Below are 56,079 nucleotides of genomic sequence, written 5' to 3' on the forward strand. Positions count from 1 at the left end.
CAGCGATATGGTAATTTGCCGCCAATTCCAGTTGAGTACTGTAGTTTCGTAAGTAATTGAGAGTCAATAACAACTGATCCTCTATATCTAAAGTATGAGGACGACCTGATTTCTTTTTGAGTGATTCAGCTTTTTCTAAGACCTCAACCATTTCAGTAAAAACTTGTCGAGGTACGCCAACCAAGCGTTTGAATTCAGAATCTGAAAAACGATTTAATTTTTGATATCTCATGAAATTTATATTGAGGCGGTTTTTACTTTCGCAAGAGATCTATTCTTTATTAGGTTTAAAATTAATTAATACAGGAAGTAGTACGAGGTAATATAAATGTTTAGTAGGGAAAAGAAAATATGTATTTTTTTGTCTTTTTTGATAATTACTGGTTGTGCAGAAAAAAAATTAAAAGTTAATGATATTAAAAAAAATCAAGTATATAGATTAACTTTAAGTGTTAATGATGGAATTATCATGTATATGAATGATGCTGAAGATGCTGGACAAATCCATGTAAATAAAGAAAATGCTAAATATTATAGAATACTAATAAGACAAAATAGTGATAAATTTCTAGTACAGGATTTTTATATATCAGGCATGAAGCAGACGGATCCTTATTGGCTTATTGATGGAAAAAAATATTATGTTTTTAATGAAAATCAAAAAAATAATTATTTTCCACGAGAAGGGAAAAGAGTAATTTAGTATGAATCTGGATATAAAATGGCATTAACTAATTATAAGAACTATAGAGAAGATGGGGTATGGAGGACATGGTACGAAAATGGTAAGTTAAAAGAAGAAATGACATATGTAAATGGTAATTTAGAGGAGGTTGTTAAAAAATGGAATGAAAAAGGAGAGTTATTGAGTGAATGTTCTTACAAGTTAGGAAAAGAAAGTGGAAGGTGCTATGAAAAATATACTATAAACCCTAAATTTTTTATATATGAAGGATATTATAAAAATGGAATTAAGATAGGGTTGTGGCGAGAGTGGGACTCAAAAGGAAATATTATAAAAGAACAAAGATTCAATTAAGGAATACATTGTGAAAATAGTAATATTAATAATATCTATTTTTTTTGTTTTACAATCAAATGTAAGAGCAGAGATAAAGAATAAAAAATATTTTAAATTTTTAGGAGAATTAAAAAATCAGGTTATTTATGATGAAAATAATAAAGCTATAGAATATGACTATATTAGTTTGGATCAAAAGATAGACTTATTCCTAGAAAGTGAGGATGAGTATATAGAGAATATTAATAAAGTTCAACTTAATTATTTAGATAAAAAAATTAAAATTAGTTATAATAAGAAGGTAGAGTTAATATGTAAAGATATTTATAGTGCAGATTCCATCTTTCATTATACAGAAGCGATTTGTATAGTTCATTCTATAAAATATAAGAATTAGGTTAAACTGAGTAGTTTTTTATGTTTATCACTCAGTCATTGATTTTGATATTAATAACGGCTTTGTTGCGCAAAGCTATTCTTAAAGGCTTCTTCAGCAATATAATTTCCAGATGAAGAAGCCTGCCCCTAAAATCTACAGTACAACTAATTGGTCCTCATATAACCAAGCTTTAATCAAGCGAGGAAATATTTCAATCTGGTTTGACCCTAGGATCCAATGGTATGCGCAACCACAAGGCAAGCACGGACGAAATCAAACTTATTCCGATACAGTGATTCAATGCTGTTTAATGATCAAATCTCTATTCCGTCTTTCTTTACGTATGGTGACAGGCTTTGCTCAAAGCCTGACTAAACTCTGTGGCTTAAATTGGACAGCACCAGATTACTCTACCCTCTGTAGACGACAAAAGTATATTGATATTGCGATAAGCTATCGGAAAAGTCGTGATGGGTTACCTTACGCAGTATGCTGCTCATTGTCGACTCTACGGGTTTAAAATTTTTAGGTGAAGACGAATGGAAGCGTAAGAGATATCATCCTGAATACCGTCGGCAATAGCGTAAACTGCATATTGGTATAAATGCTGAAACACTGCAAATATAAGTAATGGAGAGTTAATAATAACTGATCCTCTATATCTAAAGTATGAGGACGACCTGATTTCTTTTTGAGTGATTCTGCTTTTTCTACAACCTCTACCATTTCAGTAAAAACTTGTCGAGGTACGCCAACCAGGCGTTTGAATTCATAATCTGAAAAACGGTTTAATTTCTGATATCTGATGAAACTTATATTGAGGTGCTTTTTACTTTCGTAAGAGGTGTTTTGTTAAACTATTGATTTTGAGTGACTTTTATGTAAAAAAAGACTTAAGGAATAGATTTACCCTAAGCGACTCAGGTTTAAGTGACAACTTGGGTATGAGGTCAGCCTAATTCCGTAAATATATTTGATACGGCTACACGAGCATGAATCTCATTCACTTGGCTTTGAAAGTTCCTGGTACTGAGTTTATCTCCCAATACTTTGATGCAATGCATCTTGGCTTCTACCAAGCTTCGCCGGTGATACCCAGACCACTTTTTCCAAACTGTTCTTCCTAGGCATTTGACCGTTTTCAATAACTCATTTCGCTCTAAAGATCCCAGTTTTTTGTCTTTCCAGAGTTTCGCATTTTTTCTTAGGGGAATCACCGCATATGCCTGTCGATCTGAAATGACTTTTCTGCAGTATTTTGTGTCATAAGCCCTATCTGTATAGACCGAATCAATCTGCTCATCCAGCGGAATTTGATCAAGCCAATCCCCGAGCACCTGAATCACTAACATTGTTCGTAGTTAACTGTACAGCCCGTATTTGAAGGGTCTTAACATCTATGCTGATATGTAGTTTACTCCATTGACGACGATATTCAGGCTGATGTTTCTGTTCACTCTCACCTAAAAACTACTAGTCTAGCAAATATAAAAAGTGCTACTTTAGTATGGTTAGAAATGGAGGTAAAAAGAATCATTAAGGTATAAATTTAGCCGCTGAATCAAGTGCAAATATTTTTGCAGTATGTAGTGGAGTTATTGCTATTGCAATAGATAGTGGAAAGGCATATGGCAAAATTATAGTATTAGAAGTAAATATCGATGACTTGCCTGAAAAGCAAAAAACTTATGCATTAAATAATATTACAAAAAGCAATACAATTTACTTTTTTTACGCGCATTTATTTACTATAGATGTTGAAAAAGAAGATGTTGTTGATTCTAAGACAGTTTAGGTAAAACAGGTTCTACTGGAAATGCTGAGGGAATGATGACTATATCAAAATAGAGGGCATTTGTATTTTGATGTAAGCAATTCAGCATTGCTCGGTACAGGTTTATAGGGAAGATTTGATCCTATTCCTTTTTTGTAACCAAATTAATTTAGGCACTTAAAATATGAAAATAATTAAATCTATAGTAATAATTAGCAGTATTTTCTTTTCATTATCATGTCATGCAAAAAATATAGATTGGAATGATTATCAACAAATTGTTATCCAAATTAAAGAACCAGTTTTATTCCTAGATCAATTTGGTAGATTTTCTCAATTAAATAAAAATTTTAAATTGGGTTTAGTTGATTATGGGAATAAAAACAAAAAATATTCTGGGGGGAATATAGTCTTAAGAGTTATGGGGTTGAGGTTTTAAATAATCAAAAAGATTATATTTTATATCAAAGTACTGTACCTTTAAAATCAAATATAGATTTAAAATTACTTTATCAAGATCAAAAAATAGTGGCTTTTCGGATAAGAGAGTTTAGTGATGTAGATTATGTAAAAAGACCTTATAAAAAATTTATATCTAATTTTTTTATATATAATAAATTTTCAAATTTAGTCATTGAGGCTCCCTTAATAAATTCTTCTTCTGCTAATTTAGAAAGTGATTATGAGAGTATATTAGCTGGGGATAGTTTTTCATATATTAAAAAAGAAAAAAATATTTATATAATGTAAATATTATAGAAATTAATGGGAAAGTGAATATCTATAAATTGATTTTAGATTCAGATTTAGATTGTTTAGAGTCTACTTTAGGGTGTGAAAATATTATTTATAGAGATTTTCTTAAAAATAATTAGAAAGATTACTATATTAACCACGAATCGCGGATAGGAGGTTGACTTGAAAAATAAAAGGAATAGAGGCATCAGTTGTGTTACCACACTAAACCTTGAGTCCTAGCTCTAATGTTTAATAGTACCGAATTATTTTGTGTAATTGATGACTTTTTTCTTAAATTTGAAGTAACTTATTGAGAGTTTCTAAACCAAAGCCCTTCGCTATTTATATTCTCCTGAACAAATTTCTAAACGTTTAAAACAATTATCTGAGCCAAATGGTCACATGAGTATCCGCCATATAACGATTTATTCAACCCTTCGAGCTTTACCTAAAGGTGAACTGAAGAAAGACTTGCTCTCTTGTTTGAGACATGAAAATAAAAAAACGTAAGGCGAATGATGAAATTAAAAAAGATTCACTATTACAATAGATTAAGGCGATACATGAACGCCCACAGGAAGTGGAAGAAAGATACTTAGACATTGGGAAGTTGATTTAATTAAAGGCAAGGGCAATAAGAGTGCTATTGCCACCCTGATTGAACGTAATACTCGGCTTTGCATATTGGCAGTATTACCTGATGCAAAAGCAGAATCAGTACGTTTGGCATTAACGGAGGCTTTGAAATATCTTCCATGTGAATTACGCAAAACACTGACATATGACCGAGGTCGTGAAATGGCTGAGCATAAAACTTTAGAACAGGATTTAGGGATAGAAGTATATTTTGTGATTCGCATTTAGCATAGCAGAAAGGGATTTGTGAAAATATAAAGGATCTAATTCGTCAAGATTTATCTAAAGGCATTGACCTCAATCAAGCAGATCAGCATTATTTGAATCAAATGGCTATGTCACTCCATACAAGACCAAGACTTAGGAAGCCTTTAGATTGGTATACCTCGTTAGACAAATTTTCTCAATTGGTTGATTATAATCACTATTTTATTTATGTCGCACCTCGTGTTTAAATTCGTCATGTCTCGAAGAGGCCCATTTTATAGCTCATACTTTACATGAAATAACTCGTTATTTTCTAATGTAAGAGGGATTGAGGGGGGGAATCTGAAAGTGAAGTTTATGATGGTTATAAAGGGCAAGGCTTAATGCAAATAATATATAAAAAAAATTATGAGTTATATGGTTTAGCAGTTAATGAAAATTTCTTAAACCATCATAGGCATAGAATTGCTAAAGAAAAAAAGCATGCAGTAGGTTCGGCAATTTGGTATTGGCATCATTCTAGAGCCGGAAGTCTCACTCCTCATGATTAATAACAACTTATGTACTAATTAATGGTAGGAGTGGTTTTGGTGATAGGGAGAAATATTATAAAAAGCTGTAGCATATTTTTTTGGAAATGTAAAAATATAAATGATGAATTAATAATAGCTCTTAATAAATATGGAAATTTGAGAATAATTATATATACAATAATAAGATCGGTGAGTGCTTTAGGTGGGGGTTATGTAATGATCCTAATGGTTATAAAAAGAGGAGATCAAAGAATGCAAATGAAGTGAAAAAAGGATATATAAGGTTTTTAGAAATAATTAAAGATAAAGAGTTTCCTTTTGGCTTCAGAAAAGATAAAAATGGGAATAAAGTTGGTAGAGAAATATATAGTTATAATACAAAATCTGCAAAATTATTAGTTGAAAAGAGGGAAAAAGAATTATGATGAAAATTATATTTATATTTTTTTCTTTAGTGCTATGTTCAAATGCACAATCAAAAGAAAAATATTATTGTCTAAAAAGTAAGAATGATGTAATACTATTGGTTTCTAGTCAATATCCTGATATTAACTATATAAAATATTATCCATATTTTAAAAATATTAAAATATCAAAATCTGTAAAAGAAGAAAGTATTGATATAGGAGATGATGCTAAACCAGAAGTCTACAGAAAGATGAATGAAATAATAAATGGAAAAATAACAGGATATTATACTTTTATGTCTCAAGGTTATCTTTTATATAATGTTGAATATGTTAATATAAAGAACAAGAAAAAAACTATTTTTGAAAAAAATGATTTACAGGTGAAAGGATCAAATTGTATATAATTCTAATCCTGTTTAAATAGATCTCTTTCATAAATCAAAAAATGATCTTCTTTTTGGTTGATATTTGCACTCCAGATTTCTTGGCATTCGTGCATAATCTGCGGATGGAATACATCGATTCAAAGAAGCTTTCTGAAACACAGTTCAAGCGATACACAGGCATCTCATGGTCAACCTTTGATTTAATGGTTGAGCAATTGAAGATGCATGTTCCTGCCAAAGGCAGACCACCTAAATTGAGCTTAGAGGATCAGATCCTCCTGTGCTGAAGTTATTGGCGTGAATACCGAACCTTGTTCCATGTCGCAACAAATTATGGCGTGTCAGAGCCCACTGCTTCAAGAATCGTACGCCATGTAGAGGATTGTTTCATTAAGTCTAATCTGTTTAATCTACCGAAGAATTTGCCTGAAGGCGAAGGCATAGACTGGAATGTGGTGATCGTAGATGCCACAGAAATTCCAATCCAAAGGCCTAAAAAAACAGAAGAAAAGCTATAGCGGCAAGAAAAAGAAGCACACCTTCAAAGTACAGGTCATCATTCATTATAAAACTCAGAAAAAATCCTGAGTTTATGCGCTGATCGCGGTTCAATACATGATTTTGAACTCTTTAAACGCAACTTGAATCAGATTCCTGTAGGTGCCTTTATCCTTGCAGATAAGGGCTATCAGGGAATTTATACAGTGTATCCAAATAGCCTATTGCCTCTAAAAGCAAAGAAGCGCTGTAAACTGGATACTGAACTAAAAATCTATAATCAGGAAATCAACAAAAGAAGAATAGCAATTGAGCATGTATTTGGTCGCTTAAAAACCTTCAAAATTCTTGCTGAGCGATATCGCAATCGAGGCAAAAGACTGGGATTAAGATTCAATTTAATTGCTGGAATTTATAACTTCTAGCTGAGTAAAAAATGACTTATGAAAGAGGTCTGCTGTAGTGGCTTATTGTTTGAACCCCAATAAGCTAACCTTCCAAAATATGTTAAAAGGCTAAGTGGATTTCATCGAACTCAGGTTATAATAGGTACAAGGTGGTTTTCCTCAAGTTACATGAGTCTAAAACAAATAAAGCAAACAAACATTCTACTGAAAAGGTTAAAACTATATTTGAGAAAATATATGCTTATCATTTGAATAAATGGGTTTTAAATATGAAGTTTAAGATAATTCTATTATTGTTTATTCTATTATTTTCAAGTTGTATACATTCAAAAGAAAATATATTAATAAATTCAAGTAATGTATCAAAATGTCATTTCGAGGGTGAAAGTATTGATTTCTGTTCAAAGGATAAAATTGAAATCTATAATAAACATATTAAAGATTTTCCTAATTTTTCAAATGATAAAATATTATTAATCTTAAATTATATTAGAGATTCTGGAAAGGGTGAAAGTAGACTTGTTAAAATTATAGTTATATTAGATCCTAAAGGAAAAAGAATAACTCCTCTACCTCAGATAGTGGGTAATTTTGTTGATGGTAAATTGAGAGCGATTAATGATGATCCTGCTATTATAAAATATAGTAAGAACGATAATAAAATTTGTTTATCAGGAACTACCTATTTTTTTAAAAATAATAATATTAATATTGAAGATGAGTGCTATAGTTTTGAAAAAGGAAAATTTAATAAAATAGAGAAGTCTGTATTAAGTGGTATTGAAGAATTTTCTAAGCTACCCTATTCCTCCGATATTCATTTTAAATGTATAAATAATATTAAATTAAATCAGTGTAATAGGTTAAAGTTAATACCCTCTAAGACAATATTAACTAAGTATAATTTTGTTAATGCTCAAGATGGAGAGAGTGTATTATTGAAAGGGAAAAAAGATTTCTTTTTAATAGTATCTCCATTTTTTGATGAAGATGGGGCTAATTTAAGGATTATGAAAGTTAAAAATTTTAATTTAATTTCAGAAAAATATATTTATGCAGGAAAAAGTGTAGAGATTGATGATAATTTAAATATAAAATATTTTGAAGGAAATAATAAAAAAGAATTCTCATTCTGATAGTAATTGAAATAAAAAGCCGACTTTCATCGGCTTTTCATTTTTACCCTTCCAACACCTCTTCCAGCAACTCCTCACTCGGTGCAAAGTAATAGGCGCCATCCAGAGGTGTTACGAAATGCAGTAGACGGTCATGGATTCCATCGCCAGACGTACCGAACATGCGCTCTAACATGGCATCAGTAATAGTTAATATTTTGGAATGATAAATCCATTTATGTGCAGTTAACGGTAGAAGAGCTAAAAAGACATATATCAAAACCATTTAAAATTATTTTACCTAAAAATTTTAAAGGAATTTAGAGAAATGAATAAGTGTTTAAATGTATTATTAATGATTTCTATGTTAAGTTTTTTAAATATTACTTATGCTGAAAAAAAATTATTAAATTGTAATTTAATTAATGTTAATGAAAGCCTTCAGTGTGTTTTAAAAGAAAACAAAAATCTTTTATATCAATTAGATGGTTTAAATAATAAGAAGAAAGATGACTATAGAAACTGGAAAAGTAGAATTAAAAATAACTGTGAAAATAAGATTAGATATTCTATGGGAGAAGGAACGGCTTTAGAAAAAGAACAATGTTTAAGAGATGAATATATTATAAGAATAAAAAATATTTCTGTAAATTTTCATAAGAACAATAATATTGAAAAAAATGATGATGGATTTCCTGTTACGTCTCTTCCATATAACTCAGAGGATCATTTAAAATGTATTTTAGAAAATAATAAAAATAGTTGTAGTAAGGTTAAATTAATTAATATTATAGAATTATCCAAAGTTTATAACTTTTTAGATGATAGTTTTGGTGCGTCTGTAGTATTACCTAAATCAAATAATGGATTGTTGATAATAGTTTCACTATTTTCCGAAGAAAGTGGAGAAAAATTTATTAACTTGGCTTTAGTAAATAGTCTAGGCGTAGTGAAAAATATTACTTTAAATGCTTCAAAAAATATTATTATTATTAATAATAATCATGAGGTGTTTTTTTACAAGGAGAATAATAAGTCTAAAGTTTTATTAAAATAAAGAAAATATTTAACCCGAATCCTGGTTATATGAATGATCTTCTAGCAGAATACCCCACGACCTACAAGGATTGAGCCTAGAAGTCCTGTACTAAACAGCGAATCCAAGAAATATCAAAAACTCCCCAAGTGTTCCATTTTCCACTCGTCATACGCCTCGATGGGATACCTAGATGCTTCATCTCTAACGTAGCCCGATTGGAGAAGTGGAGTGCTTGAAAATGGCTATAGGGAGGAAACTAGTTTGGATTATAGTTACTTATTCTTGATTTTAGACCACAAGACTATTGAATTGATGGACCACAAGATGAACCAAGAAAAGAATGCACTGGAAAACTATAGATAATAAAAAACCCCATAAATCTAAGACTTACGAGGTTTAATAATGGTGCCGGCACACGGATTCGAACTGTGGACCTACTGATTACAAGTCAGTTGCTCTACCAACTGAGCTATGCCGGCGATGTGGAGTGCATTCTACAGATTTTTTGGGTGGGTGCAAGCCAAAAAATAACCGGTTAATCTTTCAAAAAAGCGATGTGGAGTTGAGAGTAATCTGCAAGATAAGCGGTCATCATACTTTAAGCGGCAAATCGCCCATTTTTTATTATGGGCGAAGCTGAAATGAACTGGAAATAGATCACGGGGTGTAGCTAAAAAACTATTTATGTTTCAGGATTTGGGCGAGATCTTGTGCGCATTCCTCTAAAGTAAAGGCCATATCGAACTGCATTTGAGGTTTGAGTTCTTGAGCGAGGCTTCTCCACTGTTCGATAAGTTTGAGGGCTTTTTGAATTTTATGTTTGTTAATATCCTTGGCGATAGTCGGGGTATAACCACCACGTTTTGCATTTTTGATTTGTTTTATATAGTTTGCGCTGTTATTCATGTTCGCTCTCCGAATAGCAGTGTATCTACTTTTAACTTTGAGTTGAAATGGTGTACTTCGATCTAAGGTCTTTTTATTCTGGTCTTAGTTTTTCTCTCCTTTTTTAAATATCCTGAACGAACCATAACATAGCTTTAATGACAATAAAATGAAGCGATTATTGTGCCAATTTTTGATGGGTTAATATAAATAAATTAAAGCAGAACACAATATTAAAGAAACGCAGGGTTTTTTTCGATAGTCGCTCTGAGCAGCTATGAACTTCTGGAAAGGGAGAGTGTGTAAGGAGAATGATGATAAAAATAATACGATTTTTTATTTTTAAGACAAAAAAATCCGAATCATGTGATTCGGATTTTAAAATTCTGGCGGTGAGAGAGGGATTCGAACCCTCGATACGCTATTAACGTATACACACTTTCCAGGCGTGCTCCTTCAGCCACTCGGACACCTCACCATGGCCGAGGATAATATCGAAAAAAAGCGCTGCTGCCAAGCTGAAACAATTGATTTGCAGAAAAACTTTTAACGTAATGCTATGATTTGCAAAAATGCTTGTTTAAAACGAAGACAATATATGCAAAGTACAGCAGAAAAAGCAGCTCTTCCCGTGATTACGCTGGCTGCACTTGGGGTCGTTTTTGGAGATATTGGTACCAGCCCTCTATACGCACTGCGCCAATGTTTCCTCACAGCACATCTTGCGATCAGTGAAGCCTCTGTGCTTGGCATTCTGTCCCTGATTTTCTGGTGCATGATGCTGACCATCAGCTTTAAATATGTCACGATTATCATGCGTGCCGATAATAATGGCGAAGGCGGCATCATGTCGCTACTGGCTTTAAATCTGCGCACCACACGAATTGCAGATCAGAAGAAAATTTTTCTAATTGCGTTGGGGTTTATCGGGGCCTCGCTGTTTTTTGGAGATGGCATTATCACGCCAGCCATCTCGGTGCTTTCCGCCATTGAAGGCTTGAGTATTGCCACGCCTATCTTTGACCGCTGGCTGATGCCGCTGTCGATCGGGATTCTGGCCGGGCTGTTTATGCTGCAACGTCATGGTACAGGTACCATGGGGAAATTTTTTGGCCCCTTAACTTTGCTCTGGTTCCTGTCGATTGGGGCTTTCGGTCTGTGGAGTATTGCCCAGACGCCATTTGTACTTTCGATGGTGAATCCTTATTGGGCTTTTCACTTTGTTGTGGATCAGCCTTATGTCGCATTTCTTACCATGGGCGCGGTGATTCTGACCATGACTGGGGGTGAAGCAATCTATGCCGATATGGGCCATTTTGGCCGCTTGCCGATTCGTATGGCCTGGTTTGTGATTGTTTTACCTTGCCTGCTGCTGAACTATGCTGGACAGGGCGCATTGTTATTACGTCAACCAGAAGCGTTAGCCAATCCTTTTTATATGCTGATCCCGGACTGGGCACTTTATCCAATGATTGGACTCGCCACTGCGGCAGCGGTGATTGCATCTCAGGCTGTGATTACCGGGGTATTCTCCATGGTCAATCAGGCGATTCAGCTGCGTTATTTACCGCGTCTGAGTGTGAAGCATACTTCGGCGGTAGAGCGTGGCCAGATTTATCTGCCTTTTATTAACTGGATGCTGTTTATCTCGGTGTTAATCCTGATCTTGCTGTTTGAAAACAGTGCCAATCTGGCCAGTGCCTATGGCGTGGCAGTCACCATGACCATGCTTTGCGGGACTATTTTGATTAGTATTTTGGCCTATGGATTCTGGCGCTGGCCGGTCTGGAAAGTCATACTCTTTGCTGCTCCATTTTTAACGCTTGACCTGATTTTTGTTGCCTCTACCTCCTTAAAAATTGCTGCGGGAGGCTGGGTACCGATTCTGATTGGTGCGGTGCTGTTTACCATTTTAATGACCTGGAAAGATGGACGTGCACTGGTACTCAGCCGTCTGGAGCAGGATGCCTTACCAATCGAACTGTTTATCAAAAGTATTTCGATGGGAGATGCGACCAAGTTTGTTCCGGGTGAAGCCATTTTCCTGACCGGAACCCCGAGCATTGTTCCGCATGCCATGTTACATAACATCAAGCACAACAAGGTGCTGCATGAACGCAATATTCTGGTGACCGTGATTACCCGGGATATCCCTTTTGTGGCGAAAAAAGATCGCATTCAGGTCGAAACGCTTAGCAAGCATTTTTATCGGGTCTATATGTATTATGGTTTTAAAGACCAGCCGAATATTCCGGAGGCTTTGCAACAAGCCTATGCCGAATGGGGCTTTGAATATGATCTGATGCAGATCAGCTTCTTTATTTCACGGGAGCGGATTATGCATACGGTAGGGGATGGCATGGCTGCATGGCGAGAAAAACTGTTTGTTTCCATGCAGCGTAATACCAGTCCGGTCAGTGACTTTTACCAGATTCCCCCTAATCGGGTAGTAGAGTTAGGTAGTCAGATCGAAATGTAAAATTAAATAGAGGCCCTAGAGGCCATAAAAAAACCAGAACTGTATTCTGGTTTTTTATGCAAGACACGTTCGGAATAGCTGAATCAGGCATCCTTCATAGAATTATTGTGCTGGTTCTACTACTGCGGGCATATCAGGTGTCGCATTTATTGCAGCCTCAGCCATAGGAGCAGTCTCGGGCTGTGCTGAAATGTCAGCAGGAGCCGCTATGGCAGCCGCTTCAGGACTTGCTGGCTGTGGCTGTTCAGGGTTCATGCCGGGTGCAGCTTCAAGCTGGTTAGGCATGGGGTGAGGATGGTTGGCGTTCGGATCGGCCATCGGTGCCTCGGAAGAAGTGGCTGGCATCGGTTGCTGTGCAGGCTGTGGTGGTGCAGGCTGATTGACCAGGCGCACCTGCCCTGAATTGACCAGGCTTTCTAAAGAGCCTTGCTGGCCGTTGACGGTGGTACTAATTTTGGCTTTAGCTAGGCTTTCCAGAGTTTCACCTGGCTGTACAGGTGGCTCGGCAAAAGCAGCCGCACTTAGGACACTGGTAAATAAGCCCACACCTAAAATTTGAGTTAATTTGGAATTCATGCAGACTCCATGATTGTACGTAATTTAAATAGCTTTATACTGTTGCATAGTCATTCTGTTGCCGCAATGAAAGCTACTGAATACTCAGAAAACCCTATTTAAAAACCATCAAAAAATAGACATTTTGTTACAGGAAAGACCTGAATGAGCGGGGTTTGTTTAATTGTTAGGCGAATAACAGGGGCGAGATATACTTCATATACACAGCTTGTTAAGCTCGCCAAAAATCAATATTGATCGGAAAATAGCAGTTGTCAGCATGGCCAAGAAGCAATCTAAACCGAAGAGTGGTGTAACTCCGTTGTTAAAAGGAAATAGTGTCAAAATCATCTTGGGTGTAGTGGCCTCGGTCAGCTTTGCGATTGCATTTGGTCAAGAAAGGCTGGGTCAGTGGGTGTCTTTGGGAACGACGTCAAACTCATCTTGCCTGGCGCAGTTTTATTATGATGCTCCACCTTATCTGATGAAAGACAGTCTGAAAAAAGACAGTTATTCACTGTGTTTTAATGGCTTTAATGTTGGATATTCAGGGGTGTCGAAAACTCCGCTCTGGGTGGCAGAGGTTTTAACGCCTGCACGGCTGAGCCAAAAAATTCCGCGTGAAGACAGCTTCCATGAAGAAGGACGTGTGAAGGCAGTGCATCGCGCGACGCTGGCGGATTATCGTGGTTCAGGCTATGACCGCGGGCATATGGCGCCTAATGCGGATATGCCAACCAAGGCAGCCCAGTATGACAGTTTTTCGCTGGCCAATATGGTGCCGCAAGCCCCTAAAAATAATCAGCAGGTCTGGCGTGAACTGGAAGAGGCAACCCGGGCAATAGTCACGCGACAAAAGCAGGATGTGTATGTGATTACTGGTCCGGTCTTTGCTGCGAAAAAACTGAAAACCATTGGTAATGGCGTCATTGTGCCAACCGCCGTCTATAAAGCGATTTATATGCCAAAAACCGGGGCGATCGGGGCGTATTATGCGCCAAACGATAATTCACAAACGGTTCGAGTTGTGAGTGTCTGCTATCTGGAAGAAAAGCTGGGAATTAACCTGTTCCCCCAGTTAACCGAAGAGCAAAAACGTAATACCTACCATTTACCGTTGACGGCCAGAGCTGTGAAAGCCAGCCAGAAGATTGCCTATTCCCACTGGGATGCAGAAAGCCAGTGTGCCGAAGCTGTGTCCAAGGAAAACTTGCAGGCCTTGCAGCGTGAATTTAAAGCGGTGACCAGCGATAGCCCGACGCAAAATAGAAACACCGCTGCAAGCAATACGACAGAAAGCAATACTCAGACGGCTTTGATCAGCCAGTTGACCGAAGCGATTCTTCAGTTCATTCTGCAACTGCTGAAATAGACTTGCTGTAAAAAGCCTGATTCGGGTAGCATGCAGAGAGTACTTTAGAATAAGCAGATAGGATGGGGCCACTATGTTTAAAGCCTATAAAGATGGCAATGAGTCGCATGCCATTCATGATCTGACAGTTGAAAATGATCTGGACTGTGTCAGCCTGTATGGTAATTTGCAAATTACCAAAGACCAGGCTGGACTCAAGGCTGCCAAAGTCTTGCAGGCGCTGCTGGATGATATTGTTCAGGAACTGGAAAATACCCCTGATTTACCAGAAAAAATTGAGCATGATGAAGCTCATGAAATCGAGAATCCGTTTTTATAAAGAAGTAAACCAGGATCTGGTTAAGGTCGCCTCTAAACTTTTTTAGAAAAAACTGAAGCTGCGACTGGGCTGTGATTGATACTTTTGCTTGAATCCTGAATTTTTCCTTTTTTTAGCGCAGCATCCTCTTATCTACGCTTTTGCACTGGCTAAATAATTAGAACGCCATTGCTGCGGGGTCTGCGCCGTCCAGTGCTTGAAGGCACGCTGAAAAGCACTCTGTTCAGAATAGCCAAGCAGCAGGGCAATTTCTTGCAGGCTCAAGCGTGAGTCCTTTAAATATTGCTGCGCCATCATGCAGCGGATTTCCTGCATGCGCTGCTGGTAGGTTTTCCCCTGCTGCTGCAAATAACGCTGTAATTTGCGTACGGACAGGTTCATCTGCCGGGCAATTGCCTCAATCTGAAACATGTTTTTTTGCAGGCCAGCCAGTATGGCTTGCTGTAAACGTTGATCCATATCGGTGGCATGAGGTAATTTTTCTAACAGGGCTTCAGCCTGCTGTTTAAGCAGTTCCTGCAAGGTCTGATCACCTTGCCGCAGAGGCCGGGACAGCTCTGAAACTGTCAGTTGAATTTGGGCTTTATCCTGATTAAAACGTACCTTGGAACGGAAATACTGCTCGTAAATCATGGTGTTTTTGGGTGGAGAGCGTTTGAAATGAACCTCATGCAGCCGAATATCATGGATATCCAGAATCGATTTGAGAAATTCCATTAACAGGGCAATCGCGACTTCATCGGTGATCTGGGAGGACAGGTTAAAGGGGATATCGTCCCAGCCAATGCTGAGGATCTCATTATGGATAGATATCTGCAAAGGTGTCCCGTCATAGATCAGACGGTGATAATCATGATAACGCATGAGCGCATCGCTCAGGGTTTCACAGGACAGGGCAATATAGGCCAGTATGCCTAAATATTTTGGTTGTACGAGTGCGGCAATTTCCAGGCCGAGTGCTGGGCGCTGCAACTGTTGTTCCAAGGTGGTTAACAGATCATGCCAGATGACATAATCAAAACGCTCCAGTGGCTGAACATCCAGCAATTTTTGTGGTGGCTTCAACTGATATTTATTATAAAAAGCCAGCAGCAAATGACCTAAACCACCATAGACTGAACCCGCATAATCTTTCTGAGTCTGCATGTTTAAAGTTTTTAGTATTTTGTCGTATTTTGTCAATCATATTGAAGTTTAGGGTCAATATCTAGTCTTTTACTTGATCTATAGTAGAAAGAAAAAGGAGAGTCTGATCATGTGGAAAGGTTTTTTGACAGGACTGGTCGTGGCCAATGGTTTTGAGTGGTTTGCCCATAAATATATATTGCATGGAACCCATAGAGCAGGGCAGGCACGTTATAGCCCGGTCCCGGAAAGTATGCGTTCACATTGGGAGCATCATCGTGAAGTGCGTAAAACGGAATTCTCGGATATTGGTTATGTAGAGGGCTACAAGAACTGGCGTACCCGTAATGAAATCGGTTCGCTGGTGGTGGTGGCCAGTGTTTTTGGACTTGTATTTTATCCTGTGTCCAAAGGAATGGTTCTGGCGACCTTGTATAGTGCGGGCAACTATTATTATATTCACCGCCGCGCCCATCTGGAGCCAGAGTGGGCCAGAAAAAAAATTCCTTGGCATTATGACCACCATATGAACAGTAATCAGGATGCCAACTGGTGCGTGACCAAACCCTGGTTCGATTATCTGCTGGGCACCCGGGTCATTTCATCACCCGATTTGCAGGAAAAAAATCCTCTGGGTATTGCACTGCCTGAAGCCTTATCCACTCATTTGACCAGTCTGGCCAACCGTTATTTTCCGGCTAAATGGGCCAAAGTGCGAGACCAGCTGCAATAACATCTAAGTGGTGGATATATAAAATGACAAGCAGTTCTCACTTTTGAGGTGGCGTCGTGTTTTGTCAATAAATAGGGGATCTATTGTCAATATTGTGCTGGAAAATTAACCTATATTGGTGCCTGTCGATCTGCTTGATCTTTCCGGTAGGCACGGAGATAGATGAAGCAGGAGGTAGATGAGATACCAAGTGCTGTAGTTATTCTTGGTTTTATAGGGAGTCGTCAGACTCCTTTTTTTTAGCTGAAATGTGTACTGTTCCAGCCTAATAAGCAAAAAAAGAGCGCATTCTACGCTCTTTTTTATTGGCTAGATTCTTAAATCAAGCAGATCACAGGCGCATTTCAATGCCCTGAGCGGCCATATAAGCTTTGGCTTCCGGAATGGTGTGCTGGCCAAAGTGGAAAATTGAAGCCGCAAGTACCGCATCTGCTCCGCCGTGAATAATACCGTCTGCCAGATGCTGTAAGGTGCCTACTCCACCTGAAGCAATGGTGGGAACCGTGACCCGGTCATTGATGGCACGCATGAGAGGAATATCATAGCCGGCTTTGGTTCCATCGGCATCCATTGAGGTAATCAGCAGTTCACCTGCGCCATAACTGGCCATTTTCTCGGCCCATTGCAGTGCATCGATACCGGTCGGTTTACGGCCACCGTGGGTAAAAATTTCCCATTTGTTTTCGCCAGTTCTTTTGGCATCAATCGCCACCACAATACACTGGGCGCCGAAACGTTGCGAGGCTTCCTGAACAAACTCCGGATTAAAGACCGCAGCCGAGTTGATACTGACTTTATCTGCACCGGCATTGAGCAGCAATCGGATGTCTTCGACCTTGCGTACGCCACCACCGACGGTTAACGGCACAAAGACCGATTCAGCCATACGTTCCACTGTACGATAAGTCGTGTCACGTCCATGATGTGTAGCAGTAATATCAAGGAAAGTGATTTCATCGGCACCCTGTTCATTATAACGACGCGCCACTTCGACCGGGTCACCTGCATCACGGATATCAAGGAACTGAACACCCTTGACCACGCGACCGTTATCAACGTCCAGACAAGGAATAATACGTTTAGCTAGCATAAATTTTTCCAATTATTACAGCCGATTATGAAACTCACCCACGCAAGCGCTACACCTTGGCAGATGGAAACGGTATTCTAGCAAAAATATGTAGGTTTTTTCGCAGGTTTTCTATGTCGGTTTATACCACTTTGACTTTAAAGGAAGTTCAGGAGTTTGCAGCACCGTATGGACTGAAGGTGATCGACCTGATTCCTATTCAGGCAGGCATTCAAAACACCAACTATTTTCTGGTCTGCGAAAACCGGCAATATGTCCTGACCATCTTTGAAGAACTGGATGACAAGGCGGCAGGAGAACTGGTGCCTGTACTGGAATGTTTGGGGCAGGCTGGACTGGCGGTACCAGTTCCCTTATTTCACTCTGGCAAAGCGATTCACCGTATCAAGAATAAACCGGCCCAGATTGCACCGCGTCTGATGGGGGAGCATCCAATATCGCCTACCGTGGCTCAGGTTGAGGCGATTGCAGTGGCGCAGGCACAAATGCATATGGCCTTGCAAAACTTCGAACTGGAGCGCGCCTTTGTACGTGACCATGCCTATTGGTATGGTGTGGCGCTGGATCTCAAGTCCAGTTTAAGTCCGGCAGACAAGGTGTTACTAGGCAAACTTTTAGGTTTGTATGATGCTTTGACTGCGGTCTATCCAGACCGTCCACGCGGCTTTATCCATTCCGACCTGTTTCGTGACAATACCTTATTCCAAGGTGACGAGCTGAAGGGAATTCTGGATTTTTATGAGCTGAATAAAGACGAATTCCTGTTTGATATCGCGATTACCCTAAATGATTTCTGTAGCAATTATCCCGATGTTACTTTAAACGAAGAGAAGGCCCTGGCTTTTCTCACTGCCTATGAAGGTGTCCGTCCTTTAACTGAAGATGAAAAAGCCTGTCTGGAGCTGTATCTGGCCATGGCAGCCGGACGTTTCTGGATGATGCGTTTACAGGTGGCCCAGAAGAATACAACCGAGGGACGTAGCGGGGCAGATATTTTGCAAAAAAATCCAATCGAGATGCGTAATATGCTGATTGAACGTTTAAAGTTTGTCACTGCTTAAATTGATATAGAAAAGGATGGGGCACATGCGTGATCAGGGGCGTCTGGTGGAATGGTTTGATGATAAGGGCTATGGTTTTATTCAGCCCAATGATCAGGCCAAAGACCGCGTGTTTTTGCATATCAAGGATTTTGCACGCCCGGGACCGCGTCCAATTGTTGGCTGTGCACTGGATTATCTGGTAATTCTGGATGAGCGTGGACGTTATCGCGCCCAGCAGGTGATGTACCTAAAAGCCTCTCAAGCCCGAACAGCGTCTGCACGCAAGCCAGCAGCGACCACAGCGCCTTCTCAAAAATTACAGCGGATGCAGATTGCTTGTGTGGTTTATATTCTGGTATTGGCAGGGCTGACTCTGGCCGGTCTGCTCAGTGGTTTGGTATTGTTATTCATCAGCCTGATCAATGCCCTGAGCTATTGGCTCTATGCTCAGGATAAGGAAGCCGCGCAACTCGGTAATCGCCGTATTCCGGAAAATACCCTGCATCTGGTGGCCTTTTTAGGCGGATGGCCGGCTGCCTGGCTGGCACAGCAAAAATTAAGGCACAAAACACAAAAACAACCTTTTAGGCAGATTTATTTTTGTACCATAGCCTTTAATATTATTTTAATGGTATGGCTGATTTCTCCCTTGAATAGTTTTAATATTTAGGAGCAGCCTCGGGAGCATGATGAACTACTCTATTGATAAAGATCCGAATCGAAGCCTAACCCTGATTCTGTATATTTTATATATTGTGGCGATTTTTAGCGCAGGCTTGCTGGCAATCATTGCCCTGGTGATTAACTATGTAAAACGTTCTGCGGTGCGCGGGACAATTTTTGAAAGTCATTTTACCTGGCAAATCCGCACTTTCTGGTGGTATCTGATCTGGAATATCATCGCTTTCATTCCTTTCCTGCTGTTGTTCTTTACCCATGACGATCCGGATCTCTTTACCGGTGTGGCTTTGGGCGCTTCAGCTTTTTGTATTGCCGTCATTGGTTTGTCCTGGATCTGGATTGTCTATCGGGCGATTCGCGGCATTATGCGCCTGAATGATAACCAGCCTATGTATCGTGCTGAACAGTGAATTTCTGGATTGAACTTTTAAATGAAAGCATATTTTTATTGTATTCAGGTTTGCACCTTCTGCTCTTGAGCGGGCTGAGATGCAGCTCAAGTGCAGAAGGCTGGCTATCCCAGCTTTTCCTTTTTTATTTTTCTGAGGAATTGGGGTTTCCATTCACTTGCAATGACACCTAGTACCACCATCAGCCCACCCAGCAGGGCCAGTGCGGGCAGGCGTTCTCCGGCCAGACGGCCAAACAGGCCGGCCCAGATCGGCTCTCCAGCATAAATGATGGCTGCCTGAGACGGATCTACCCGCCGCTGGGCCCAGTTCATAACTAGCTGTATACACGCACTGGCTATTCCCAGCGCGATTAAAATACCAGCCAGATGCCAGTGAAACACTGGCAGGCGGGACTCTCCAAGCCAAGGTGCAACCAGAAAGCAGAATAGGGAGGCAAAAAACAGTTGCAGTACAGTCACCCGCCGTACATTCACCTGTTCGGCAAAATGGCTGATAAAAATAATTTCCAAAGCAATTGCAAATGAACCAAGCAGGGTCAGGATCTGGCCAAAATTCAGCTGAATTGCACCCCAGCCATTTCCGGTTAAAAACACCAGTCCCACAAAGGCCAACAGAACACCTACCCAGGTCATCACCTGCGGTTTTTTACCGAAGAGCAGCCAGAGCAGCAAAGGAACCAGAGGAACATACAGGGCAGTCAAAAAGGCCGACTCGCTACTGCTAATACTCTGTAGCCCCACCGTCTGGGTGGCATACCCTATAGCAATCACCGCGCCAATTACCGCACCGGCCCATACTTCTTTTAGCGTCATGCCCCGAAGATGCTGAAGTGAGATCAAACTTACCGCAATCGCAGCTGCCGCAAAACGCAAGCCCACAAACAGCACTGGACTGCTAAAATTCAGGCCGTATTGTACGGTAATAAAACTGCCACCCCAGATGATCGTGATCAGGATCAGGGCGATTTGAGGCGCTTTGGCTGTCCAGCCAGAGCGGAGATGATAAACAGATGTAGACATGGGGAAGGAGATCAAAAAAATAGGACAATAAAAAAAGAGGCCCGCAGACCTCTTTCTTCAGCAGTGACGTATTATAGCGCTTCCTGCTCATCCAGCAATAATTGTGCTTCACGCAGGCTTAAAGTCCCTTCATAAATCGCACGGCCGGTAATTGCACCTAGAATACCCGGTTGATCTTTCAGCTGACGTACATCATCCATATTGGTGACCCCACCTGAAGCAATCACAGGCAACCCTGAATATTGTGCCAGAGTGACGGTCTGCTCGATGTTTACACCCTGCATCATGCCATCACGCGCAATATCAGTATAGACAATGCTAGATACGCCGGCATCTGCAAAGCGTTTGGCCAGATCAGTGGCTTTGACATCGGTAATATTGGCCCAGCCATCGGTTGCCACCATGCCATTCATGGCATCAATACCGACAATAATATGTCCAGCGAATTTCTTGCATGCTTCTTCGACGAACTCAGGCTCCTGAACCGCTTTTGTGCCGATAATTACAAATGACACACCTGCTTCCAGATAATGTTCAATCGTTTCCAGCGAACGGATTCCGCCACCAATCTGGATAGGCAGCTCAGGTTGAGACCTGACAATAGCTTCGACCACCGGTTTATGCACCGGTGTACCTGCAAAGGCACCGTTAAGATCTACCAGATGCAGACGGCGAGCACCTTCATTGACCCAATGCTGTGCTGTTGCAACCGGATCATCAGAAAATACGGTATCGTCTTCCATACGACCTTGTTTTAAGCGGACACATTTGCCATCTTTCAGGTCAATTGCCGGGATGATCAGCATGCTTTCGCTCCTTGCTTAATCTTTAGAATGAATTTGTATCAGCTCATCTTAGCAAATAAAGTCAAAATTTCTAACTGATAAACCGTATGAAAAGAGAAAACCTGTCCGAAGATAAGGGAGAGTTCTGTAATTTATTTCCATTATTTTAGTGATTTATGTAGAGAGTGGTTTTCTGGCCGGCTGAATTTAACAGGGCAATTCCACAGGCACGCTGATTTGCATTGACCGGACTTTATTGGCTACTTTAGCTGCTGTTGGGCGTTCAAGTATTGTGGGGTATTGAAAAATAGAATGCTGAAAATACAGAGCACAGCTAAAGAGCGAATAACCTTTTTAAACAGCTATATTGTGGAGTTCGGCTGGATTTTGGGTTTGAGTGAGGTACCAGGAAGGTCTTTGGGTAATAATCCTCGCGCCAGTAGTTCTTCAAACACTAGACGCGGTGCATAGGCATCGGCTGTCGCATAGCTGATCTGGGCCGGACTGAGATGTTTTGTGGCCCAGTTTGAGGTGCTGATATGTTTCGATTTGGGGAAATTGACCTGAAACAGTAAAGCCATGGCATTTTTCAGCCCCACCGGATTTTTTAGGCCAAAATCCCTAAAACATGTCGATAGCTCTATCACGTTGTTCAGTTCAATCCCTCTTTTACGAAAGAGATGGGCATCATTTTTCAGGCCGAAACCGACTTTAATCTGGTCACGACTGGCAAAAATCGGTTTTAAAAACTGCCAGATCTGCTCGTGCATTTGAAAAAGATAGGCTTTGTCCAGAGTTGCCAGTTGAATCAGATGCGGGCCTGTAGACACTTCACCGGCCTTAAAAGTGGGTTTGGATTCCGAGTCAAAACCGAATACTGTCACCTGTTCAAGCTCCGAACGCAAGGCTTCACATTGCTGCAGACTGTTAATCACAAGGATGCGTTCAGGTACAAGATTTTGAAACCGAGGAAACGTTGCAATGTGTTCTTTGCTTGGTAAGACGGAATGTAAGCATTCATCCATGGCGGCGCTGTATATATCTGTAAAAAAACAGCTTAAAACTTTTTAGGATAAAGTGCAAAAAGCAGGGCGGAATGAAAGGCATGGGCAGCTAGAAGAGGCCCATGCTTCAATACTCGGATGATTTAGAGTTTTGGCAGAGAGTCACCCGATATCATAAAAGTCGCTATGAATAATAAAATAAGGACCAGAATATACAAAATAGCCAGTACATTTTCCCAGCCACGGGTAGTACGGGGTTGTCCAAACTGGTTCGCCTGTTGATCCCCAGGTGCAAACAGGAGATAAAGGGCAAATAAAATATTCACCACAGGCACCAGCAGCAGCAGGCTGAACCAGCCGCTATGATTGCGGTCATGCAGGCGGCGAATAGTAAAGATCATACTAAAATAAATAGCCACGCCGTACAGGAAAATAAACAGGATGATTACAGGAGGGGAGAGCGAGCTTCCCAGAGTATCCAGATTTATGCCTGGCAGCATCAAGGCGATAACAAACCCGATGAGCAGAAAGAAAAAGCCCATGAGCATATTCCAGGCGAGATAAGAACGACGGCTAAAACGGCCAGCAGGTTTGAATCCAGAATCATCAATGGTATTAAGCATATTATTTCCTTTTATTTTCATTTGTTTTTTTTGGTGAGAGAATCATATAATTATTCTTTGAATCTGAAAAGCTTAAATCTTAGGCAGTAAAAAAGCCCGCATCTCGCGGGCTTTGTTGACGGGGCAGGAATCAGATATTCCAGTCCACAAAGTTTTTCAGTAATTGCAGGCCTGCTGTATGACTTTTTTCCGGATGGAACTGAGTGGCAAACAGGTTTTCTTTATGAATCGCCGTACAAAATTCAAGGCCATAGGTACACTGCGCCGCCACAATAGCCGGGTCTTGCGGTTCTACATAATAGCTATGTACAAAATAGAAACGCGCGTCCTGATCGATATCTTTCCACATCGGATGATCGGGGTCCGCCTGATGTACCTGATTCCAGCCCATATGCGGCACTTTTAAGCCGGCCATCTCCGGGAAGTGCTTGACTGCACCTTCAAAAATACCCAGAGCCGGCGTACCGCCATTTTCCTCAGAATGTTGCATTAACGCCTGCATGCCGACACAGATTGCCAGCACCGGTTTATTAAACACGGCATTACGCACCACGGTATCAATACCGGCTTCATGCATGCCCTGCATACAATCACGCATTGCACCGACCCCTGGAAAGACAATCTTGTCTGCCTGTGCAATCAGCTTTGGATCATTGGTCACATCAACAGTGGCACCGACATGTTCCAGGGCTTTGGCTGCCGAGTGCAGATTTCCCATGCCATAGTCAAGAAGGGCAATACGGGGCATTACAGTGTCCCTTTGGTAGACGCCACTGTATTGGCAGCACGTGGATCAACTTCACATGCCATACGCAGTGCACGGGCAAAAGCCTTAAATACACTTTCAATCTGGTGATGGCTGTTTTTGCCTTTCAGGTTGTCGATATGTACCGTCATTAAGGCGTGGTTGACAAAACCCTGGAAGAATTCAGAAAACAGATCTACATCAAAACGGCCAATGGTTGCACGGGTAAAAGGAACATCCATAAACAGCCCCGGACGGCCTGAAAGATCGACTACGACACGGCTTAAAGATTCATCTAGTGGGGCATAGAAATGGCCATAGCGTTTTAAGCCTTTTTTATTACCGAGTGCCTGTGCAAAGGCTTGCCCCAAGCTGATGCCACAATCTTCTACCGTGTGGTGGTCATCAATTTCCAAGTCACCATCACAATGGATATCAATATCAAACAAGCCATGGCGCTTGATTTGATCAATCATATGATCTAAAAATGGAATCCCTGTGTTTAAGGTGCCTTGACCAGTACCGTCGAGGTTCAAACGAACGCGAATTTTGGTTTCGTTGGTATTTCTTACCACTTCACTGATACGATCTGTCATAGACACGTTCCTCAAATACGTCAAAATGATTGATGTAGAAAATATTTTTCGCCGTGACGACGTCACCGCATATTAGATTGCTCAGGAGGGTTTATCAATGCCTATCACCGTACATGCTTATACTTCTTTGGAAAATGACGAAGTGCGCAGCCAGCTTGAGCGACTGTATGACACCAGCCCTGAATTTAGTGATGGGGCAGATGCCATAGAACAACTAGAGCAAAACCTGGCACAGTATACCCTACTTTATACGGCAGAATTTAATACCAAAATCATTGGTGCAATTTGGGCCACGGGACAAGGTGAAAGCCGGATTCTGGAAAATATTGTGGTGCATCCGGCCAATCGAGGGCGGGGGGTAGCAGAAAGGCTGGTTGCAGAAGCCTGTCGAATGGAAGAAGAAAAAGGTGTAAAAACCTTTGTTCCGGGCTGTGGTGCTATTCACCGTTGTTTGGCGAATCTAGAAAAAATTTAACCAGCCTGCTGTTTGAGGTAAAAAGCTGCTGAAAGGCCGGTGTTGATTCGGTTTTAAGCCAAAATGCTCAATTTAAGCGGGGTATTGGTGGAAAACTAAACATTTGGTGGTTTTTCTTTATTTCGCTCTTGACGCTTGCGGCCTGAAACTGTTTAATACGCGACATTGGCGTGATAGCTCAGTCGGTAGAGCAACGGATTGAAAATCCGTGTGTCCCCAGTTCGATCCTGGGTCTCGCCACCATATTCAAAAACAAATTTAAAGTTTTCAATCCCTGATCCCATCAGGGATTTTTTTTAGATTAAAATTCACCCACTCAATCATTTTTTTCATAATTTTGATTGACTAATGGGTCCAGATACGGCTTAATACACCGCATCGGCGTGATAGCTCAGTCGGTAGAGCAACGGATTGAAAATCCGTGTGTCCCCAGTTCGATCCTGGGTCTCGCCACCATATTCAAAAAAATCCCCAAACCTAGTTTGGGGATTTTTTTTATCTGTGCCTGATGTATTTTTCTGTCTGTATGCAGGGTTCATACGCAGAGTCAGTCGGCTGGACTGTTTATAGACCTGTCATGCTCAGCCGAATGACCGTTTATCAGACTTAACAATATCAAGGCATAAAGTTTGTAAGATAAAAGTCAGATATTTTTTACTTTTCTATCCGAGGGGTATGAATGATGACTCTCTTAAAAGCTTTAAACCTCAGCTTGCTTGCGCTTGTCGCAGGTACGGCTACATTCACCCAGGCTGCTCCTGTAAGCTCAGGTTCTGTGGTTCTTCCCACCTTAATTGTGATGGCAGAGCCAGAGCTACGCGCCATGACCGAAATTATTCCTTATCAGGAAGAAGCCAGTCAGCGGGATGCATTAAACCGTTATCTGATGAAAGTCGAACGGGATATTCAAAGTTATAGCGTCGATGCCGACTTTGCCGGAAGCATTGATGTGGTTCGTGCAGCGCCTAAGCCTGATCTTGACAGCCTACCTGTGGTGTTCCGGGAATATGTTCTGGTGGTGGCAGCAGGACTACAATCTGCCGATCCCAGAAAGGGCCTGTATACCATCTTGCAGCCTTTTGGAATTGATGCGAATGCCACTACGGTGCAGATTGTACGGGAGCAGTTTCATCCCAACCAGCTTAACATCAGCCTGCCTTTTACCTTTCGATAATCATTCAGGCCGCTTTCTTCAGCGGCACTGTGTTGCGTGAGGGATAAAGAGAGAATTCCTTTCTTTTGTCTCTCAAAATCATGCTGCCTAAGGGTCGTTAAAAATACAAGAAAATTCATCGGTCTTGAATTCTGCCTGAAAAATGAGCATAGTGTATTGAAGAAACAAGATCTGAATCCCAGACCTGGAGCGTGTGCATGCCGCGTGTTTTTATGATTTTAGCCGGTGCGACCCTGGCTATTTTTATCGGGCTATTTTATCAATATTCAGTACAACAAAAAAATCAGGCTGAGCTGGCCGAATATGAAATGGTGCTGGAAGAAAAAACACAGCAGATTGCAGAGCAGGCACAAAACTGGTCTACACCCATCCAGCTGGAAATTGAAGATGAGCGACTAGATGGTGATTATGCCATCATGGCTGAATTTGTACTGGGCCAACTGCGTGACAGTGCCGAGGAACGCAACCAGTATTTGCGTGAACTGAAGGCAGCCAACTGGCAGAATTTTCTGAATATTGACCGCTTAGCCCAGGACCAGACGCAGGGTTATACAGACACTGAGGCGATGCTCAAGCAGGTACATCAGATTGTGAATGATTATCAGCAGAAAATTCAGCAACGTGATGCCGAGCTGATTAATAAGGCTCAGCAACTGGATATTAAAAATCGTTATCGCCAACAACTGACCCAGAATCTGAAAGATAGTCAGCAAAACAGTAATGCTCATGTGATTTTTGAAATAGAAAAACAGAGCCTAGCTAAGGCAGATGCGCTTTTTGCTTTATTAAAACAACATAAATGGCAAAAGAAAAATCAGACTTTTATGTTCTATGAGGATAAAGCGGTGAAAGAGTTTAATGCGCTGTACAAGGACATGCTGGACTTGAACAGGCAGATGCAACAAGTTGCGAGCGCCAACCAGAAAGCGGTTGAAAACAAGCTATAGCCCTGTAGGTAATCACAGGATTGCCACATGACTGTCATCTGCTGTTCAAACTCAGTGCTTAAATTGGACATGTCGCACAGATCACGACATAACATTTAAGCAGGTGAGTCATGCAAACAATTCAGGTTTTTGCTGATATTCAGCAGGTGTACAGTGAGTTTGTCGCAAATAAAATATGTCCAAAATTACAAAGTTTAAATAATGAAGGCAGGAGCCGATTTTTCTTGAATCAATATTTTAAGCTGATTGAGGACTGGCACTATACCGAACAGATTGTAATCCAGTTTAACCAGCAATATTTCAGTCTGGATCTGGGAGGCGCACCGGATTTTATGGATCAGGAAAATTATATGCGCTGGCTACAGTCAGAACTACTACATTAGTCCAAGCCTCCTATTTATGATCTACCTACACCCAAGCTGTCGATCTAGGCAGCTTTTTTATTTTTCAGGTGTGGTCTGTATCTTGCTGCTTTATGAGTACAGCGTACATAAGCATGATTTTCATTCCGGCCTGAACAGGCTATGCTGAACTCCATAAACCCGTCGCTAGAAGCATGACAGGCGGCGCATGCATGAGATGGAGGACGAGATTGATGCAAGAGCTCATTTGTTATAAGGAACTTCCGGTCTGGACACAGCAGAGTATTCCTCAGGGTTTCAAGAATCAGCACAACACCAAAGCAGGTACCTGGGCAAAACTGACAGTCTTAAAAGGTAAGCTACATTTTGCCATGCTGGAAGAATCGGGTAAGGTGCAATCTGAACATGTGTTTACACCAGAGCAGCAACCACCATTTATTGAACCTGAGGCTTGGCACAAGATTATTTCTGCCAGCGAGGATGTCGAATGCCAGCTGCGTTTTTATTGCCGGCCTGATGATTATTTCAGCAAGAAATATCAGTTGAATCCTACCCATTCTGAAGTGCTGGCTGCCATGCCCTATTTACAGGGCGGTCGTGCGCTGGATATCGGCTGCGGTACAGGACGTAATGCGCTTTATCTAAGCCAGAACGGCTTTAAAGTCGATGCCTGGGATGTTAACGAAAACAGTTTGCAGACCTTGAGACAAATTGTACAAACGGAGCAAATTGATCACTTGCAGATCCAGCGTCGCGATCTCAACACAGATACCCGCATTACAGGCCAATATGACTTGATCTACTGTACTGTGGTGATGATGTTCCTTGAGGCAAAAACCATTCCGCCGTTGATCGCACAAATGCAGCAGGCCACCGTGCCGGGTGGTTATAACCTGATTGTCTGTGCCATGGATACAGACGATATTCCGGTACAGCCAGACTTTCCATTTAGTTTTAAACCGGGACAGCTCAGTGCTTATTATGAAGGCTGGAATCTGGTGAAATACAATGAAGATATTGGTGAGTTACACCGTGTAGATGAACAGGGCCATCGGATTAAACAGCGCTTTGCCACCATGCTGGCGCAAAAGGTTTAAATAAAATTAAGTTTTAATTCCTGAACATAAATTAAATCCTCCAAAACAAAAAAAAGATGTCAGGCAGACATCTTTTTTATGCTTAAAAATTCTTAAGCTGCTTTTTTAAACCAAGAGAACCAGCCTTTTTTCTCAGCTTTTACTTCGGCTTGAGTCACTTCGGCTTTTTCAGTAATAGTTTCTTTTACTTCAGCAGCAGTTTCAACAGTTGCGTCTTTTGCTTCTGCTACTTCTGTTTTTGCAGCTTCAACTTTTTGTTCTGCGGTGGCTTGTGCATTTTCTACTTGAGTAGTTGTTTCAGCTTTTACTGTTTCAACTTTCGCTTCAGTTGCTTGTTTTGCTTCTGTAGCAGTAGTTTGAGCAGCTTCAACTTTTGCTTGCACAGGTGCAACAGCTTCTTTAGCAACAGTTTGAACTGTAGTTGTTGTAGCAGCAGGTGCTACTTGAGCTTCAGTTGCCATTGCAGATACAGAAGTTGCTACGATTGCAGTCGCAAGTACGGTTTTAAGCATGTTCATATAAACCCCTTAAAGAAGTAGGAAAAAAGAGGCTTGATCATACGCGTATAAAATTTAAGTGATTTATAAATAGGATTTTATTGGTGGAAAAATAAACCAATTTTACAAAGGGATAACATTTGGTCTAGTTAAGAATTATAATTATTTCAAACAAATAATTATTTTAGAGAGTGTAGTGGGCGAACTTCAAACAAATGGATATATTACTTGCTCATCCTGTAATACAGTAAATAAACTTAATCAAATAGGAGAGCAGGGGCTTTATCACTGTGGTACATGCAAAAATCCATTAATTCTTATTAATAAAGAAAAGTCTAAATCTGGTTTACTGAAGACTTTAGTTATTGCAGGCATGATCGGAGTCGCTGGTGGAGTAGGTATAAATCAGATTAAGGATGCTCTCCGACCAACTGAAATCAATTATTCCAAAATACAAACAAATTGGACAGACACACAAGTTAGACAGTTTGATCTCAATTGTAAGGCTAATGTGGCACTAGAGAAGAAAAAGTGGGATGCTGAGCGTATTGATAAAACATGTACATGTTTTACTACTTATGTTGTTGAAAATACAAAATACCCATTATGGGGTAAATTAGATCCTGAAGTAGTTAGAGCAGGTATAAAAGAATGCACGTAGTTGGTACAGAAGTAATTCAATTAAATTTAAATACGAATTTGAGTAATTTTTTAAACTTGGTCGATGAAGTTTATGCAGGAAATTTAAAGGCTTTTAGTGATGCTTTTTCTGATACGGATGCCTCTTTTTATGAGCGCTTAAAAAAAGATATTCAAAGAGCAAAGCAAGGTTCATTAACTGTTAAGAAAGAAGATGCATTGAAGAAATATATTTTTTTTCTTGAATATAAACAGTGGGAAAAGAACAAACAGACAAAATTCTCTAAGAAATTGGATCTACAATTCGATATAGCAATTGAAACGCTATGTAAGGCAACTGAGCAGTAATACTGCCCAGTTTTAAGGATTATTTACAAGCACCGGGTACTCGACATGCACAGCTTGAAGGAGCATGGCAGGCATGATCATCTCCACAGCGTGCCTCTATCGTGAAGTCCGGATACGAGCCGAACCAAATTTCATAAAGTTCTTTGGTTCGTCGGAATGTATGCTTTAAATTTTGTTGGTCGACTTCATCATGAATGCCAAAATATGGATAGTGATGCAGATAAGCTCCAAAAACTTTCATGCAATCCATGTGGTAGTTTCGAGTATCTAAAATGTGAGCATGCCAAAACTCATCAACAAGTCTGTTAGGTACTAACGTTTCTTTTGGATAAATGTATTTTAACGCTAGAAAACGTTTGTATTCTTGTTCGGCAAATTCACAGACATCAACAGACATTTTTGCTTCAGAACCTATAGTTAATTTAAATTTCAGTTTTTTGAAGTTTAAACTTGCAATAGCACTAGGCATATTTGAACTTTGTATAGTTGAAGAACTTTTAAATTGAATTGCTAAATTTTCCATTTTTTTTCCTTAGAAAGTCATAGCAGTGTTGCTATGTAGGAAATATTGCCATATGACTTTCTTTGGATAAGGGAATTTTAAGGGACAAAAAACCCCGCACTCAGCGGGGTTTTCTTTTTATCTACGTATTTAAGAATTAAACACGTTCGATCACTGTTGCAATACCTTGACCCAAACCAATACACATCGTCGCAAGACCGATTTGAGTATCTTGCTGTTCCATGATGTTTAGGAGAGAGGTAGTAATACGCGCGCCAGAACAGCCCAACGGGTGACCTAATGCAATCGCACCACCATTCAGGTTCACGATGTTCTGTTTCTCGTACAGCCCTAAGCCTTTAAGTACAGACAGACCTTGCGCAGCAAAGGCTTCGTTCAACTCAACAGTTTGAATATCTTCAATCGTCAGGCCAGCACGTTTCAATGCTTTTTGTGTTGCCGGAACCGGGCCATAACCCATGATCGCAGCATCACAGCCTGCCACTGCCATAGAACGGATCACTGCACGTGGTTTCAGACCCAAAGCTTGAGCACGTTCAGCAGACATCAGCAACATAGCCGATGCACCGTCTGACAATGCTGAAGACGTTGCAGCAGTTACTGTACCGCCTTTAGGATCGAATACTGGACGTAAAGCACGGAAAGTTTCGATGTTGGCATCCGGACGGATCACTTCATCAATATCGCACAGAACTTTATAACCGTCAGCATTATGACCTTCAATGCCTACGATCTCGTTCTGGAATAGACCATTTTCAGTCGCAGCCCAGGCACGGCGGTGTGATTCAACACCAAACGCATCCTGTTCTTCACGAGTAATGCCGTTCATGCGACCTAGCATTTCAGCCGTCAAGCCCATCATGTTTGAGGCTTTTGCATAGTGCTTAGATGCAGCAGGGTTCAGGTCGATGCCGTGCATCATGCCAACGTGGCCCATGTGCTCTACACCACCAATGATGAAAATATCACCCTGGTTAGTGGCAATCTGAGCAGCCGCAGTATGGATCGCCTGCATAGAAGAACCACACAGACGGTTTACGGTCTGACCTGCAACAGTCTTAGGAAGATCAGCCAACAATGCGATGTTACGCGCAATGTTCATCCCTTGTTCCAGAGTCTGGTTTACACAGCCCCAGATCACGTCTTCAACTTCATTCGGGTCGAATTCGTTACGAACCATCAACGCACGGATAAGTTCAGCTGACATGCTGTCGGCACGTACATTGCGGAACATACCGTTTTTCGATTTGCCCATGGCCGTACGTACGCCATCAACAATCACAACGTCACGTGGATTTAAAGTAGCCATTCACGTCACTCCTTAACCGTAGAATTTTTTATTGTTAGCAGCCATGTCACGCAACATTTGCGGCGCTTCATAAGCCTTACCAAGATGTGCATACTTGTCGCAAAGTGCCACGTATTCAGCAACACCTGTCTGGTCGATATAACGGCATGGACCACCACGGAATGGAGGGAAACCAATACCCATGATCATCGCCATATCCGCTTCAGCAGGGGTCGCCACGATGTTATCTTCCAGACAACGTACTGTTTCGTTGCACAGGGCCAGCATCATACGGTCAATAATTTCCTGAGCATCAAATTCGCGTTTTTCACCTGATACCACCGGAGCAATTACGTCATATGCTGTTGGATCAACAGTCTTAGCTTTTTTGCCTTTACGGTCGAGTTCGTATTTGTAGAAACCGACATCATTTTTCTGACCCAGACGTTTTGCTTCATACATGGTCTGGATAGAACCTTTGTAATCAGGCTTCATACGGTCAGGGAAACCTTCGGCCATGACTTCTGCACCATGTACGCCCGTGTCGATACCGACCACGTCCATCAGGTAAGCAGGACCCATTGGCCAGCCGAATTTTTCCATGACTTTATCGATTTGCTGGAAGTCTGCACCGTCTTTCAGTAACAGGTCAAACGCACCGAAGTAAGGGAATAGGACGCGGTTTACCAGGAAGCCCGGGCAGTCATTTACCACGATTGGCGTTTTACCCATTTTCTGGGCCAGAACGACAGTCGTTGCAATGGCTTCTTCAGAGGTCTTTTCACCGCGGATCACTTCAACCAGTGGCATCATGTGTACCGGGTTAAAGAAGTGCATACCAACAAAATTTTCAGGACGTTGCAGCGCTTTTGCTAAACGCGTGATTGAAATCGTCGACGTGTTGGATGCAATAATCGTGTTTTCACGGACATGCTTTTCAGTGTCTGCGAGAACGATTTCTTTGACTTTAGGATTTTCAGTAACTGCCTCAATCACGATATCCACTTCTTTAAACTCTTCATAGCTTAAAGTCGGACGGATACGCGCCAGAGTTTCACCCATTTGCGCTGGCTTCATCTTTTTGCGTTCAACCTGCTTGGTCAGCAGTTTGTTGGCTTCAGACATACCCAGTGCCAGTTGCGGGTTACCAATATCCTTCATGATGATTGGCGTGCCTTTGCTTGCCGCCTGGTAAGCAATACCGCCACCCATGATACCAGCGCCCAGTACAGCAGCCTGATTGACCGGATGTGCACCTTTTTCATGTTGCTTAGAGGCTTTTTTCACCACTTGGTCATTCAGGAACAGACCGATCAATGCGCCTGCTTGTGGTGTTACTGCTGCTTTGGCAAAGCCTTGAGCTTCTATTTTTAGCGCGTCGTCACGATGCAGACTGGCACCCGCCTGAAGCGAGTCAAGCAATAATTTTGGCGCCGGATATTGAGCTGGATTCGCTTTCGCCAGTACTGCACCTTTAGCCGTGTTGAATGCCATCATTTGCTCAAGCATGTTCAACTTCACTGGGTCCAGTTTTTCCTGACGTTTTTCCTTCCAGTCCAGACGGCCATGAATCGCCTGTTTCACCAGGTCAATTGCTGCATCTTTCAGCTTGTCTGCGGCAACCACTGCATCCACGGCACCATCTTTGAGTGCCGCAGCCGGTTTTTTAGGAGCAGCCATTGCCATCCATTCAACAGCATTGTCGATACCGATCAGACGGCTTAAACGCACTGTTCCACCAAAGCCCGGGAAAATTCCCAGTTTAATTTCAGGCAGGCCAACTTGCGCCTGTTCTGACATCACACGGTAGTCACAGACCAAGCACATTTCGAAACCGCCACCCAGTGCCATGCCGTTAATGGCAGCCACCTTAGGAATATCCAGGTCTTCGAAGCTATTGAAGATTTCGTGAACTGGCATCGCCCAGTCAACAATTGCCTCTTCGCCCTGTGCGAAGTTAGCCCCGAATTCAGTGATATCAGCACCTACAATAAAAGTAGATTTTGCTGAAGTCACAATCAGGCCCTGAATATCAGCCTGAGATACGGCCTCAATTGCAGCCTTAAAATCTTCAATCGTTGCACGGTTGAATTTGTTAACCGACTCACCTTGTAAGTCAAAGCGGAATTCTGCAATTCCGTCCTCAAGCATTTGGACGGTAATGGCATTGCCAGCGTGGATCATGCCCTGATCTCCTTTATTTTGGAGGACTTCTAAGTTGATGTTGTGAAGCAAGCGCGCATTTCCCGCACACTTTTATACTTCGCCAATCTTACGATAACTATAGCCAAAAAGAACATCACAAGTTGTATCAAGCCGTGACGCAAGGGTCATCAATTTTTAGCGACCAGTTCAGTTGCGGTTACAGTCAGGCTCTAGCGAACTGTCATTGTAGTGTAGTGAAGTTATTGTTTCATTTTCACTTTTTTTATTACGATGGCTGAATTTTTATAACCTAGAACGGACTGCTTGCAAATACTCGCTCTGTGGTTTTTTAGTCAAAAAAGTCAATTCAGCTAGAAAATATGTAGTTCAGCTAAGGCAAATAGACGCGACACTGCGTTCCATTAGTGTGGTGCTAGCAGAGAGATCCGCTTTGTTATAATACCGACATTTTTTGACTCATGTGTTTTTCCTGTGCCTAGTTGGGGGCCTAAAGTTTTCTGGATACTAATATGCTTAAGTGGATTATTTTGGCCATTTTCGTCATTTCAGCGTTATATATACAACGCCGTGGCAAAGTTCGGCATTCATTTTACCGTCAGTTTTTTGATCATTCGACCCTGCTGGCACCCATCAATTTTTTAATGTACCTGTTTTCCAGGGTGCCCAATCAGCCTTATATCGATACCCAGCATTTTAAGGACTTGCAGGTTCTGGATGAACACTGGGAAATGATTCGTGATGAAGCCCGGGCTCTGTATGAACAAGGGGGCATCAAAGCCTCCAGTAAATATGATGATCTCGGCTTTAACTCGTTTTTCAAGACCGGCTGGAAACGCTTTTATCTAAAATGGTATGACTCGGCCCATCCGTCTGCGGCAGAGCTGTGTCCAAAAACCACCGCCTTGCTGCAAACCCTGCCCAGCATTAAAGCCGCCATGTTTACCGAACTGGCGCCAGACAGCCGTCTGGTAAGGCATCGTGACCCCTATGCCGGTTCATTGCGTTATCATTTGGGATTAATGACTCCAAATGATGACCGCTGTTTTATTGATGTCGATGGCGAACGTTATTCCTGGCGCGATGGCGAGAGTGTGGTATTTGATGAAACCTATATTCACTATGCCGAAAATAAGACCGATCAAAACCGGATTATTTTTTTCGCCGATGTAGAGCGCCCTTTAAAAACCCGCTGGATGGAAGCTTTTAATCACTGGTTTGGTAAAAAGGTGATGACCGCGGCCAGCTCACCGAATGAGGCCGGAGACCAGACCGGTGGCTTAAACAAAGCCTTTGCCTATGTTTATCAGATTCGTATCCAAGCCAAAGCGTTAAAGGCCAAAAACCGCCAGCTCTACTATTTTCTGAAATGGTTCCTGATGCTGGGGATATTCTTCCTGATTTTTATCCGGCCTTATGTGTTCTCCTAAACCATAACTAAAAGATAAAAAACGCCCATCTGGGTGTTTTTTATTGATCGGGAAGCCTCAGCACAGGACTCTGATTTTGTGTAAGATAGATACAGAAACAGGGGAAAGCGATGCACATATTTCGTTCCAAAAAAGACTGGTGGCTGCTGGCCTTTATCATCTGTATGAGTGGACTGCTCATACAGCTATTACTGACCATGCAGGCTAAGGGTACGCTGCTGCAATATCCGCTGCATAGTGCTGTTTATATACTGACGATTGTCGTGATCTGGTGGCCGGTATGGAGTACCCGCTATATTGTTCAGGACGATATGCTGTCGATTAAAAGCCTGTGGTTGCGCTGGCAGATTCCGCTGCATGCCATTCAACAGATCCAGCCCACGGATTATTCCGAGGTAGCTCCGGCGCTATCTTTAAAACGTTTGAAAATTACTTATATGCAGGCAGATACGCAAAAATATGTGCTAATTTCGCCTCAAAAACCAGAACAATTTATGCAGGCGATTGCATCACATCAGGCAAAAAGCTCTGCTAAATCAGTTTGAGCGGCTGGGAATCAATCCTCCGAGGGGGCGGGCAGAATTCGTAGTTGTCCGTCATGACAATCTAAAAAAAGCTCGAACTGTTTTGGCTGTTTCAAGAAATACATGGCCAGAATCGGTTCCAATTCTGTGCGTATTTTACGGCCCAGATGGCGGGCGCCATAACGGATGTCATGACCCTGATAAAAATAGGCCTTGGCGGCGGGGCTTAAATGCACCTGACGCTGCTGATGTTGCAGACGTTTGTTGAGTTTTTCCAGTTCAATCTCAACCAGACGCGGCAAGGCATCCTGCTGTACCGCTTGATAGTGCAAGGTACGATCAATCCGGTTTAGGAATTCTGGATCAAATTGACGCTGCATGATGTGGTCAATAATACGCTGAGTCGCTAGCTTTTTTAGACAAAGTTGCTGCATTTTCTGTGGCAGATAAGCCAGTTTTTCCAGATATTGCTGGGCGGCCTGTGCTCCGATATTACTGGTCATAAAAATCATACAGTTACGAAAATCAATGGTTTTGGTTCCGGCCGTCAAGGTGAGGCGGCCGGTATCCAGCACATTCATCAGCCCGCGAATCACTTCGGTACTGGCTTTTTCCAGCTCATCAAACAGCATGATGCCCGGGCGGGTATGACTGCCGGTAATCGCGATTTCATCAAACAGGCTATGACCTTCTTTAGAGCCAACATAGCCCGGTGGTGCGCCAGTCAGGGCCGCTGCATAATGTTCCTGCGCCAGCGTATTCATATCAATCCGGCAGAAGGCATCCGGACGGCCATAAATTGCCTCAGCAATCAGGCGTACGGTTTCCGTTTTACCGACGCCGGTAGGGCCGAGCATTAAAGTCACTGAAAGCGGTCGTTCCGGGCTGGAAAAATCGGCTTTGACCACATGCAGCATGTTCTCGATTTCAGTTAAGGCAGCATCCTGTCCAATAATGCGCTCGCGCAGGAATTGCATGACCGACTCAGGCTCAAAATGAAAACGTGGTTTCCCGATCAGGCGGTCCCGTTCAGCGCGACTCTGGCTGGAGGTCGCAGGTTGCGCAATATGAATACCGGATGGGGAACTGGTCATCTTGGATCATCTCGAGATAGAACAGCTTGAGCATAGCAAAGATCGCGCAGGCAATTTATAGCTTTTAGCAATCACCGCATGGCGGAGGACTTATAACTGTCCGCTCTGCCTCAATCTGTTGATTTAGCTGCCCCGTTCTGGCTAATTTTGTATTATTGCTTGAAAATGACACAAGAAACATCACATATATCTGCATATTGCAGGTGAAAAATAGGTTTTAGGTGAACGAGAACGCACGCCCTCATATTGAAAAAATCTTGGCCCATATGACCACCTTGCCCGGGGTCTACCGGATGTATGGCAAAGATGGTGAATTGTTGTATGTGGGAAAAGCCAAGAACCTGAAAAACCGGGTATCCAGCTATTTTGTCAAAACCATTGATCATCCCAAAACTCAGGCTCTGGTGGCGCGAATTTATGACATTCAAACCCTGATCGTGCGTTCGGAAACCGAAGCCTTGCTCTTAGAGCAAAACCTGATCAAGTTGCATCGCCCGCCCTATAACATCATGCTGCGCGATGATAAGTCCTATATTTATATTTTTGTCTCGGCGGATAAGCCCTATCCGCGTCTGGCCAGTGGACGCGGCAAGGGGAAGCATCAGGTCGGCAAGTTTTTTGGGCCTTATCCGAGTGCCTATAATGCACGTGATACTTTGGTGATTCTGCAAAAACTGTTTAATGTCCGCTCCTGTGAAAACAGTTTTTTTGCCAACCGTACCCGGCCTTGTCTGCAATATCAGATCAAGCGCTGTTCAGCGCCCTGTGTCGGCTTTATCTCGCCAGAAGACTATAAGGAAGATGTTGATAATTCAATCCGTTTCCTGCGTGGTGATACCCGGGAGTTAAACCAGGAACTGATTGCCAAAATGGAAGCTGCGGCAGAAAATCTGGAATTTGAAAAAGCGGTATTTTTCCGGGACCGCATGGCCTTGCTGCGTGATGTGCAGGCCCAGCAGGCGATTTATAAGGTCAAGGGCGAGGCTGATATTTTGGCGATTGCCTCTCAGGCCGGTGTGACCTGTGTGCAGATCATGCATGTGCGTAATGGCAAAATGTTGGGGGGAAAAGGCTATTTCCCGGACATGCTCAGTGATGATCTGGGGCAGATGTTGGCAGATTTTATTGCTAATTTTTATTTTCAGGTGGCCGATGAAATTCCGACAGAACTGATCGTCAATATTGAGGTGGCTGATCGCAAGGAGCTGGAAGCCGCATTGTCCCAGCATTTTGACAAAAAAATCCAGATCAAGTCCAGAGTCCGGGAAACCCGGGCCGAGTGGCTGGAGCTGGCCGAAATGAATGTGCAGAATGCCATTCAGGGCAGGCTGGCCAATCATTTTGAACTGAATGAACGCTTCCATCAGCTAGAGCAGGTGGTCGGTCGTCCGGTAGACCGGATTGAGTGTTTTGATATCTCACATACGATGGGTGAGGATACCGTGGCCTCCTGTGTGGTTTTTGACAGTGGGGGTGCCCGGAAACGGGATTATCGCCAGTTTTCCATTCATGACATTACTGAAGGTGATGATTATGCGGCCATGCGTCAGGCCCTAACTCGGCGTTATAAAAAGGCCATGCTGCCGGATTTACTGCTGATCGACGGCGGCAAAGGTCAGCTGCATATGGCTATGGAGGTGATGCAGGAGCTGGGGCTGGATGCCTTTATGATCGGGGTATCCAAGGGCGAAGGCCGTAGGCCGGGTCTGGAAACCCTGCATTTTACCGATGGCAGCAAGATTCAGCTTCCGGAAGATCATAAGGCATTGCATCTGATCCAGCAGGTGCGTGATGAAGCGCACCGTTTTGCCATTACCCGGCACCGGGCCAAACGTGACAAAAAGCGCGGCTCATCCATACTGGAAGTAATTCCGGGCTTAGGGCCTAAACGCCGTCGTGATTTACTGACCCATTTTGGCGGGATTCAGGGGGTATTAAAAGCTTCAGAAAAAGACCTGCAACTGGTTCCGGGACTTGGCTCAGTGATGGCACGCATGATTTACAAGACCCTGCATGAATAAAAAACCAGAACGACCAGGGCAAAAATGCTCACTGACCGGGGTGTCATCCGTCATTTCTCACGTGGCTTTTTCCAGGCAGAATAAAGAGAGATCAACGCACTAAGGAAGAACAATGTCTTTACATGGATTGTATGCACAAATTGCCGAGCAGGAATGGGTCGATTTCCCAGAAGGCTGGTTACAGGGACGCACTTTGTATGGTGGTCTTGCAGCTGCGATGATGATGCAAAAAGCGGTATTGGCCATTCAGGATCCAAGCCAGCGCCTGCTGAATGCCAGTGTGACTTTTGTAGGTCCGGTTAAGCAGGCCAAAGTCCGTCTGACTGCAGAAATCTTGCGACAAGGCAGGTCTGTCACCACCATTGAAGTGCGTTTATGGCAGGATCAGGCCGTACAAAGTATTTTGCTTGCCAGTTTTGGAGCGGCCCGGGAGTCGGAGATTCAGGTCCGGCAAATGCCGCAGGCCCCTGACTATCCAGCGCCTGAGCAACTGTTGCTGTTTCCGGGCGAGCAGGAACTACCGGAATGTTATCAGCATTTTCAGCTGGCCTGGGCAGATGTCAATTTGCCTTGTAGTGCCAGTACAAGGCCAGATTTTGGTGGATGGTTCCGGTTTCATCCTGAAAAGCATAGCAACCGTAAATTTCAGCTCGCTGATTTAATGGCACTTTTTGATATTTGGCCGCCTGGGGTACTGCCAATGTTTAAAAAACGGGCACCTGCCAGTAGTCTGACCTGGAATGTTACTTATGTGCATCCGTTGCAGCACCAGTTAAAGGATTGGTTTAAATATAAAGTATTTACAGACCATGCAGCAGACGGTTATGCAACTGAATATGCCTATCTCTGGGATAGTGAAAATCGTCTGATTGCGATCGCCAGGCAGACGGTGACCGTGTTTGCCTAGTGACACTGCACGCCAATTCGTATAAAGTGAGGCCTATCAATGATGGATCAAACCTCAGAAAAAGTGTGCATTTTCATCGTACATGAGGGGAACAATTGGCGGTGTCTATGACTACAGGTCGTATCCTGAATATTCCTAATATCTTGACCTTGGCGCGTATTGTCCTTATTCCGGTATTTTTATTGGTGGCCTATTGGCCCCCTGCAGTGGGGATTTATGGGGCTGAGCCGAATGTCACGCGACATCTGATTCTTACTGCGATTTTTGTTATTGCGGCAGTAACAGACTGGTTTGATGGCTATCTTGCCAGGACCTTGAACCAGACCTCTGCATTTGGGCGTTTTCTGGACCCGGTGGCTGATAAGCTGATGGTAGCGGCTGCCTTAATTGTACTGGTCCAGTGGCAACCGACCATCTCTATGGCATTTGCAGCCATCGTGATCATTTCCCGTGAAATTACTGTCTCGGCATTGCGTGAATGGATGGCGGAACTGGGTGCGCGAACCAGTGTGGCGGTCTCCACAGTCGGAAAATATAAGACCGCTTTTCAGATGATTGCGATCAGTGTGTTCCTGCTCAACTGGCCGCCTCTGGAAATGCTGGCCTATGCACTGCTGTATACGGCAGTAATTCTGACTTTATGGTCGATGTTTATTTATCTCAAAGCGGCTTGGCCGTATTTAAAACAGCCTTAAAAGACATAAATAAGAAAGCTCCATTGATGGGGCTTTTTTTATGGTTAATTAAGAAAGGTTTTGTAAAAATAACAGGCAAAAAAATACCCAGCCTTTGGGGGAAGAACTGGGATGAAATCGGGGTATTTCTCAGTTATTATTATAGTTATTCAAAGATATCTCATCTTCTTGTTAGCCATTATGACAGGAGTTTTCATAAAAACATGGGGTTTCTTGTTGCTGAATGTTGTGTTTTGTAGAGGCTCTGTATTGGGGTTTTACAATCCATTATTTTGATACAAACTTGATGGTTTTTTAAAAGGGAAGGGGCTGCTTAAAGTCAGAAAATACGCTAGTAAAAAAGTTGCCTTGAGCTGCTTGCGAGATATTTTTCAAGCTACGCTGCTGGCTCGAAATAGCTTAGAAAAACGATATGACGAATTTTGCGTTTTAGAAATGAAAATAATTTTTCAGCACGACTTTAGGACTCACTAGAGCAGGGCTTTAAGTCGTAAACACTCTTTTCTTAGAGGTGTTTAGGCCCACTCTTCTTGCTTGTCTTGCCTCATTTTCAGCCCTATAAAAAAAGAATCCCCAAAATATGGAGATTCTTTCAGGGTTTTAGTCTATGCAGACTGTGCCCTTGTGTTGCGGCTTAGTGGAGCAGTGCTCCACTAATCACGCCTCAGGCTTAAGACCTTCGGCTTTTTCTAAAGTTTCATCATTATTAAAGAACTTCTCACGTTGTTCTTCCAGAAACTTTTTTGCATCCGGTTCAAACACGCTTAAACGCTTTTCATTGATCAGCGTGGTCTGGTGCTTTAACCATTCCTGCCAAGCCTGTTTAGACACGGTATCAAACAGTTCCTGTCCCTTGGCACCCGGGAAGGGTGCAAAGTCTAGACCTTCCATCTCTTGTTGATACTTACGGCAAAATACTTGTCGAGACATACCAATACTCCAAATTAAAGCGAAAGCAGTTAAGCATAAAGTTTTTCTAGGCGGGCATGGGCACGTTCGATTGCAGCTTCAACCTGAGCCGGTGCCGTACCCCCAATGTGGTTACGTGCATTTACTGATGCTTCCAGAGTCAGTGCTTTTTCAAATACATCTGCCTGAATCAAATCCGAGAACTGTTGTAATTGTTCCAGGGTGAGCTCAGACAGGTCTTTGCCTTCCTGAACACCTAAGGCCACTGCTTTACCTACAATTTCATGCGCATCACGGAATGCTACGCCATTTTTCACTAGGTAGTCTGCCAGGTCAGTGGCAGTCGAGAAACCACGTAAGGCAGCTTCACGCATTTCCGGAAGATTTGGAATTAGTGCCGGAATCATGTCAGCAAAGGCCATCAATGAACCCCGCACCGTGTCGATTGCATCAAACAGCGGTTCCTTGTCTTCCTGATTGTCCTTGTTATACGCCAAGGGTTGACCTTTCATCAGGGTTAACAGGCTCATCAGGTCACCATACACCCGGCCTGTTTTACCACGAACCAGTTCAGGTACATCTGGGTTTTTCTTCTGTGGCATGATCGATGAACCAGTACAGAAACGATCTGGAATGTTCACAAACTTGAACTGTGCCGAAGTCCACAGAATCAGCTCTTCAGACATACGTGACAGGTGCATCATGATGAGTGAGGCCGCAGCATTGAATTCAATCCCGAAGTCACGATCAGATACGGCATCCAGTGAGTTTTCAGCAATCGCTTCAAAGCCTAAAAGCTCGGCCGTATAGGCACGGTCAATTGGATAGGTTGTTCCCGCCAGCGCTGCAGAACCCAGTGGCATACGGTTGACACGCTTACGGCAGTCAATCAGACGCTCGGAGTCACGTACCAGCATTTCAAACCAGGCCATTAAATGATGGCCAAAAGTGACCGGCTGTGCAGTCTGTAAATGGGTAAAGCCCGGCATGATGGTATTGGTGTTCTTGGCAGCCAGCTCCAAAATACCTTTTTGTAATTTTTTCAATAATTCTAAAATGGCATCGATTTCATCACGCACATACAGACGGATATCCGTGGCCACTTGGTCATTACGGCTGCGGCCGGTATGCAGTTTTTTGCCGGTGATGCCAATACGCTGAGTCAGACGTGATTCGATGTTCATGTGCACATCTTCAAGGTCAATGCGCCATTCAAAATTGCCTGCTTCAATATCTGCCTGAATGGCAGTCAGACCTTCAATAATGTCATCGCGTTCCTGTTCAGTCAGTACCCCGACTTTGGCAAGCATGGTCGCATGAGCCACCGAGCCTGCAATATCCTGTTTATAAAAACGTTGGTCAAATTGAACAGATGCTGTAAATTCAGCAACAAAAGCATCAGTCGCTTCAGAGAAACGACCGCCCCACATACCCGAAGTCTGGGCGTGTGCTGGATGAGAGGAATTAGAAGATGTGGTCATGTCGGCTCAATCAGATTAAAAGCAGTAGAACGAAAAAGAGTATAACAAATTCAAAGCCTATTGCCGAAATTCTATCTGATCAATCTTGCCTGTCCCGAACAGGGCAGGGATTGGGTTCCTATTTTTTTAGCCAGATGGGACAGTGGCAATATTTGCTCGAGCTGTTTATCGGCGGTAATACCCTGGCTCTGGTCCTGGCGCTGGCAGAAGCCCAGTCCTGGCAGGCTTTGAGTGTGCTACAGCTCCTGCAATATATGCTGTATATCAGCTGGATACTGTTATGTTTTGCAGCGCTGCTGGAGTTTTTTCAGCAGCAGTTTCAGCGAATGGGGATTAAACTGGCTTTAATGTCCGGATTTTTACTGTTACAGGTCATTGTGCTGCTGACTACTATCAGCTTGAATATTCTGATATATATTGGAACAAATTTAAGTTTTCAGGGCTTGAACTGGGCTATTATTCTGGATCAGCTCAGTCTACACTTAAGTTTAGGAATATTGCTTGGGATGTTTTGTTTTCGCTATCTGTATCTGCGCGAGCAATGGCAGCAGCAGCAGCATAGTGAGCTGAAGGCCCGTATTCAGGCCATGCAGGCACGGATTCACCCGCATTTTTTGTTTAATAGCCTGAATAGTGTTATCAGCCTGATCAGTATTGATCCTGACAAGGCAGAACAAATGCTGTTAAACCTGTCGCGTTTGTTCCGGGCTAGTTTTCAGGAGTTAAAGCTGGTCAGCGTGCAGGAAGAAATTGATCTGTGCCAGCGTTATTTGCAGATTGAACAGATTCGGCTGGGCGAACGCTTGCAAGTTGAATGGAAACTGGAAAACAAGGAGCTATATTCTCAAGTCCAGATTCCCTTACTGACTTTACAACCCTTATTAGAAAATAGTATTTTTCATGGAGTTGAAAAAATCTTAACAAAGAGTACGATAAGCGTATTGATTGAAATATTACAAAATCAAATTAATATCATCATAACAAACCCTTATATGCAGGAAAATAAAACTTTAAAAAAGGGGCACGGTATTGCAATAGAAAATGTCAGACAGCGACTGGAGGCTTATTATGGCTCTACAGTCAGCTTACAGACATTTGCTGGCGAAGGGATGTTCACGACAGTGTTACGATACCGATATAAATAAAAATAAATCAAAAAGATCCGGGTTAAACTATGCATGAATGTGATGCTATGAGCCGGATAAGGAGGAGAAATGGACGTCCTGATTTGTGATGATGAGCCTTTGGCTGTCGAACGCTTATCGCGTTTGGTCTCTCAGCTGGGCCATCAGGTGATTGCCACTGCTAGCCATGGCCGTCAAGCCATTGATCTGGCTCACCAGCACGAACCTGATGTCATCTTATTAGATATTCAAATGCCTGAAATGGATGGCCTGATCTGCGCGCAGCATTTACGCCAGCTTGATCCGATGCCTGCCATTGTATTCTGTACTGCCTATGATCAGCATGCACTGGATGCTTTTAAGTCCAATGCAGAAGGCTATTTGCTCAAACCCGTGATGCAACAGGAATTAGCACAGGTGTTGGAGCATTTAACTAAATTTACCCAAGCTCAGATGAGCCAACTAAAACAAAAAGAAAATATGGAAGATATCAATACAAGCCGCCAGCAGATTGCGGCAAAGACCTATCGTGGTGTGGAGTTGGTGCCAGTTGAAAATATCTATTACTTTCTGGCGGATCAGAAATATGTCACTGTACGGCACAAAAATGGCAGTGTCCTGATTGATGAAACCTTAAAGGAACTTGAGCTGGAATTTGGTGACCAGTTTATCCGGATTCATCGTAATGCGCTGGTGTCTGTGCACTATCTGGATGGACTGGAAGTTGTGAGTTCTGGTCAGTATCAGGTGCGTTGCCGGGAACTGGAGGAGCGTCTGGCGGTCAGTCGACGCCATTTGCCGATTTTAAGGGATCGTATTCATAAGCTTTAACAGCTATATAGGCAATCTAATCTGAAGCTTGTGTAAATTCACTTGCATTTTCAAGTGAGCAGGTTAAGTTTAGACTATTGTTCTCATTGGCTGTTATTTAAATTTATGAAGACCCTAAAAATTGCAACTCGACAAAGTCCACTTGCACTTTGGCAAGCGGAACATATTCGTGCGCGTTTACAGGACCTGCATACTGGTTTACAGGTCGAGTTAGTCACTTTTGTTACACAGGGCGATAAAATCCTGGATACGCCATTGGCTAAAATTGGTGGAAAGGGATTATTTGTAAAAGAACTGGAAGCAGCTTTACTGGATGGACGTGCAGATCTGGCGGTTCACTCTATGAAAGATGTCCCGATGGCGTTACCTGAAGGTCTGGCCTTAGCAGTGATCTGTGAGCGTGAAGATCCGCTGGATGCTTTTGTTTCTAATCATTACGCCAGCTTTGATGACTTGCCACACGGTGCCAAGGTAGGAACTTCGAGTTTGCGCCGTAAGACTCAGATTTTAAAGCAGCGTCCGGATCTGGAGATTATTGACCTGCGCGGTAATGTGGGTACCCGTTTATCTAAACTGGATGCAGGACAGTATGATGCTATCATTTTAGCCAGTGCCGGTTTAAAACGCCTTGGTTTGGCAGAGCGTATCCGTCATACACTTGCAGCTGAAGTCAGTCTGCCTGCGGTAGGACAGGGGGCTTTGGGACTAGAATGCCGTGAGGGCGATCAGGCGGTACTGGATCTTATTCTGCCACTTTTACATGCGGAAACGGATGCTTGCGTCCGTGCGGAGCGTGCTTTTAATGCCTATCTGGAGGGTGGCTGTCAGGTGCCAATTGCAGGTTATGCGACTTTAAATCAGGATCATATTTCGATTGAAGGTCGGGTGGGCAGTGTAGATGGGGCCGTGCTGTTACGTGCCCAGCATACCGGACATATCACAGAGGCTGAGCAACTCGGCGTGCAGTTGGCGAAAGACCTGCTGGATCAGGGAGCGGGCGATCTACTGAAGGCGCTTTATTCAAACTGATGTTGTTTATCAATACCCGCCCCAGAGATCGTGCTGCAAAGTTGACTGAGCAGTTACAAAACGCACAGATTCCTGTTGTAGAATTGCCTTTACTGGAGCTGATCGCACAGCCTCTTTCAGAGGATCTGCTGGCTTTATATCGCCGGCTGGATCAGGCCGATATTATTGTGGTGGTCAGCCCAACTGCAGTGCAACTGGGAATGCGGTATTTGCAGCAGGCGGGTGTCGCCCTGCACAGCTTGCAGCATGTGCAGTGGGTGGCAGTCGGTCAGGCCACAGAAAAAGCGTTGGCAGCCTATGGTATTCACAGTCATGTGCCGGAGCTAGAAACCTCTGAAGGCATGCTGCAATTGCCAGTCCTGAAGCAGCTGGCGTTGCCAGCGACGGTGGCCTTCTGGCGGGGTGAAGGGGGACGCCAGTTCATGATGCAGCATCTACATGAGCAGAAGGTTCAGGTATTGAATTTTGTACTTTACCGACGGCAATGTCCGGCCGAGAGTGCAGACATTTTAGAAAAAAAACGGGCTGTGATTCAGGCTGAACAGCCTTGCGTAGTATTAATCAGTAGTGAAGCCAGCTGGCTCAACTGGCTGGATCTGGCAGAAAGAAGCTGTCCACAACTGATTCATCAAGCGCATTATCTGGTTTTGGGGCCGCGTTTGGCAGTGCTCCTGGGGGAATATCAACAGCAGCATCAGGCAGGTTTTCAATTCGCGCAGCTCGATGACTTAAGCGGATCAACCATTCTGCACTATATGCTGACGACATTAGGGCATTCATGAAAAAAATTTTCATCCTGTTTTTGACTCTGGCTTTGGCATGGATTGTCAAACTGAGCTATGACCTATATCTCTTGAATTCAGCCCAGACGGAATTAAATGGACGTTTAAATCAGATCCAGCAGCAGAATGCTAACCTGAATGATCAGCTGGTGGCTTTAAAGCGGTTAGTGGTCTCGAACTCATCTACAGCAGCTGTGGCGAGTGGTTCTGAGAATAGTCAGACTGTCGCGGTCGATACACATCAAAACCTGGAGCTGGTTGAACAATATCTGGATCTGATTGAATTTGCTCTGCAACAGCAACAACATGCTGTGGCGGTAGAAAAATTGAACCGTTTAAAAAATGAAGTGGCTCAGCTGGGCTTGGCACCTGCGTTGGCTGGCAGTCTGGAACAGGCGATTGTCAAAGACCAGGAGACTTTGAAGCAGTGGACCAATGAACGGGTGATGCAACGGAACAGACTGAATGAATTATTAAGCCAGATAGATGCTGAAATTAAAAAAGAAATTCAGCTCCCTCATCAGGCCTCATCTACGCAAACTCGTTCATTTTGGCAACGCTGGATTCAAATTGAGCCGGTCGAACAGATGAGTAGTGTGCTGATGCAACGCCATCTGATTTTAAAAGAAGCACAACTACGCTTGCTAATTGCACAAAATACCCTGCAACAGGGGCAGCAGGTGGCTTTCCAGCAGGCATTGCAGAGCGTCATTGATGTGCTGGAACAATTGCCGGATGAACGCAGTCAGCACTGGATCAAACAGTTGCAACAGATCAAGGCCACGCCACTAACGCCTGTTCCGTTGTTAAATACTCGTACCCTGCTGAGCTAAACGCTTATGAAACAGATTTTGCTTGCTTATTTATTGGCGTGTTTGTTTGGCATTGCGATCCTAAGCGTGATGAGTTATGGCCATGGCCCAGGATATGTCTATTTATACTGGCGTGAATGGCAAATTCAGACCACCTTCTGGTTTCTGGCTGCTATGCTGGCGCTGACCAGTTTGGTGATGCAAATGATCTGGTATGCCACCAAACGCTATTTGAGCCGTGAACAGCGCAAGCATGAAACAGTGTTTAGTTTTGCCCGTTTACATCCTTATGAGCAGTTGGCTGTGGTCTGGTTGCTGAATGCAGCACAGGATCAGCGCAATTTTATTCAGCAGTCTTTTAATACTTCAGGGCTACTCAAATATATTATTGAGGCGCGATTATCTTGGGGACAGCAGCAATATAGCGAAGCTTTGCAAGCCTTAAATCAATCTAACCCTATGGCATTTGAGCTGGCAGAATTACAGCGAATAGAAATTTATTTATCTCAGCAGGATGGCCAGCAGGCTTTAACCCATTTAGAGTTTTTAAACCAGCATGAATTATCACCTTGGTTAAATCAGGTGAAAACCGCCTATGAACAGCGTTTAAATTCATTATGGGGACAGTTTGCCTTACAGTTTCCGTGGTTATATCTGCGCTCGACTAAATATGGACATTTAGACCAAAAAGTCAAAAAATCCTGGTTAGAACAATTATTAGCGGCCTATGATCAGGCCAGTGAAGAAGATTTAAAATATTTGCAACAACGATATCTGGATTTAAAACCCCAGTTATTTACGCGCGATTATGAGGTTAACCTCTTATGGCTAAAACTATTATTTAAAATGCCCGAAATGAGCGCCGAACATGAAAGTCTGGCCATGCAGTTACTGGAACAGCAATTTAATCAGGATGTCTTTTATTTGTGGTTCCAGCAGCAACTATTAAGACAGGCTCCAGATTATAGTTATATTGCTGAGCAAATTGCACTTTGGGAAAATAAATATATGACCCTGCCTATTCTGACCTTTGCCAAATGGCACGTGTTACGGGCCACAGGGCAGACTGAGGAAGCTGAGCAATTGCTGGACTTATACCCGGATGATATCCGTATGGGTTATTTAAGAATTAAGTCGGTCTTGCAGGACAGAGAAGATTTGTTGCAACAGCTGCATAAGGTATTTGAATCGAATGTCAATTTTATAGAAATTAGAATTTAAGGATGATCATGTCGGAATTACAACAATATCCAGTCATTTACTCACAGGTCGTGGCTTGGGGGGATATGGACGCTTTTGGTCATGTTAATAATGTTATCTATTACCGCTATATTGAAAGTGCACGTCTGGCGTATTTAAATCAATTAAATGTTTTTGATGAAGATATTTTAACTGTAGTGGCTTCAAATCAATGCCGGTATTTAAAACCGGTGGTCTATCCTGATCAGTTAAAGATTGCGGTACGTATTGATGAACTCAGACATTCTGCAATCAGAATGCATTATCTATTATGGAGTGAAGTACAACAGTGTATTGTGGCCACTTCAGAAGCAGTAATTGTCTGTCTCAATAAACACACTCTACAAAAAACAGTCATTCCGCCAACTATTCGAGAAAAAATCATCCAACTTGAATCAAGTGTGGGGCATATAATTTAATAGGTAGACTAATTATTTATTTTTTGTAATGAGTTTTCAATTTATTGTTGTAGACTTCAATTATATATTGAATATTTTTTTTAAAATAAATATGATGAAGCTGTTATTTAATAAAACAAATAATGTTATTGAAATATTTTTTGGAGAATATAATGCCGGATATCACAAATCTATCTGTTGAACAGTTAAAACGCCTGCAAGCTGAAGCTGAAGCCCTGATTGCCTCGAAAAAAGATCAAGAAATTGAAGAAGCTTATCGTCAGGTTTTAGAGATTGCGGAAAAAGTGGGATTAAGTATTGAACAGCTGATCGAGTTTGGCGCGTCGAAACGTAAAAAAACCTCACGTAAATCTGTAGAACCACGTTATCGCAGTAAATCAAATACTGCAGATACCTGGACCGGTCGTGGTAAACAGCCACGTTGGCTGGTTGCAGAATTGGAAAAAGGTGCAAAGCTGGAAGATTTTTTAATTTAATTTTTAATTAATATTTCGTCATTAGCTCGTCATATAGGCGAGCTATGATTGATGAACCAAGCATGACTGCTTGGTTTTTTTATAGCTATGAATTGGCGCCATAGAAAAAGTGTGCATAATGGTCTGTAGAAGTAAAAATGATAAACGGGAATTCAGATTCGATATGTTGGTCGTGATGGAATGAGCAGTAAACCGAAAACTTTAAAGTGGTTAATACTTGCAATTGGGGCCTTTTTTATCTTTGTTGTACTGCAGGTGCCAGCAGCTTGGTTAGTTTCAAAATTTTATAAAAATAATCAGGTCTTACACAATATTAACGGGAATATCTGGCAGGGAAGTGCAGATTGGAAAAAAGGAAACTTAAGTGGAAGCTTGAATTGGCAGCTCAGACCTCTGGACCTGCTATTGCTGAGATTAGGGGCTCAAGTCGATCTGCATAGCGGTAATACTCAACTTTCCGGCACCCTGGCATACAGCCTGAACAAAACTTTAAGAGTTAAAAATCTTGAAGGTCAGCTGGCACCAGAAAGCTTAAAAAAGCTGGCCGCCTGGCAATGGCCTAGTAATTCAATCCAGCTCAAAGAGCTGGACTTTAAATATAAAAAAGAGCAGGGCTTTAGCCAGGTGACGGGTCAGCTGCAGTGGGCAGGAGGAGAGTTGATTTATACTTTTGCCCAGCGTCAGGAACAGATCAATGTACCGGCTTTAACTGGTCAGCTCTCGGATGAAAGTAACCAGCTGCTGCTGGACGTACGAGATGCCCGCGATCAGCGAATGCTAAATATAAAACTTGATCCTGATCTCATGCTGGATGTCCAGCTCACCCAGCGTTTCTTGATGAATGCACCTGCTTATACAGGTAAAGCCGGTCTGGACACCTATGTCATTAGTACCCGCCAACCGCTGATGGGAGGGCTAAATTGATGGCCTTCTCTCTAGATGACTTGAAGCACTTGAATCTGCAGCAAGCTAACCGGGCTGCACCTGTATTGCTCCTGTTTTTAATGCTGTATGTATGCTGGAAACTGGCTGCTCTATTCTGGTTGTTGGTGGCTCCTCCTCAGGCCATGCAGGTAGATCGGGTTGAACTCGGTTCACAACAGCCACAGGTGCCGAATATCAGTGCATTTTCGTTATTTCAGGAAACTACACAAACGGCGGCAACGACCGAGATTGCCAATCTCAGCTTGCAAGGGGTGGTGGTGGCCAGCCCGAGCTATAACTCTTCAGCAGTTTTTAAGATCAATGATCAGGTCGACCGTTACCGTGTGGGCGAGACACTGGCCAATAGTGGATTTGAGCTGGCAGAAGTGTATTGGGATCGGGTTGTACTGCGCCGTCTTGGCGGGGCCACGCAGGAAGTATTCTTCAAAGGGCTGGAAAATGGCTTGAATCAGCCGATTGTTCCAGAACAGTCTCTGCTGTCCGCCAAGCCCTCTTCAGGTAATGAAGGTCGGGCTGAGCCCCAAGCTCCTGCCCAATCACCGCAAAATGAGATTGGTCGTGCCATTCAGCAGATGCAGGAAAATCGTGAACAATATTTACAAAATATGGGGGTTAGTGCAGCCGATGGCAGTTATGAAGTCACCTCTCGTACACCGCTTGCGCTGCGTAACCGCCTGGGTTTAAGACCGGGAGATCGGATTCTGTCTTTAAATGGCCAGACGCTCACACAGGGGCAGACTGAAGCACAATTACTAGAACAGGCTCGACGTGAAGGTCAGGTGAAACTCGAAATACAACGTGGTGATCAGGTGATGACCATACAACAAGATTTGAAATGATGTGTCATCACAACATATAGGGTTAGGAAGCACAAAAGTTTATGGCTTTATTTAATAATAATCGATCAGCTTGGGCGCTGTGCGCGGCCGCACCATTGGTGGCTATGGTCAGTACGGCCAGTTATGCACAAACCTGGAAAATTAATCTCCGGGATGCAGACTTAACCGCTTTCATTAATGAAGTTGCTGATATTACAGGTAAAAATTTTGCAGTAGATCCCCGGGTACGTGGTAATGTTACGGTGATTTCCAATAAGCCTTTAAATAAAAATGAAGTTTATGACCTGTTTTTAGGCGTGTTGAATGTCAATGGGGTGGTGGCCATTCCTTCAGGTAATACCATCAAGTTGGTGCCTGATAGCAATGTCAAAAACTCGGGCATTCCCTATGATGCCCGTAGCCGCGCCCGTGGAGACCAGATTGTTACCCGGGTGATCTGGCTGGAAAATACCAATCCGAATGACCTGATTCCGGCCCTGCGTCCTTTAATGCCGCAATTTGCCCATCTGGCTGCTGTGCCGGGCACCAATGCCCTGATCGTGTCGGATCGTGCCAATAATATTTATCAGCTGGAAACCATCATCCGTAATCTGGACGGAACAGGGCAAAATGACATCGAGGCAGTAAGCCTGCAATCGAGTCAGGCTGAAGAAATGATCGAGCTGATTGAGTCGATGACCGCGACAGGTGCCGCCAAGGATCTGCGTGGTTCTCGTGTTCGGGTGATTGCCGATGTGCGAACCAACCGGATTTTGATCAAAGGTGATCCGGCCACCCGCAAACGGGTACGTCAGATGATTGAAACGCTGGATGTGCCGGCCGCCGACCGTCTGGGCGGATTAAAAGTCTTTCGTCTGAAATATGCGAGTGCCAAGAATCTGGCGGAAATTCTGCAAGGACTGGTCACGGGGCAGGCCGTGAAAAGTAGTGCGGATCATACGTCATCTGACTCCTCTTCCTCCAATCCCATCAGTAATTTAAGCAATAGCAACAGTGCTGGCAGCAATTCAAATAGTAATGGTGCTTCCGGTATTCAGCTGAACAGTGGTATGAAAGCCGAGCAGGGGGGCATCAGTAGTTTTAGTGCCAATGGGGTTAGTATTATTGCGGACGCTACCCAGAACTCGCTGGTGGTCAAGGCAGATCCGCAGTTAATGCGTGAAATAGAATCCGCAATTAACCAGCTGGATGTTCGTCGCCAGCAGGTGCTGATTGAAGCTGCCATTATTGAGATTGAAGGCAATGACGCGGACCAGCTTGGGGTGCAATGGGCCTTGGGTGATCTCAATAGCGGTATTGGCTTGATTAACTTTGATAATTTTGGCAGCAGCCTGAAAAATATTGCCGCGGGTTATCTGACTGGCGGCCTAGCAGGGGCGGGCAGTGCGCTGGGTACAGGTGGCTCATTAATCCTGGGTGACTATAAAGAAGGCGCAGATGGGTCCCGCAAGCTGTATGGAGCCCTGATTCAGGCACTCAAAGAAACCACCAAATCCAATCTGTTGTCTACGCCGTCTATTGTCACGATGGACAATGAAGAAGCGTATATCGTGGTAGGTGAAAACGTACCTTTTGTTACCGGTTCAGTATCGACGGGTGCTGCTGGTGTTGCCAACCCCTATACCACGATTGAACGTAAGGATGTCGGGGTAACCTTAAAAGTGATTCCACACATTGGGGAGGATGGTACGGTACGTCTGGAAGTCGAACAGGAGGTATCGGATGTTAAAGCCAATAAAGGACAGGCATCTGATCTGGTGACCAGTAAACGGGCCATTAAAACCTCGATTCTGGCTGAACATGGCCAAACCATTGTATTGGGCGGCCTGATTTCGGACAACACCAGTTATGGCCGTCAGGCTATACCGGGTCTGGGTGCCATTCCGGGCCTTGGCCGCTTATTCCGCTCCGAAGGAAAGTCCAATCAGAAACGTAACCTGTTGATTTTTATTCATCCGACCATTGTAGGCGACAAGAATGCAGTACGCAAACTGACCCAACAGCGCTATAGCCAGTTATATAGTTTGCAATTGGCTCTGGATGCAGATGGGAATTTCTCCAAATTGCCGGAAAATGTAGATGATGTCTATCAGCAGCGTATTCCAGTGTCTAAAACCCCATTAAAAAATTCGCCTTATCAGACTGTGCCAACGGCCCCTGCAACGAACTCATCTACAGTGACGACCACACCTGTTGCAATCGAGCCAGTCATTCCACAGCAGACTGTACCGCCTGTCGAGCAGATCGAAAAAAGTAAAAATACCGTTACAACCACTACACTTAGACCGAAAAGCTAGGATATTCGCATGGGCATGCAGCATGTTATGATAGCGGCAAAGAGAATAGAGAAGTGGATTTCATGACTTGGAAAATACATGCGATTACAGATGATCTCGCTGGACAAGACATTGCAATAGAGCGTGACATGCTGGTAGGGCGTCATCAGAGCGCCGATATTGTGTTGCAGGCAGCAGAGATTTCGCGTAAACATGCGGCTTTCCTGCTTAAAGAGGATGCACTGTGGGTGCAGGATTTGGGTTCATCCAATGGTACCTTTGTAAATGATCTGCGTATTGAGCAGGAAACCCTGTTAAAGCAAGATGATATCGTACAATTTGCCAGCTTGAAGTTTTTGGTGCTTGAACCGGTTCGAGCGGTTGACGTTGCTGCAGGCATTGAAGCAACTGCTGAAAAAGTGACTGAAGATGTAGAAGTTGTTGAAAAAACGCCAGCTCAACATATGAATGAGCAAGGTATACCAGAGTTAAAAGAGCGTGATGCTTCAATCCAGTTAACACGTGATGGCATGCCAACCAATGTCGGTATTCCGAAACCGGCCCCGATTGCTGAAGGTATTGATCTGACCGCCGTTAAGCCTGAGCCCGCCCCGGTTCCGGTAGAGCAGCCGATTTCCCGTGTTGAGCAGGAAAAACAGGCGCAGAAAAATGCTTCTGTGGGCTTGATTTCCCTGATTGTACTGGTGATTCTGGCAATTATTGCCTGGGTATTATTTAAATAGGCCGATGATTGGCTATACAATCAAGGCATGCAGAACGCATGCCTTTTTTGACAATGCATAACTAAAAACGAGGGTCAGGATGTCAATTGCACAGCTCGAACAGCGCCAGCTGATTTTATTTGATCTGGATGGTACCTTGGTGGATTCGGCTCATGATCTGTATCGCGCCATGAATATGAGTCTTAATATCATGCAACTGCCCTCGGTGACGGAAGAGCAGGTACGCGTCTGGATTGGCAAGGGCAGTTCCCTCTTTTGCGAGAGCGTCCTGCGTCACTTGGTCGGTGAGGTGATGCCAGCGCAGCATCAGGAATTACTCAGTACCTTTCTGGAAATTTACAATGCCGATCCATGTATTGATACCGTGCCTTTCCCGGGAATTCTGGAATTTCTGGCTTGGGCCAAGGCCGAAGGTAAAACCCTGATCTGTGTCACCAATAAACCGGAGCGTCCGGCATGCAGTATTCTGGATACCTTGGAAATGTCACAGTATTTTACAGATACCATCGGCGGTGACCGATTTGCCGAACGTAAGCCGCATCCACGTCAGCTATTACATTGTGTAGAGCACTATCAGGTGGCCAAAGAACAGGTCTTGCTGATTGGTGATTCTTGCAATGATATTGAAGCAGCACGTCGGGCAGGCATTGATTGTATTGTAGTCAGCTATGGCTATAATCATGGCGAGGATATTGCGGATTCGCAGCCACAGCAGATCGTGAGTGACTTAAGAGATTTGCTGAACTAGCACAAGGGAATAAAGGAAATAGAATGAATAGTGATACGGTTTTTCGATGGCGTCGCTCGGTTCACTTCAATTTGCAAACTAAGTAAACCCTATTAAAAGAGAAAAACCGAATGACCACTCAAGCCCAATTCCAGCAACTTGCAGCACAAGGGTACAACCTGATTCCTGTTTATCGCCAGCGTCTGGCGGATACAGAAACCCCATTGTCCGTATTTGCCCGTTTAAAACAGCATCAACATGCCTATTTATTTGAATCTGTTGAGGGCGGTGAAAACTGGGCGCGCTATTCCATTATTGGACTCGGTGAATCTACCGTATTCTCCTGTAATGCAGGGCAACTCACAATACAACACACCGATGGCCGCCTTGAGCAGCAGGCATGTAGCGATCCATTTCAATATATCCGTGATTTTCAGGCCCAGTTTAAAGTTCCGACTCAGGCCGAACTTCCGGCATTGCCAAGTTTTACCGGCGGTCTGGTGGGTTACTTTGGTTACGATACAGTGCGTTATATCGAACCACGCCTGAACAATATGCCTGAAGCGGATCCTGTGGGTCTGCCAGACCTCTGGATGATGCTGTCTAAAACCGTTATCGTGTTTGATAATTTAAAAGATACCCTGTTCTTGATT

General features: G+C 43.1%; 60 protein-coding genes, 4 tRNA genes and 7 pseudogenes (1 of these 71 only partly in view). 48 read left to right on the forward strand and 23 right to left on the reverse strand.

Features of this window, described 5'->3' with window-relative positions:
• Positions 1–232 (reverse strand): annotated as a pseudogene (locus E2K74_RS10835) (IS5/IS1182 family transposase); the annotation flags it as partial.
• 96 nt (positions 233–328) lie between these two features.
• On the opposite strand from E2K74_RS10835, the gene E2K74_RS10840 reads away from it, so the two are divergent.
• From E2K74_RS10840 to E2K74_RS10855, 4 genes and pseudogenes are all read left to right on the forward strand, one after another.
• The gene (locus E2K74_RS10840) at positions 329–703 is read left to right on the forward strand and encodes a hypothetical protein (RefSeq protein ID WP_151207560.1); all 375 of its coding nucleotides are present in this window, start codon (positions 329–331) and stop codon (positions 701–703) included.
• Positions 704–721: 18 nt separating this feature from the next.
• On the forward strand, positions 722–1,039 hold the full coding sequence (locus E2K74_RS10845; RefSeq protein WP_151207562.1) for a toxin-antitoxin system YwqK family antitoxin: 318 nt from the start codon (positions 722–724) through the stop codon (positions 1,037–1,039).
• Positions 1,040–1,049: 10 nt separating this feature from the next.
• Positions 1,050–1,418: a hypothetical protein gene (locus E2K74_RS10850; RefSeq protein WP_151207564.1), complete on the forward strand. Its 369-nt coding sequence runs from the start codon at positions 1,050–1,052 to the stop codon at positions 1,416–1,418.
• A gap of 112 nt (positions 1,419–1,530) precedes the next feature.
• A pseudogene (locus E2K74_RS10855) lies at positions 1,531–1,979 on the forward strand (IS5 family transposase); the annotation flags it as partial.
• 45 nt (positions 1,980–2,024) lie between these two features.
• Here E2K74_RS10855 and E2K74_RS10860 read toward each other — a convergent pair.
• Together E2K74_RS10860 and E2K74_RS10865 are read right to left on the reverse strand one after the other, a co-directional pair.
• Positions 2,025–2,207, reverse strand: a pseudogene (locus E2K74_RS10860) (IS5/IS1182 family transposase); the annotation flags it as partial.
• A gap of 143 nt (positions 2,208–2,350) precedes the next feature.
• Positions 2,351–2,870, reverse strand: a pseudogene (locus E2K74_RS10865) (IS5 family transposase); the annotation flags it as partial.
• A gap of 488 nt (positions 2,871–3,358) precedes the next feature.
• Here E2K74_RS10865 and E2K74_RS14895 point away from each other — a divergent pair.
• The 8 genes and pseudogenes from E2K74_RS14895 (at position 3,359) to E2K74_RS10905 (ending at position 8,125) form a co-directional block, all read left to right on the forward strand.
• Positions 3,359–3,613: a hypothetical protein gene (locus E2K74_RS14895; RefSeq protein ID WP_227548028.1), complete on the forward strand. Its 255-nt coding sequence runs from the start codon at positions 3,359–3,361 to the stop codon at positions 3,611–3,613.
• A 626-nt stretch (positions 3,614–4,239) separates the two neighbouring features.
• Positions 4,240–5,003, forward strand: a pseudogene (locus tag E2K74_RS10880) (IS30 family transposase); the annotation flags it as partial.
• 120 nt (positions 5,004–5,123) lie between these two features.
• Positions 5,124–5,306, forward strand: a pseudogene (locus tag E2K74_RS10885) (pyocin R, lytic enzyme); the annotation flags it as partial.
• Between the two features lie 245 nt (positions 5,307–5,551).
• Positions 5,552–5,713 carry a hypothetical protein gene (locus tag E2K74_RS14545; protein WP_153228194.1) on the forward strand — a complete coding sequence of 54 codons (162 nt, stop codon included), beginning with the start codon at positions 5,552–5,554 and terminating at the stop codon, positions 5,711–5,713.
• On the forward strand, positions 5,710–6,102 hold the full coding sequence (locus tag E2K74_RS10890) for a hypothetical protein (RefSeq protein ID WP_227548029.1): 393 nt from the start codon (positions 5,710–5,712) through the stop codon (positions 6,100–6,102). The genes E2K74_RS14545 and E2K74_RS10890 overlap by 4 nt, the downstream gene beginning before the upstream one ends.
• Before the next feature lie 320 nt (positions 6,103–6,422).
• Positions 6,423–6,602 carry a hypothetical protein gene (locus E2K74_RS15140; protein WP_267314039.1) on the forward strand — a complete coding sequence of 60 codons (180 nt, stop codon included), beginning with the start codon at positions 6,423–6,425 and terminating at the stop codon, positions 6,600–6,602.
• Between the two features lie 66 nt (positions 6,603–6,668).
• The gene (locus E2K74_RS10900) at positions 6,669–7,007 is read left to right on the forward strand and encodes a transposase family protein (RefSeq protein WP_319922817.1); all 339 of its coding nucleotides are present in this window, start codon (positions 6,669–6,671) and stop codon (positions 7,005–7,007) included.
• 131 nt (positions 7,008–7,138) lie between these two features.
• Positions 7,139–8,125: a hypothetical protein gene (locus tag E2K74_RS10905; protein ID WP_227548030.1), complete on the forward strand. Its 987-nt coding sequence runs from the start codon at positions 7,139–7,141 to the stop codon at positions 8,123–8,125.
• A 43-nt stretch (positions 8,126–8,168) separates the two neighbouring features.
• On the opposite strand, the pseudogene E2K74_RS10910 reads toward E2K74_RS10905, so the two are convergent.
• Positions 8,169–8,324 (reverse strand): annotated as a pseudogene (locus E2K74_RS10910) (peroxidase); the annotation flags it as partial.
• A gap of 108 nt (positions 8,325–8,432) precedes the next feature.
• On the opposite strand from E2K74_RS10910, the gene E2K74_RS10915 reads away from it, so the two are divergent.
• Positions 8,433–9,161 carry a hypothetical protein gene (locus tag E2K74_RS10915; RefSeq protein ID WP_151207570.1) on the forward strand — a complete coding sequence of 243 codons (729 nt, stop codon included), beginning with the start codon at positions 8,433–8,435 and terminating at the stop codon, positions 9,159–9,161.
• Positions 9,162–9,546: 385 nt separating this feature from the next.
• Here the strand turns inward: E2K74_RS10915 and E2K74_RS10920 are convergent.
• From E2K74_RS10920 to E2K74_RS10930, 3 genes are all read right to left on the reverse strand, one after another.
• Positions 9,547–9,622: transfer RNA gene (locus E2K74_RS10920), tRNA-Thr, on the reverse strand.
• Between the two features lie 199 nt (positions 9,623–9,821).
• Positions 9,822–10,049, reverse strand: a complete 228-nt coding sequence (locus tag E2K74_RS10925; protein ID WP_151205090.1) for a hypothetical protein — start codon at positions 10,047–10,049, stop codon at positions 9,822–9,824.
• 366 nt (positions 10,050–10,415) lie between these two features.
• Positions 10,416–10,506 (reverse strand) — tRNA-Ser (locus E2K74_RS10930).
• A 120-nt stretch (positions 10,507–10,626) separates the two neighbouring features.
• Here E2K74_RS10930 and E2K74_RS10935 point away from each other — a divergent pair.
• Entirely contained in the window at positions 10,627–12,507 is a 1,881-nt protein-coding gene (locus E2K74_RS10935) for a potassium transporter Kup (protein ID WP_151207572.1), read from the forward strand.
• A gap of 102 nt (positions 12,508–12,609) precedes the next feature.
• Here the strand turns inward: E2K74_RS10935 and E2K74_RS10940 are convergent, their stop codons facing one another.
• Positions 12,610–13,083 carry a hypothetical protein gene (locus E2K74_RS10940; RefSeq protein WP_151207574.1) on the reverse strand — a complete coding sequence of 158 codons (474 nt, stop codon included), beginning with the start codon at positions 13,081–13,083 and terminating at the stop codon, positions 12,610–12,612.
• A 259-nt stretch (positions 13,084–13,342) separates the two neighbouring features.
• On the opposite strand from E2K74_RS10940, the gene E2K74_RS10945 reads away from it, so the two are divergent.
• Positions 13,343–14,434, forward strand: coding sequence for a DNA/RNA non-specific endonuclease (locus E2K74_RS10945; protein WP_151205407.1), 1,092 nt, complete (start codon positions 13,343–13,345; stop codon positions 14,432–14,434).
• Between the two features lie 73 nt (positions 14,435–14,507).
• A complete protein-coding gene (locus E2K74_RS10950) occupies positions 14,508–14,753 on the forward strand; it encodes a hypothetical protein (RefSeq protein ID WP_151205408.1) in 246 nt (81 codons plus the stop codon).
• A 132-nt stretch (positions 14,754–14,885) separates the two neighbouring features.
• Here the strand turns inward: E2K74_RS10950 and E2K74_RS10955 are convergent, their stop codons facing one another.
• Positions 14,886–15,899, reverse strand: coding sequence for a helix-turn-helix domain-containing protein (locus tag E2K74_RS10955; protein WP_151207576.1), 1,014 nt, complete (start codon positions 15,897–15,899; stop codon positions 14,886–14,888).
• 109 nt (positions 15,900–16,008) lie between these two features.
• On the opposite strand from E2K74_RS10955, the gene E2K74_RS10960 reads away from it, so the two are divergent.
• The gene (locus E2K74_RS10960; RefSeq protein ID WP_151207578.1) at positions 16,009–16,611 is read left to right on the forward strand and encodes a hypothetical protein; all 603 of its coding nucleotides are present in this window, start codon (positions 16,009–16,011) and stop codon (positions 16,609–16,611) included.
• Positions 16,612–16,942: 331 nt separating this feature from the next.
• On the opposite strand, the gene hisF is transcribed toward E2K74_RS10960, so the two are convergent.
• Positions 16,943–17,701, reverse strand: coding sequence for an imidazole glycerol phosphate synthase subunit HisF (gene hisF / locus E2K74_RS10965; protein ID WP_151205411.1), 759 nt, complete (start codon positions 17,699–17,701; stop codon positions 16,943–16,945).
• A gap of 113 nt (positions 17,702–17,814) precedes the next feature.
• Here hisF and E2K74_RS10970 point away from each other — a divergent pair, with 113 nt between their 5' ends.
• Genes E2K74_RS10970 through E2K74_RS10980 form a run of 3 tightly spaced genes read left to right on the forward strand, consistent with a single transcriptional unit; the run spans position 17,815 to position 19,835 of the window.
• The gene (locus E2K74_RS10970) at positions 17,815–18,762 is read left to right on the forward strand and encodes a homoserine kinase (protein WP_151207580.1); all 948 of its coding nucleotides are present in this window, start codon (positions 17,815–17,817) and stop codon (positions 18,760–18,762) included.
• Between the two features lie 25 nt (positions 18,763–18,787).
• Positions 18,788–19,414: a DUF1294 domain-containing protein gene (locus E2K74_RS10975; protein WP_151207582.1), complete on the forward strand. Its 627-nt coding sequence runs from the start codon at positions 18,788–18,790 to the stop codon at positions 19,412–19,414.
• 19 nt (positions 19,415–19,433) lie between these two features.
• Positions 19,434–19,835 carry a DUF4870 family protein gene (locus E2K74_RS10980; RefSeq protein ID WP_151205414.1) on the forward strand — a complete coding sequence of 134 codons (402 nt, stop codon included), beginning with the start codon at positions 19,434–19,436 and terminating at the stop codon, positions 19,833–19,835.
• A gap of 104 nt (positions 19,836–19,939) precedes the next feature.
• On the opposite strand, the gene E2K74_RS10985 is transcribed toward E2K74_RS10980, so the two are convergent.
• The 6 genes from E2K74_RS10985 to hisB form a co-directional block, all read right to left on the reverse strand.
• Positions 19,940–20,857 carry a DMT family transporter gene (locus E2K74_RS10985; RefSeq protein WP_151207584.1) on the reverse strand — a complete coding sequence of 306 codons (918 nt, stop codon included), beginning with the start codon at positions 20,855–20,857 and terminating at the stop codon, positions 19,940–19,942.
• Between the two features lie 71 nt (positions 20,858–20,928).
• A complete protein-coding gene (gene hisA, locus E2K74_RS10990; RefSeq protein ID WP_151204946.1) occupies positions 20,929–21,663 on the reverse strand; it encodes a 1-(5-phosphoribosyl)-5-[(5-phosphoribosylamino)methylideneamino]imidazole-4-carboxamide isomerase in 735 nt (244 codons plus the stop codon).
• Positions 21,664–22,004: 341 nt separating this feature from the next.
• Complete coding sequence (locus E2K74_RS10995) at positions 22,005–22,667, reverse strand: 3'-5' exonuclease (RefSeq protein WP_151204947.1); 663 nt, start codon at positions 22,665–22,667, stop codon at positions 22,005–22,007.
• Positions 22,668–22,789: 122 nt separating this feature from the next.
• Entirely contained in the window at positions 22,790–23,269 is a 480-nt protein-coding gene (locus E2K74_RS11000; RefSeq protein ID WP_151204948.1) for a DUF805 domain-containing protein, read from the reverse strand.
• Between the two features lie 130 nt (positions 23,270–23,399).
• A complete protein-coding gene (gene hisH, locus E2K74_RS11005) occupies positions 23,400–24,017 on the reverse strand; it encodes an imidazole glycerol phosphate synthase subunit HisH (RefSeq protein WP_151204949.1) in 618 nt (205 codons plus the stop codon).
• Positions 24,017–24,610, reverse strand: coding sequence for an imidazoleglycerol-phosphate dehydratase HisB (gene hisB / locus E2K74_RS11010; protein WP_151204950.1), 594 nt, complete (start codon positions 24,608–24,610; stop codon positions 24,017–24,019). Before hisB ends, hisH begins: the two co-directional genes overlap by 1 nt.
• Before the next feature lie 97 nt (positions 24,611–24,707).
• On the opposite strand from hisB, the gene E2K74_RS11015 reads away from it, so the two are divergent.
• The 7 genes from E2K74_RS11015 to tehB all read left to right on the forward strand — a co-directional run bounded on the left by E2K74_RS11015 (position 24,708) and on the right by tehB (position 28,665).
• Positions 24,708–25,085, forward strand: a complete 378-nt coding sequence (locus E2K74_RS11015; protein WP_151204951.1) for a GNAT family N-acetyltransferase — start codon at positions 24,708–24,710, stop codon at positions 25,083–25,085.
• Positions 25,086–25,252: 167 nt separating this feature from the next.
• Positions 25,253–25,328: transfer RNA gene (locus E2K74_RS11020), tRNA-Phe, on the forward strand.
• A 137-nt stretch (positions 25,329–25,465) separates the two neighbouring features.
• A tRNA-Phe gene (locus E2K74_RS11025) sits at positions 25,466–25,541 on the forward strand.
• A 226-nt stretch (positions 25,542–25,767) separates the two neighbouring features.
• Positions 25,768–26,259, forward strand: coding sequence for a hypothetical protein (locus E2K74_RS11030; RefSeq protein WP_151204963.1), 492 nt, complete (start codon positions 25,768–25,770; stop codon positions 26,257–26,259).
• Between the two features lie 197 nt (positions 26,260–26,456).
• A complete protein-coding gene (locus E2K74_RS11035; RefSeq protein ID WP_151204952.1) occupies positions 26,457–27,206 on the forward strand; it encodes a hypothetical protein in 750 nt (249 codons plus the stop codon).
• 110 nt (positions 27,207–27,316) lie between these two features.
• Positions 27,317–27,589, forward strand: coding sequence for a hypothetical protein (locus E2K74_RS11040; RefSeq protein WP_151204953.1), 273 nt, complete (start codon positions 27,317–27,319; stop codon positions 27,587–27,589).
• A gap of 212 nt (positions 27,590–27,801) precedes the next feature.
• Positions 27,802–28,665 carry an SAM-dependent methyltransferase TehB gene (gene tehB / locus E2K74_RS11045; protein ID WP_151204954.1) on the forward strand — a complete coding sequence of 288 codons (864 nt, stop codon included), beginning with the start codon at positions 27,802–27,804 and terminating at the stop codon, positions 28,663–28,665.
• Positions 28,666–28,757: 92 nt separating this feature from the next.
• Here tehB and E2K74_RS11050 read toward each other — a convergent pair whose 3' ends face one another.
• Positions 28,758–29,183 carry a hypothetical protein gene (locus tag E2K74_RS11050; protein ID WP_151204955.1) on the reverse strand — a complete coding sequence of 142 codons (426 nt, stop codon included), beginning with the start codon at positions 29,181–29,183 and terminating at the stop codon, positions 28,758–28,760.
• Positions 29,184–29,358: 175 nt separating this feature from the next.
• Here E2K74_RS11050 and E2K74_RS11055 point away from each other — a divergent pair, with 175 nt between their 5' ends.
• Together E2K74_RS11055 and E2K74_RS11060 are read left to right on the forward strand one after the other, a co-directional pair.
• Positions 29,359–29,823, forward strand: coding sequence for a hypothetical protein (locus E2K74_RS11055; RefSeq protein ID WP_151204956.1), 465 nt, complete (start codon positions 29,359–29,361; stop codon positions 29,821–29,823).
• Positions 29,814–30,149 (forward strand): hypothetical protein, encoded by a 336-nt coding sequence (locus E2K74_RS11060; RefSeq protein ID WP_149494653.1) that lies wholly within the window; start codon positions 29,814–29,816, stop codon positions 30,147–30,149. The genes E2K74_RS11055 and E2K74_RS11060 overlap by 10 nt, the downstream gene beginning before the upstream one ends.
• Before the next feature lie 19 nt (positions 30,150–30,168).
• Here E2K74_RS11060 and E2K74_RS11065 read toward each other — a convergent pair whose 3' ends face one another.
• The 3 genes from E2K74_RS11065 to fadB form a co-directional block, all read right to left on the reverse strand.
• Positions 30,169–30,672, reverse strand: coding sequence for a glycine-rich domain-containing protein (locus E2K74_RS11065; RefSeq protein WP_151204957.1), 504 nt, complete (start codon positions 30,670–30,672; stop codon positions 30,169–30,171).
• A gap of 136 nt (positions 30,673–30,808) precedes the next feature.
• Positions 30,809–31,981, reverse strand: a complete 1,173-nt coding sequence (gene fadA / locus E2K74_RS11070) for an acetyl-CoA C-acyltransferase FadA (RefSeq protein WP_151204958.1) — start codon at positions 31,979–31,981, stop codon at positions 30,809–30,811.
• Between the two features lie 12 nt (positions 31,982–31,993).
• On the reverse strand, positions 31,994–34,144 hold the full coding sequence (gene fadB / locus E2K74_RS11075; protein ID WP_151204959.1) for a fatty acid oxidation complex subunit alpha FadB: 2,151 nt from the start codon (positions 34,142–34,144) through the stop codon (positions 31,994–31,996).
• A gap of 491 nt (positions 34,145–34,635) precedes the next feature.
• On the opposite strand from fadB, the gene lpxO reads away from it, so the two are divergent.
• Both lpxO and E2K74_RS11085 read left to right on the forward strand, forming a co-directional pair.
• Positions 34,636–35,553 (forward strand): lipid A hydroxylase LpxO, encoded by a 918-nt coding sequence (gene lpxO, locus E2K74_RS11080; protein WP_151204960.1) that lies wholly within the window; start codon positions 34,636–34,638, stop codon positions 35,551–35,553.
• Between the two features lie 110 nt (positions 35,554–35,663).
• The gene (locus E2K74_RS11085) at positions 35,664–36,098 is read left to right on the forward strand and encodes a PH domain-containing protein (protein ID WP_151204961.1); all 435 of its coding nucleotides are present in this window, start codon (positions 35,664–35,666) and stop codon (positions 36,096–36,098) included.
• Positions 36,099–36,109: 11 nt separating this feature from the next.
• Here E2K74_RS11085 and E2K74_RS11090 read toward each other — a convergent pair whose 3' ends face one another.
• On the reverse strand, positions 36,110–37,171 hold the full coding sequence (locus E2K74_RS11090; protein ID WP_151207586.1) for an AAA family ATPase: 1,062 nt from the start codon (positions 37,169–37,171) through the stop codon (positions 36,110–36,112).
• Positions 37,172–37,392: 221 nt separating this feature from the next.
• On the opposite strand from E2K74_RS11090, the gene uvrC reads away from it, so the two are divergent.
• The 3 genes from uvrC to pgsA all read left to right on the forward strand — a co-directional run bounded on the left by uvrC (position 37,393) and on the right by pgsA (position 40,794).
• Positions 37,393–39,192: an excinuclease ABC subunit UvrC gene (gene uvrC, locus E2K74_RS11095; RefSeq protein ID WP_151207588.1), complete on the forward strand. Its 1,800-nt coding sequence runs from the start codon at positions 37,393–37,395 to the stop codon at positions 39,190–39,192.
• 112 nt (positions 39,193–39,304) lie between these two features.
• Positions 39,305–40,099, forward strand: a complete 795-nt coding sequence (locus E2K74_RS11100; protein ID WP_151207590.1) for a thioesterase family protein — start codon at positions 39,305–39,307, stop codon at positions 40,097–40,099.
• Between the two features lie 107 nt (positions 40,100–40,206).
• On the forward strand, positions 40,207–40,794 hold the full coding sequence (gene pgsA, locus E2K74_RS11105; protein WP_151205447.1) for a CDP-diacylglycerol--glycerol-3-phosphate 3-phosphatidyltransferase: 588 nt from the start codon (positions 40,207–40,209) through the stop codon (positions 40,792–40,794).
• Between the two features lie 657 nt (positions 40,795–41,451).
• On the opposite strand, the gene E2K74_RS11115 is transcribed toward pgsA, so the two are convergent.
• Positions 41,452–41,724, reverse strand: coding sequence for an oxidative damage protection protein (locus E2K74_RS11115; protein WP_151205448.1), 273 nt, complete (start codon positions 41,722–41,724; stop codon positions 41,452–41,454).
• Positions 41,725–41,753: 29 nt separating this feature from the next.
• Positions 41,754–43,184, reverse strand: coding sequence for an argininosuccinate lyase (argH, locus tag E2K74_RS11120; RefSeq protein WP_171478865.1), 1,431 nt, complete (start codon positions 43,182–43,184; stop codon positions 41,754–41,756).
• On the opposite strand from argH, the gene E2K74_RS11125 reads away from it, so the two are divergent.
• From E2K74_RS11125 to trpE, 14 genes are all read left to right on the forward strand, one after another.
• Complete coding sequence (locus tag E2K74_RS11125) at positions 43,175–44,329, forward strand: sensor histidine kinase (protein WP_151207592.1); 1,155 nt, start codon at positions 43,175–43,177, stop codon at positions 44,327–44,329. The two genes, argH and E2K74_RS11125, sit on opposite strands and share 10 nt — an antisense overlap.
• Before the next feature lie 69 nt (positions 44,330–44,398).
• Positions 44,399–45,139, forward strand: coding sequence for a LytR/AlgR family response regulator transcription factor (locus E2K74_RS11130; RefSeq protein ID WP_151207594.1), 741 nt, complete (start codon positions 44,399–44,401; stop codon positions 45,137–45,139).
• 105 nt (positions 45,140–45,244) lie between these two features.
• Entirely contained in the window at positions 45,245–46,168 is a 924-nt protein-coding gene (gene hemC / locus E2K74_RS11135; protein ID WP_151207596.1) for a hydroxymethylbilane synthase, read from the forward strand.
• The gene (locus tag E2K74_RS11140; protein ID WP_151207598.1) at positions 46,168–46,950 is read left to right on the forward strand and encodes a uroporphyrinogen-III synthase; all 783 of its coding nucleotides are present in this window, start codon (positions 46,168–46,170) and stop codon (positions 46,948–46,950) included. The genes hemC and E2K74_RS11140 overlap by 1 nt, the downstream gene beginning before the upstream one ends.
• The gene (locus E2K74_RS11145) at positions 46,947–47,783 is read left to right on the forward strand and encodes a hypothetical protein (RefSeq protein ID WP_151207600.1); all 837 of its coding nucleotides are present in this window, start codon (positions 46,947–46,949) and stop codon (positions 47,781–47,783) included. The genes E2K74_RS11140 and E2K74_RS11145 overlap by 4 nt, the downstream gene beginning before the upstream one ends.
• Positions 47,784–47,789: 6 nt before the next feature.
• Positions 47,790–48,983: a heme biosynthesis protein HemY gene (locus tag E2K74_RS11150; protein ID WP_151207602.1), complete on the forward strand. Its 1,194-nt coding sequence runs from the start codon at positions 47,790–47,792 to the stop codon at positions 48,981–48,983.
• An 8-nt stretch (positions 48,984–48,991) separates the two neighbouring features.
• Positions 48,992–49,420 (forward strand): acyl-CoA thioesterase, encoded by a 429-nt coding sequence (locus E2K74_RS11155; protein WP_151207603.1) that lies wholly within the window; start codon positions 48,992–48,994, stop codon positions 49,418–49,420.
• 149 nt (positions 49,421–49,569) lie between these two features.
• Complete coding sequence (locus E2K74_RS11160; RefSeq protein WP_171478826.1) at positions 49,570–49,896, forward strand: H-NS family nucleoid-associated regulatory protein; 327 nt, start codon at positions 49,570–49,572, stop codon at positions 49,894–49,896.
• Positions 49,897–50,076: 180 nt separating this feature from the next.
• A complete protein-coding gene (gene gspN, locus E2K74_RS11165) occupies positions 50,077–50,820 on the forward strand; it encodes a type II secretion system protein N (protein ID WP_151207606.1) in 744 nt (247 codons plus the stop codon).
• On the forward strand, positions 50,820–51,680 hold the full coding sequence (locus E2K74_RS11170; RefSeq protein ID WP_151207608.1) for a type II secretion system protein N: 861 nt from the start codon (positions 50,820–50,822) through the stop codon (positions 51,678–51,680). Before gspN ends, E2K74_RS11170 begins: the two co-directional genes overlap by 1 nt.
• A gap of 41 nt (positions 51,681–51,721) precedes the next feature.
• Positions 51,722–53,977: a type II secretion system secretin GspD gene (gene gspD / locus E2K74_RS11175; protein ID WP_151207609.1), complete on the forward strand. Its 2,256-nt coding sequence runs from the start codon at positions 51,722–51,724 to the stop codon at positions 53,975–53,977.
• A 62-nt stretch (positions 53,978–54,039) separates the two neighbouring features.
• Positions 54,040–54,699, forward strand: coding sequence for an FHA domain-containing protein (locus E2K74_RS11180; RefSeq protein ID WP_151207611.1), 660 nt, complete (start codon positions 54,040–54,042; stop codon positions 54,697–54,699).
• A 79-nt stretch (positions 54,700–54,778) separates the two neighbouring features.
• Positions 54,779–55,447, forward strand: a complete 669-nt coding sequence (gph, locus tag E2K74_RS11185) for a phosphoglycolate phosphatase (protein ID WP_151207613.1) — start codon at positions 54,779–54,781, stop codon at positions 55,445–55,447.
• Positions 55,448–55,557: 110 nt separating this feature from the next.
• Positions 55,558–56,079 carry the start of an anthranilate synthase component I gene (gene trpE / locus E2K74_RS11190; protein ID WP_151207615.1) on the forward strand. Its footprint extends 972 nt past the window's final position, so 522 of the gene's 1,494 nt are visible here — the first part of the coding sequence; it begins with the start codon at positions 55,558–55,560; its stop codon lies off the right edge, out of view.

The sequence above is a fragment of the Acinetobacter sp. RF15B genome (assembly GCF_007558235.1).
GTDB classification, from domain to species: Bacteria; Pseudomonadota; Gammaproteobacteria; order Pseudomonadales; family Moraxellaceae; genus Acinetobacter; species Acinetobacter lwoffii_C.

Coding starts and splice junctions, on each gene's coding strand:
- E2K74_RS10840 (WP_151207560.1), top strand. CDS start 329: ATGTTTAGTAGGGAAAAGAAAATATGTATTTTTTTGTCTTTTTTGATA.
- E2K74_RS10845 (WP_151207562.1), top strand. CDS start 722: ATGGCATTAACTAATTATAAGAACTATAGAGAAGATGGGGTATGGAGG.
- E2K74_RS14895 (WP_227548028.1), top strand. CDS start 3,359: ATGAAAATAATTAAATCTATAGTAATAATTAGCAGTATTTTCTTTTCA.
- E2K74_RS10890 (WP_227548029.1), top strand. CDS start 5,710: ATGATGAAAATTATATTTATATTTTTTTCTTTAGTGCTATGTTCAAAT.
- E2K74_RS10915 (WP_151207570.1), top strand. CDS start 8,433: ATGAATAAGTGTTTAAATGTATTATTAATGATTTCTATGTTAAGTTTT.
- E2K74_RS10925 (WP_151205090.1), bottom strand. CDS start 10,049: ATGAATAACAGCGCAAACTATATAAAACAAATCAAAAATGCAAAACGT.
- E2K74_RS10935 (WP_151207572.1), top strand. CDS start 10,627: ATGCAAAGTACAGCAGAAAAAGCAGCTCTTCCCGTGATTACGCTGGCT.
- E2K74_RS10940 (WP_151207574.1), bottom strand. CDS start 13,083: ATGAATTCCAAATTAACTCAAATTTTAGGTGTGGGCTTATTTACCAGT.
- E2K74_RS10945 (WP_151205407.1), top strand. CDS start 13,343: ATGGCCAAGAAGCAATCTAAACCGAAGAGTGGTGTAACTCCGTTGTTA.
- E2K74_RS10950 (WP_151205408.1), top strand. CDS start 14,508: ATGTTTAAAGCCTATAAAGATGGCAATGAGTCGCATGCCATTCATGAT.
- E2K74_RS10955 (WP_151207576.1), bottom strand. CDS start 15,899: ATGCAGACTCAGAAAGATTATGCGGGTTCAGTCTATGGTGGTTTAGGT.
- E2K74_RS10960 (WP_151207578.1), top strand. CDS start 16,009: ATGTGGAAAGGTTTTTTGACAGGACTGGTCGTGGCCAATGGTTTTGAG.
- hisF (WP_151205411.1), bottom strand. CDS start 17,701: ATGCTAGCTAAACGTATTATTCCTTGTCTGGACGTTGATAACGGTCGC.
- E2K74_RS10970 (WP_151207580.1), top strand. CDS start 17,815: ATGTCGGTTTATACCACTTTGACTTTAAAGGAAGTTCAGGAGTTTGCA.
- E2K74_RS10975 (WP_151207582.1), top strand. CDS start 18,788: ATGCGTGATCAGGGGCGTCTGGTGGAATGGTTTGATGATAAGGGCTAT.
- E2K74_RS10980 (WP_151205414.1), top strand. CDS start 19,434: ATGAACTACTCTATTGATAAAGATCCGAATCGAAGCCTAACCCTGATT.
- E2K74_RS10985 (WP_151207584.1), bottom strand. CDS start 20,857: ATGTCTACATCTGTTTATCATCTCCGCTCTGGCTGGACAGCCAAAGCG.
- hisA (WP_151204946.1), bottom strand. CDS start 21,663: ATGCTGATCATCCCGGCAATTGACCTGAAAGATGGCAAATGTGTCCGC.
- E2K74_RS10995 (WP_151204947.1), bottom strand. CDS start 22,667: ATGGATGAATGCTTACATTCCGTCTTACCAAGCAAAGAACACATTGCA.
- E2K74_RS11000 (WP_151204948.1), bottom strand. CDS start 23,269: ATGCTTAATACCATTGATGATTCTGGATTCAAACCTGCTGGCCGTTTT.
- hisH (WP_151204949.1), bottom strand. CDS start 24,017: ATGCCCCGTATTGCCCTTCTTGACTATGGCATGGGAAATCTGCACTCG.
- hisB (WP_151204950.1), bottom strand. CDS start 24,610: ATGACAGATCGTATCAGTGAAGTGGTAAGAAATACCAACGAAACCAAA.
- E2K74_RS11015 (WP_151204951.1), top strand. CDS start 24,708: ATGCCTATCACCGTACATGCTTATACTTCTTTGGAAAATGACGAAGTG.
- E2K74_RS11030 (WP_151204963.1), top strand. CDS start 25,768: ATGACTCTCTTAAAAGCTTTAAACCTCAGCTTGCTTGCGCTTGTCGCA.
- E2K74_RS11035 (WP_151204952.1), top strand. CDS start 26,457: ATGCCGCGTGTTTTTATGATTTTAGCCGGTGCGACCCTGGCTATTTTT.
- E2K74_RS11040 (WP_151204953.1), top strand. CDS start 27,317: ATGCAAACAATTCAGGTTTTTGCTGATATTCAGCAGGTGTACAGTGAG.
- tehB (WP_151204954.1), top strand. CDS start 27,802: ATGCAAGAGCTCATTTGTTATAAGGAACTTCCGGTCTGGACACAGCAG.
- E2K74_RS11050 (WP_151204955.1), bottom strand. CDS start 29,183: ATGAACATGCTTAAAACCGTACTTGCGACTGCAATCGTAGCAACTTCT.
- E2K74_RS11060 (WP_149494653.1), top strand. CDS start 29,814: ATGCACGTAGTTGGTACAGAAGTAATTCAATTAAATTTAAATACGAAT.
- E2K74_RS11065 (WP_151204957.1), bottom strand. CDS start 30,672: ATGGAAAATTTAGCAATTCAATTTAAAAGTTCTTCAACTATACAAAGT.
- fadA (WP_151204958.1), bottom strand. CDS start 31,981: ATGGCTACTTTAAATCCACGTGACGTTGTGATTGTTGATGGCGTACGT.
- fadB (WP_151204959.1), bottom strand. CDS start 34,144: ATGATCCACGCTGGCAATGCCATTACCGTCCAAATGCTTGAGGACGGA.
- lpxO (WP_151204960.1), top strand. CDS start 34,636: ATGCTTAAGTGGATTATTTTGGCCATTTTCGTCATTTCAGCGTTATAT.
- E2K74_RS11085 (WP_151204961.1), top strand. CDS start 35,664: ATGCACATATTTCGTTCCAAAAAAGACTGGTGGCTGCTGGCCTTTATC.
- E2K74_RS11090 (WP_151207586.1), bottom strand. CDS start 37,171: ATGACCAGTTCCCCATCCGGTATTCATATTGCGCAACCTGCGACCTCC.
- E2K74_RS11100 (WP_151207590.1), top strand. CDS start 39,305: ATGTCTTTACATGGATTGTATGCACAAATTGCCGAGCAGGAATGGGTC.
- pgsA (WP_151205447.1), top strand. CDS start 40,207: ATGACTACAGGTCGTATCCTGAATATTCCTAATATCTTGACCTTGGCG.
- E2K74_RS11115 (WP_151205448.1), bottom strand. CDS start 41,724: ATGTCTCGACAAGTATTTTGCCGTAAGTATCAACAAGAGATGGAAGGT.
- E2K74_RS11125 (WP_151207592.1), top strand. CDS start 43,175: ATGTGGTCATGTCGGCTCAATCAGATTAAAAGCAGTAGAACGAAAAAG.
- argH (WP_171478865.1), bottom strand. CDS start 43,184: ATGACCACATCTTCTAATTCCTCTCATCCAGCACACGCCCAGACTTCG.
- E2K74_RS11130 (WP_151207594.1), top strand. CDS start 44,399: ATGGACGTCCTGATTTGTGATGATGAGCCTTTGGCTGTCGAACGCTTA.
- hemC (WP_151207596.1), top strand. CDS start 45,245: ATGAAGACCCTAAAAATTGCAACTCGACAAAGTCCACTTGCACTTTGG.
- E2K74_RS11140 (WP_151207598.1), top strand. CDS start 46,168: ATGTTGTTTATCAATACCCGCCCCAGAGATCGTGCTGCAAAGTTGACT.
- E2K74_RS11145 (WP_151207600.1), top strand. CDS start 46,947: ATGAAAAAAATTTTCATCCTGTTTTTGACTCTGGCTTTGGCATGGATT.
- E2K74_RS11150 (WP_151207602.1), top strand. CDS start 47,790: ATGAAACAGATTTTGCTTGCTTATTTATTGGCGTGTTTGTTTGGCATT.
- E2K74_RS11155 (WP_151207603.1), top strand. CDS start 48,992: ATGTCGGAATTACAACAATATCCAGTCATTTACTCACAGGTCGTGGCT.
- gspN (WP_151207606.1), top strand. CDS start 50,077: ATGAGCAGTAAACCGAAAACTTTAAAGTGGTTAATACTTGCAATTGGG.
- E2K74_RS11170 (WP_151207608.1), top strand. CDS start 50,820: ATGGCCTTCTCTCTAGATGACTTGAAGCACTTGAATCTGCAGCAAGCT.
- gspD (WP_151207609.1), top strand. CDS start 51,722: ATGGCTTTATTTAATAATAATCGATCAGCTTGGGCGCTGTGCGCGGCC.
- E2K74_RS11180 (WP_151207611.1), top strand. CDS start 54,040: ATGACTTGGAAAATACATGCGATTACAGATGATCTCGCTGGACAAGAC.
- gph (WP_151207613.1), top strand. CDS start 54,779: ATGTCAATTGCACAGCTCGAACAGCGCCAGCTGATTTTATTTGATCTG.